Genomic DNA, 57,671 nt, shown 5'->3' with positions numbered 1-57,671 from the left:
ACGATGCCGTTGAAAGGACCACTCATGCCGCTGCCCCGCAGAACCTTGCTGCACACCGCCGCACTGCTGGCCGCCGCCGGAGCGACCGGCGCCGCGACGACCACCGCCGCAGCCGCCGCCCACCACGGCCGCATCCCGCACCAGGCCATCAGCATCCAGCTCTACACGCTGCGCGCGCAGCTGGACGCGGACGTGGCGGCGACGCTGCGCCAGGTCGCCGACATCGGCTACCGCAGCGTGGAAACGGCAGACACGCACGGACTCACCACCCCCGAATTCCGCACGATCCTGGACGACCTCGGACTGCGCGCCACCTCCGGCCACGCGGACCTCGAAGGCGACGTCGACGCGCTGATCGAGGACGCGCACACCCTGGGCCACCGCTACCTGGTCGTCCCGCACGCGGAGTTCGACACCGCCGACGGCTGGCGCGCCTTCGCCGACCGGCTCAACGAAGCGGGCCGCAAGTGCCGCGAAGCCGGTCTGCGGTTCGGCTACCACAACCACGACCACGAGTTCGCCCCGATCGACGGTGCGCTCCCGTACGACATCCTGCGCCACCGCACGGATCGGCGGCTCGTCCACTTCGAACTCGACCTGTACTGGGCGGTGCACGCGGGCCAGGACGTCCTGGCGCTGATCGACGCCGAACGCGACCGCATCCGCCAGCTCCACGTCAAGGACCGGACCCCGAGCGGAGACATGGCCGACCCCGGCACCGGAACCATGAACTTCCCCGAGATCTTCGACCACGCGAGGGCCCACGAGTTCATCGTCGAACACGACAACCCGACCGACGCCCTCAACACCGCCCGCGTCGGCTACGACTACCTCCGCCGCCTCCGCTGGTGATGGGCCCCGGCGCCCGGTGAGCCACCGACCGCCTGCCCGAACACCACCGCCGGGCCGGCGGCCTCTGACCGGTTCTCCTGCGCCCGCAGGGCAACGGCCAGCGCGACTCGGCCCGGCGATGGCGGGGCGAGCTCGACGCGAGGGGGTTCTGCGGCGAGGTGTGGGCGCTGAGCCATGGAACGAGCGGAGCCGACCTGCCGAGCGGCAGCGAGCCCCGGTCAGCACGAGAAGAGACCGCTGACGAGCCGGGCGATCCGGGAGGACGGCGACACGCCGAGCTCGCGCTGGAGCAGCGCGCGGTAGCGCTGGAAGTGCGCAAGGGCCTCTGCCGGGTTGCCCTCGGCGAGGTGGTTCTCGATCACCACTCGATGCGCGGTCTCGCGCATCGGGGCGATCCCGATGGCCACGAGCGCGGCGCGCATCGCGCTCAGGAAGCGTTCATCCGCGCGGAGATCGCGCGCGAGGGTTTCGAGGGTGTGCAACCGGACCTGGTCCCACTGCTGGCGCTTCAACACCAACCAGCCGTCGGTCCAGGCCGGCAGCAGTTCGGACCCGAGGGAGGCGATCAGGCGTTCGTGGTCGGAATCGCAGGCGTGGGCCCACCCGCCGTCGTTCACCTGGCGGGTGCGGCGCTGGACTTCGAGGAAGTCCACGCCGACCGAGTCCGACAACGCGAGCCGCGTTCCGTCCCGCTCGATCACGGTCGTGTCGGCGACCCTGCGACCGTGGCACACGGCTGATCGGACATTGGCCAGCGCGCGCTGGAGCGAATTGTCCGGCCACAGCTCCTCGGCGGCGCGCATTCGCGGCACTTCCGCGTTCCCGTCCAGCGCGAGAAAGGCGAGCAAGCGCTGCGCTCCGAGTGGGAGTTTGATCCGTTGCCCGCGGGCGACCAAAGCGAAGTCGCCGAGGAGCGTCAAGTGCGCGCTGGTGGACGAAGACGCCACATCTACCCCCAGTCTTCATGTCCGGCAACTGCTCGTCGGCGGACCGACACAATGTTGCACGGGTGACCGCAAGATCGCTCAATATGACGCGCGAGTCGCGTCACCCGGGTGTTTCTAAGACGTTCTCGGATCGTTCCTGAAAACGTTGCTCCACGAGTGGCGGACACCTAATAGGCGGGGTCGGATGGAGATCTCGGAGATGTCCTGGGAACGGCGGGAAAACGTCTGCGGCACATCCGCGCAATGCGGAGTCGGTTTCGCCCGTTCCGCCCGGCGAGCACACTTGTGACATGACTGCGAAGGCCCGCGATCCGGATGGGACCGTCTCCTGGCGAGTGGCCGGGCGGTGCCCGTCCGGCTCGCTCGGCGCCGTCCCGGCAGCCGCGCCGGGAGTCGGCGCAGGCGGTTCCCCGCAGGGCCGAAGATCGGCGGACCGGATGCGTTGATCCTGCACATCGAGTGGTGAAGGGAGTGCTTGACGATGTCCGAGGACCTTATCGAAGTGGTCTCGCCGCAGCTTTCCGCGCCCGTGTCCAGGCGGTCGCCGGACTCGGGCGCGGGCGAGGCGGATGGCGTCGATCCGTCAATCATCACGATCGGGGATTTCCCGCTCGGTTTTGCCCCGGACGACGAGTGATCCGACTCGGCGTCCCAATTCTGAAAGGAGTTTTCGACGATGTCCGAGAACCTCATTGAATTGGTTTCACCGCAGCTTTCCGCTCCAGTGGACAGGAAGCCGGGAAATGCTGTCGCCGCCGTCGAGGACGGTGCTGAGCAGTCGATCTTCAAGATCGGTCCGTTCTCCATCGCTTTCGCTGAAGATGACGACGACTGATGTCGCTGACGTGCGCCGCGCGTCGTGGAATGAGCAGAAAAAGCGCGATGTGATTTCTGATCGGTCGCGCACCGGTGAAATGTGATCCGACATTTCGCCAGATGTTGAAGGAGGGAGCAGGGCAATGCACGAGAAACTCACCGAACCGGTGTCGCCGCAGCTTTCCGCACCGGTCACCAGGAAACCGGTGGATGCGGTCACCGTCAGCGAAATCGGTGCCGGCCAGTCGATGGCGAACCTCGGCCCGGTCGATCTTCCGCTCGACTTCGCGGCGGACGACGACGATTGATTCCCTGACACGCCGGCCGGGCTCGCGGGCCTGGCCGGCACTCCACCGGATGGTCGCCGCGACCGGCCAGATGAGGAGGGTCTTCGGATGTGCGAGCTGTCCGACATTCCCGGCCTGGCCGAGTTGCGGGAGCAGACGACCGGGGACGAGCGGATCCGCGTCGCGGTGCTGGACGGACCGGTCGACCTGGACCACCCCGTCCTGGACGGAGCCGAGCTGCGGCAGGACGAGGCGCTCTGGCCGGAGGTGGGTGCCGAGACCGCCGACGCGTCCCACGGGACCGCGGTCGCGAGCGTGCTCTTCGGCGGGCGGGACAGCGCCGTTCCGGGGGTGGCGCCCGGGTGCAGCGGGATCATCATCCCGGTCTTCTCCGCGCCGAAGACCTCGCAACTGGAACTGGCCAGGGCCATCGAGCTCGCCACCGAGTCCGGCGCACACCTGATCAACATCAGCGGGGGGCAGCTGACCGAGTCCGCCGCCGAGGACGTCCTGGCACGGGCGGTGCGCCGGTGCCAGGACCGCGGTGCGCTGGTGCTGGCGGCGGCCGGGAACGACGGGTGCTTCTGCACGCACGTGCCCGCCGCGCTGCCCTCGGTCATCGCGGTCGGTGCCATGGATGACGCGGGCCGGCCGATGAGCACCAGCAACTGGGGGCCGGACTACCAACGCCACGGCCTGCTGGCACCGGGCGAGAACGTCCGCTGCGCCGTTCCGGGCGGTGGTACCACCCGCAGGAGCGGCACCAGCCTGGCCACGCCGATCGTGGCCGGAGTCGCCGCACTGCTGCTGAGTCGCCGGCTGCGATCCGGCCGGGACCCGGATCCGGCCGAGGTGAGGACCGCCCTCCTCGACGCCGCCGACCGGTGCGAGCTGGACGATCCCGTCGCGTGCCTTCGCTTCTTGACCGGGAAACTCAACGTTAGAAGGGCAGTGAGCGCTATGACCACGAACGAGCCCGCGCTGTCGGCCGATACCACGGGCGAGATCGAGATCGAACCGACGGAGAGCGCACCGCAACCGTGTGGATGCGGTGGCGACGACGGTGACTGCGCCTGCGGGAGCGCACCGGCCGACGCACCGCAGCCGTCCGAGGTGGCGGTACCACTGCCACCGGCCGCCGCAGCACTGCCACCCAGACCGGAGCCGGTGCCCGAAGTGGTGATGTCGGCCGAGGAGTCGTACGCGTCGCTGGTGTACGCGATCGGTGCGCTCGGTTTCGACTTCGGCACCGAGGCGCGACGAGACTCGTTCAAGCAGCAGATGACGCCCCAGTGGGTGCCGGGGTCGCGCCGGTTCGACGTCTCGGACAGCACCATCGAGGAAGCGACCATCAGCAAGGTCGAGATCAGGACCAGCGGCGAGCGGCGCACCCTCGTGGGCGGGCACGTGGAACACGCCTACCTGGTCGACGAGGACCTGGAGTGGAAGGGCATCAGCGGCGGGGACATCGAGCGCGGCGAGTACCACTCCGGGGAAATCGCGCCGGATGACAAGAACCCTGGATATCAGATGTTGCGGAATGCGCGCATCGATCAGACCGACATCAGCGGCACCGCCGACTCCGTCGAGATCGCCGCGAACCCCTACGATCCGGTGCAAATGCTGGAGCACCTCGTCAAACGGGCCGACGAGGCCAAGGCGCTGATCTGGACGCTGAACCTCGAACTCACGCCGATCTACAGCTTCGAACCTAGCGGCCCGTACGCGGCTTCGGTGTACGACGAATTCATCTTCCTGCTGGCGGGCCAACTGGCCGCGGACGGATATCCGCGGGTCGGCGAAATCCTGAACGCGGAACCGCGGTTCGCGCGGAAGCTCGCGAGGGAGCCGGGAAGCCAGGGCCGAGTGCCGCGCATCGAACGCGTCGGCCTGGCCGGCCGCCTCGCGGGCCGCACGGTCAAGTTGTTCTCCGGGCAGGCCGTGCCCGTCGTGGACGCGGAGCAGCCGCGCGGCGTGTTCGGGTGGAACGTGAACAAGCTCATCAAGGAAGCCACTGTTGCCGCGTTCCGGGCGAATCCCGCGCTCGGGAAGGAAGAAACCCAGCAGCAGACCGGTGATCCGGAGGCGTCTCTGGAACAGCAGGTCGAGGAGATGCTGCGCGACTTCCTGAACCGGATTTACTACGACCTGCGCAATCTCGGCACCATTTCCCAGGACAGGGCGTTGAACGCCGCCGCCACCAACGCGTTCAACAACATCACCCCGCTGTCGCGGGCGGCCAAGGACAAGATGTTCCTCGATTCCGTCGAGGTCGAGAAGAGCCCGTACGGGCGAGTCGACAGCGACAGCTGGGACGTGAAGTTGCGGTTCTTCGACCCCGAGAACTCGAAGCGGGCGAGACGGGTGTGGCGTTACACCATCGATGTCAGCGACCTCGTGCCCGTCGCCGTGGGCGAGCCGCGAACCTGGCAGGAGTCCTGACGATGCTAAGGAGGGGGCGGTCATGAGCTTCCCGGTCCAAGCCCCACCGGTCCGCCGACCGGAACTGGTCCGCGCCGAGGAGTTCTTCGGCGACGTCGATGAACTGACCGATGATCAGAAGGTCACCATGCAGGTCATGCTGGGACTCGACGCCAACTTCAACGACCCGCAGTGGTTCGCGATGCCCGGCGCCGCAGCGATGCGGGTGTCGGCCCGGCCGGGCCGCGGCTGATGCCCGGCCCGGCGCGAGCGCCCGCCCGGGCCGCCGAGATCGAGGACCTCCCTGGCGTCCGGGAGCTGTGGCGGGAGACGCTCGGCGATCCCGGAGTCACCATCGGGCTCGTCGAAGGGCCGCCAGATCTCGCCCACCCGTGTTTCCGCGGCGCCGACCTCACCCTGATCGAGCCCAGCTGGTTGCCTCAGGTGGAGCCCGAGGAGCCCTACGTAGAACACGGCACGTTCGTGGCCAGCATGCTGTTCGGCCAGCACGGCGGCCCGGTGCGGGGACTGGCGCCCAGGTGCCGGGGTCTCGTGGTCCCGGCGCTGCGCGACGAGGCAACGGCGCTGGACCCGATGAACGCGACCCGCGCCATCAACGCCCTGGTCGGCGAGGGCGCGAACGTCATCCACTTCTCCGGGACGCACCCGACGCGGTCCGACGACACCAGCGACCTGCTCAAGCGGGCGATCAGACAGGCGGCGCGAGCGGGTGTCCTGATCGTCGCTCCGGCGGGCAACGACCACGGCGAGCACCGGGCGGTACCCGCGGTGCTGCCGGAGGTGCTCGCCGTCGGGGCCTTCGACGGGCAGCGCACCGTGTTCAAGTTCAGCAACTGGGGGCCGCAGTACCGCGACCACGGCGTCACGGCTCCCGGCGACATGGTGCGCGCCGCTGAACCGGGCGGCGGGACCGCGAGCCACAAGGGGACGAGCGTGGCGGCTCCCGTCGTCAGCGGTGTCGCAGCGCTGCTGACGAGCCTGCGGCGCGAGAACGGCCTGCCCGCGAATTCGATCGCGGTGCGCGACGCACTGATCCGCGGGGCCGCGCGGTGCGCGCCCGAACAGGCCCAGGGCGATCCCGAACGGTGCCTCGCGGGCCAGCTCGACATCCCGGCGGCGATGCGGCTCGTCCGTCCTGCGTCCTCCGGCTGCGCGCGGACGGGCATCGAGGCCACCGCCGTTCCGGAGGCCGATTCGGTCGTGCCCGCCGCCGGCACGACTGGCCGCAGGCGCAAGCACCTCGTCTACGCGTTGGGTTCGCTCGGTTACGACTTCGACGGCGAAACCCGGCGGGATTGGTTCAGCGCGGCGATCCGGCAGCACCTCGGCGTCCAGGCAGCCGACCCCTACGACGTCCGCCAGCTCGTCCGGCTGCTGGTGCGAGTACCGGAGGCGGCGAAAGGGCTGACCTGGACGCTGCGCGCCGCGGACGACGTTCCCGCCTACGCGCTCCGGCCCGCCGGCTCCTACGCCGCCCCGATCCACCGGCAGCTGGTGGCGCTGCTGGCGGCTCAGTCCGCGGCGGTCTCGGTGAAACCGCTCGACGCCGAGGACAGTGGCGAACCCGGCGGCGCTGGCACCGCGTCGAACGGCGCCCCGCCGAGCATGACCATCGAGCGGGTCGCGGTGCCCGGCCACGTCGTGGCCCGCCGTGTCGCCCTGCTGTCCGGGCAGCTCGTGCCGGTCGTCAAGATCGTGCACAAGCGGGGGCTGTGCGGGTGGAACATCGATCACCTGGTGGACCAGGCCATCGCCGCCGCCGGGGTGGAGGTCCAGCGCACGGATCGGCTCAAGGTGCCCGTGCGGCAGTTCCTGGAGCGGATCTACTTCTCCGAGCGCAACCTGGGGCGGCGTCCCCCGGACCGAGCGTTGAACTTCGCAGCCACGAACCCGATCCAAGCCGTGCGGGCACTCGCTTCCGCGATGGCCGCGGGCATGGAGCTGGATTCGATCGACGTCGAGAAGAGCCCGTTCTGCCGCATGGGCAGCGACTGCTGGGAGATCGCGCTGCGCTACGTCGACCCCGACGATGACGACCGCGCGGGCAGGGTCCACCGGTTCACCATCGACGTCAGCGACATCGTTCCGGTCACCTTGGGGGAGATCCGGATGTGGCCGGAGAGCCGGCGCGGCGAGGGGTGAACTCCGAGCTCCCGGCGAAGTGAGCACAGTTGAACAGGCACTCGCACACGGGTGCCGCGCGCGCAGCAGTGGCACCCCCGGGAAGCAGAGGAGGGCGGCCATGCCGGTCGAGATCTACGCGCCCGACAAGATCGCGGTGGAGCTCACGCCCGAAGCCAACGCGCTGGTCCCACCGTCGTTGCCCGACAGCGTCCAGGACGGGGTCTTCACGAGCTTCGGCGTCGACCTGGTCGACGCCGCGCTGCAGTTCTTGCAGGTGCAGTCCATCACCCGGCTCTACCGGGAGATCGAGCCGTACGACGTGGACCCCGCGCTGCTCGAGAGCATGCGCGGTACCTACGTCGTGCGCTTCGCGGGCACCGTCGACCTGGCCACGATCATCCAAGTGCTCGCCACCACGCCGGGCGTCGCCCACGTCGAACGAGTCGGGATGGGTGGCCCGGCGGTGACGCCGAACGACCCGAAGCTGGCCGAGCAGTGGGGGTTGGACGCCATTCGCGCACCGCTGGCCTGGGATCGGCAGAAGGGAGCGGGTTTCACGAAGATCGCCGTGATCGACAGCGGCTGCGACAAGTCGCATCCGGATCTCGCTCCGCGGCTGCTGGGAGGCTGGGACTTCTGCGAGAACCCGTCGGTACCCGCCGGTTTCCAGCGCGTCGGGGACTTCACCACCCCCGACGACGATCCGCAGGACGAGGCGGGCCACGGCACCGCGATGGCGGGCATCCTCGGGGCCGCCACGAACAATGGCGTGGGAGTCGCCGGAACGACCTGGGCCGGGGCCATCCGGGCCGGCCGGGTCGTGTGCCGCACGCTCCACCAGGTCACCGGCGAACTGGGCAGCGCTTTGAACACCGACGAGCTGGCGAAGGCCGTCAAATGGGGCGGGGAGTGGTCCCACGTGGTCAACCTCAGCTTGTACAGCCCCGCCAACGCGAAGCACCTCAGCGACGCCGTGCAGTACGCGTTGCAGGCCAGGACGGTGCTGGTCGCGGGGATGGGGAACTTCAACAACAACGTCCCGCTCTACCCCGCCGCCTATCCCGGCGTCATCGCGGTCGGCGCGATCCAGAAGCAGCGGTTCCGATGGGTGCAGGGCGGCTCGCAGGGGTCGAACACCGGCACGCACATCAGCGTGACCGCACCGGGGAAGAACATCGCGGGCCTGGACCTGTGGGCGAGCTTCGGTTCCCCGCAATACGGTTCGTCGACCGGGACCTCACCCGCCGCGGCGTTCGTCTCCGGCGTCGCGGCGCTGCTCATCTCCTGCAACGTGCAGCTGACCGCGGCGCAGGTGAAGCAGGTCATCGAGGACACGGCGAGCACGTCCGTCGGCGAGGGCGGCCTGCCGTGGCCCAACCCGTCGTACGGGCACGGTGTCGTGGACGCGCGAGCGGCTGTCGACCGCGTCCTCGACGGCCCGCTACCACCACCGTGATCGGATGGGATTCCGCAGCACGGTCGGGAATTCGCTGCTTTGGACCGGTTGCTCGGGCGGATCGTCGATGAGGTGGCTCCGCTGCGGGGAGCGGGGTCGGCCGCGGATTACATCCCGGCGCTCGCGCGGGTCGACCCGGGCCGTTTCGGTATCGCGTTCGCCGATCTCGAGGGTCGTGTGCACGGGGCCGGTGAGTGGGAGGCGCCGTTCTCGGCGCAGAGCATCTCGAAGGTCTTCACCCTCGCGCTCGTGCTGGCCGGTGGTGGTGACGAGTCGTTGTGGAGGCGGGTCGGGCGGGAGCCGTCGGGCAATGCGTTCAACTCGCTGGTCCAGCTGGAGCACGAACGGGGGATTCCGCGGAACCCGTTCATCAACGCGGGCGCGTTGACGGTCACGGACGAGCTGGTTTCGCTGGCGGGTGATGCCACCGGTGAACTGCTCGCTTTCCTGCGCGCCGAAAGCGGCAACCCGGACTTGCGGGTCGATGAGGAGGTGGCCGCTTCCGAAGCGGCCCACGGGGACCGCAACCTGGCCCTGACCCACTTCATGGCGTCCTACGGCAACATGCGCAACCCGGTGGCGACCGTGCTCGACCAGTACGTCCGGCAGTGCTCGATCGAGATGAGCTGCCGCGACCTGGAACGGCCTGCGGCGGCTCCGCTCGAGTCCCGGGCGGAGCTACCGCGTTCCGGCCGATCCGCTTCGCGATTCGCGGAGGAGATCACTGCCTCGAACCGTTCGCGGGTAACCGGTTCACCTGTCCGTTCGTCCGACCACGAGCCCGGCGGCGTTGACGCCGGCCGCCGGGCTCGTAGAACCGGAGCCCCGACGGGCCGCGGCGCGTGAGTCACCGTTCCTGCGCGACGGCGACGTCCGGCTCCGCATCCAGGTCGCGCAGTGTCGGCAGGAGCAGCGTGACCACCGCCACCAACACCCACGCGGCGCCGAGCAACGCGCCGGTGGGCCGCAAGCCGATCCCCTCGATCAGCAGCCCGGACGCGAGCGTCCCCAACGGCACCGCCGATATCGTCACCGCGTTCTGCAAGCCCATGACCCGTCCGCGCGCTTGTTCCGCAATGCGCTCCGTGACGAGCACGAGCAGCAGCGCGGGCAGCGGACCGGCCCCGAACCCGGCCACCGCGGCGGCGGCGAGCAGCAGCGGTGTCGGGAGCAGCAGGGCCATGCCGACTGTGCCCACGGCGGTCGTGATCTGCACGAACACGAACAAGGTGCGCCGCGGGAAGCGGGCTCCGACTGCGGCGTACACGCTCGATCCGGCGATTCCGCCCAAGGCCATGAAGGCCACGACCAGGCCGAAACCTCCTGGCGAGTCGATCGCCACGAGGTGCACCGGGAGAACCAGGTTCTGCAACGGGCCGATGATGAACAAGCTTCCCGTCGAGACCAAGGTCAGCGTGGCGATGACCCGGTCTCCGCGGAGTGCGTTGAAGCCGTGCACCAGATCGTTCAGCGCGCGACGACGACGAGAGCCGGACTCGCGCTCGGTCTTCGCCGCGGCACCGACGCCCGCGGGCAGCGTCGCCGTGGTCAACGCGGCGAGGGCTGAGCAGCCCGCCGTCGCCCACAGCACGGTCGCCGGATCGAGCAACGAGATCGCTGCACCGGCCGCGGCCGGGCCGGCGATCAGCACGACGCCGCTGATCCCCTCCCGCAGACCCCCCAGCCGCTCGATGCTGACACCAGCGGCGGCGGCCACGTCGGGTGCGAGCGCTTCCCGCGCTGTCATCCCAGGTACGTCGAAGATCGCGCCCGCGACGCCCAGGACGACGAACCAGGCGACGGTGAGCCCGGAGAGCTGGTCGACCAGCGGCAGCGCGGCGACAGCCGCCGCGGAGGCGATGTCCGCTCCCACCGACGACCGCCGCCGGCCGAAGCGATCGATGATCACGCCTCCGGTCACGGCGGCCAGCAACATCGGGAGTGCGCTGACTGCGGCGACCATGCCGGCCACCGCGGCGTCCCCGGTGCGGATGAGCACCAGCCAAGGGAGGGCGATCGCCGCAATGGAGTTCCCGAGCAGCGAGAGCCCGTGCGAAAGCAGATATCGGATCAGCACCGGGCAAGTATGCCAAATGTTTCCGGCGATCTTCGCGAACGCCCCGATTTTTCGGCGGTGGAGTCGTTGATTCTACCAATCGGGTGATCAATGCGAGGAATCAAGATGATGTCGTCGGCCGCCGGGTTCGAGCGCCAGCGGAACTCCGTCCCGGAATTGCCGCGCGCGTTCCGTCCGCTCCGGCGCAAGAACTCCCACGGCCGTGTCATCGACCGGATTGCCGCACCGCGAGGCGCCCACGTGGGCCGGGCACCAGTAGAAAACCGCACAGCACGCTCATGAACCGCTCCAACCCCGGAACGAACACCCGCACCGCCGTCACGCCTCCGGCAAGCGAGGCGACAACGCGGTGGAAAGGCGGATGCCCGGCTGCGGCGAGCCGGTCGATGACCGTGTGCGCTTGCGCGGAAGCATCAGCAGCTGGTCCCTGTCCGCCGGGGAAGTTGATCCGCTGGGCTCGGTTCAGGTGAGCGCTCATATCCGCCTCGGCGCAAGCGCGCAGGCGCGGATACCGCGCGAACGCGGCCGTCGGTGTCGGGTAGATCCGCTCCGGGAACGCCGCGGCACCCAAGTGCAGCTGCACCAACTCGCACAGCGCGCGCCACGCCGCGTAGCGCGGGGACAGCGAGCACCCGCCACCGAAACGGCCTTCCGAGTGCACCGCCTTGTTCGTGTAGGCGAAGAAAGTCGGCACCCCGATGTCGGTCGTCGCATGCACCAGCGACACCGGAGCGCCGACGACCGCTTCGGCAATGCGGTGCGCCGTTGCGAGCTCTTCGGGAAGGCTCGCCGGCTCGACCACGCGAATTCGGTGGTCGTCGGCGAGGAAGCACTGAGCCAGCAGCAACGACAGCGCATCCCGTTCGATGCACTCGTTCAGCCCGTGCAGCAGCGCCTCGGCAGGAGTCGTGCCGATCGCCGAACCGTTGTTGGTGCCGTACCTGGTCAGTTCGCGGTAGTCGGCCTCGTCGCCGGCCGCTGCGCGGCATTCCGGTCGATCCAGGTACCAGCTCGTGGTGAGCGCCAGCGGAACCGGCAACGGGGAGGAATCCGCGGGACCGGTCAGCGGGGTGTAGTCGTGGCAGGCCACTCGTGGCAACTCGCCCAGCACCGGCGCACAGGCTTCCCCGGCCAAGGGGCCCGCTGCCAAGTCGGCACCGGACCGGAACACGACCTGCCGGACATCGAAGGAAGCCGGTCCGGTCACGTGATGTTCCAATGCCTCGAACAGCGCGCCGACGCGGGCTTCGGCATCTGTTCCCTTGCCGCCGCCCTCGCCTTTCGGGACAGGCCGCCCCTCGGCGTCGAACAACGTGCACATCCACAGGCTCAGGCCGTCGCGCGTCCCGAGCCGTTGTGTCCGCGGGTGCAGCCCCAACGCCGACGCCGCGTCGTGCGCCCGCTGCTCGGCGTGTTCCAGCGGCATCTCGCGTTCTGTCCCGGGAGCGACCAGAGCTGCCGGGCGATCCCCGTTCGCCGCCGTCGTTCCAGCGCTCACCCGTGCCCCCTGGATTTCCGTGCTGTACGTCCTCGTGGTGTGCGAAATTCGGTTGAGCGACGCTGGGCCCGCGCGAGCGGAACCCAGCGCCCCCAGCGCGTCCCGAGATCAATGACGCGGGAACGGGCTCGCGCTCATTCGGATTCTGCGTCGACGGTGGAGTCGGTCAGCAGCAGCTCCTCCTGCTGGGAGAGCCGCTGATCGGCGAGCTCCAACGATTCGGCGTGATCGACCAGAAGAATCACTACACCCATGACGGAATCTCCTTCATTGGATTGCTGGCGCAATTAACATGACGGGGTCGATGCCCTGCGTCCGACTGCCCCAGTGATTCGATGCCACTCTCACAACCGGGTGGTTGTGGCGAAATTATGATGGATCGTTCGGCGTTGGAACCAGCTATTTTCGGATTGGCCACCCGATCGGATCAGCGCTGATTGCGCAGGCTGGAAAGTGGGTGATCACGATGTGTTCGAAATTCAAATCCTCTTGAGCTCCACGGCGGGGCGGGTCGGCGGAGCGCGGCCGAATCCTCCGCGTGGGCGGCGCCCGAGGAAGAACGTGCCTAGCGCCGGAGGCACGCGGGTCCTATCCGGCCTTCAGGTGCCTGATCGCTTTCGTCCAGCCGCGCCGCCGACCGCTACTCGCCGAAGGAGAACCGGGACAGGTGCCCGATGTTCCGCATGATCGGAAGCCGCCCCATCACCTGGACGTCGAACCAGAGCCGTCGCCGCAACGCGGTCGGGAGCCGCTCCCGGTCGGCCCGCTCCGCGGTGTGGTGCGCCCCGATCGCACTGATCAGCCGCAGTTCCGGTACCGCGCGCACCACTTCACGAGGATCGTTGATGCCCCAGGCGAGTCGCGCACCCGTTTCCCGGAACACCGGCAGGGGGCGGGTCATCCGCACCGCGAATCGCGAGTAGGAGTCGAAGACCACCTCGCCGCCGCGGAAGTGCGCCACGATGTCGCGCAGCATCCGGGGTCCCTCGTCCGCGGGCAGGTACATCGACAGCCCTTCTGCCACGACCAGCACGGGAAGATCCGTCGGCACTTCGGACAGCCAGCCCGTTTCGGTGACGGACGCGGCGATCGACCGGTGCCCGGCTGGGACGTCGAAGAGCTGCGACCTCAATTCGATCACCTCGGCCTGATCCACGTCGAACCAGTTGACCCCTGGGCCGGGGGCGATGCGCTGCCCGCGGGTGTCCAGGCCGCACCCCAGGTTCAGCACGGTCGCCTCGGGGTGGTCGCCGAGGAAGTTCTTGGTGCACCGGTCGAAGAAACGCGTGCGCAGCGCGACGCCGACCGCGGTGGCCTGCTGCACTCGCAGGCGGCTGAAGTCGTAGTCGAGTTCGCGGACGATCTCGGCGGCTGCGGTGTCCCCGAGCAGCGGATCGTCGGACTGGGCGTCCACTGCGCGCGCGAACAGCGGTGCCAGCAGCGTTTCCGCCGCTCCGGTCAAAGTGATCTTCATGCGACGGTCCGCCGGTGGGAGACGACGGTCGCGGATGTGCTCGGCATCGTTCGTCTGTTCCGGTGGTGCGCGGAAGGGGACTCGGCGAGAGCGGGGCCGCCCGGCCCGGAGAGGGCACGTGCGCGGTTCATGAGGCGAGGTGCCTGGATCGGATGCTCGGCATGGTCATCACCATTTCCGTCGTCGGGCGATTTCGAGCGGCAGAAGCGTCCGGCGCTCGCGGAGTTCGATGCACGAGTAGGTCGTCACCGTTCGAGCACGAGCGACGCACAATCCAGACGATTCACCCCAGTGGCCGCAACGTACCGGCTGCCGCATTGTCATCGCAAGCCGCCGGCGCCGGTTCCGCCGGATGGAGTCGTGAGCCTGCGACGCTCGGTCGGGTAACCGGGCAATGGGGCGGTGGTCGTTGCCGAGCACATGACCGGTCGAATCCGCAAAAATGCGGGATTGCTGGTTCGTTGCGCGCGTGGTGTTCTTGTGCGCGGTTCCTTTTCTGCGCGCTCGCGCGACTCTTTCCGGGGTTTTCGGCGGTACGTGCTGCGGGGGTTCGATTGCCGGATGGACGATTTCGAAATGATCTCTGTTCTGCTGCTGGGTGAATCGATTCTTCCCTGCTTGCGCGTTCGCGGTGAGGGCCCTGGTATGTGTGTCCGATGCCCGGATCGGAATGGCGCGCCGATTTCCGAAACGAGCGCTGCGGCCGATCGGGTGAACTTCTAGTATTGTTCCGGGCTGGCCCGGGTCGGGCTTTTTCGAAACTATTGACGACCGGGCCGGAGGCTCCCAGTATGGGTCCTGGGAACTGCGCCTCCTGGAGATGGTTTGGCGCTGTTGCGGCTGGGGAGATGATTTCGTGAGCATGGTTGGACGCGTTTCGCTCGTGTCGATGCCGTGGAACAGCGTGACGCGGCCGTCGATCCAGGTGGGGATTCTGCGTTCGGTCGCCGAGGCGCAGGGGTGGCATGCGGACTCGCATTACGCCTACCTGGATTTCTACGGGCTGGCGCAGCGAATGCTCGGTTTCGGGAAAGCCGAATGGGCGGACGGGTACGAACTCGTCTCGGAGAAGCTGTACCACTTGTCGGTCGGGGATTGGATATACAGCAGGCGGCGGGGGGCGTCCGATTCGGATTACCTGGCCTTGCTGCGTTCCAAGCGGGTGGACGAGTCGTCGATCTCGTTGATCGGTTCGCTTCGGGAGGTGGCGGATCGGCACGTCGAGCGGACCACGGCGGCGTTGTTGCGCAGCGAGCCGGACGTCGTCGGGTTCACCACGATGTTCAGCCAGAACGGGGCGACTCTGGCGGTGGCGCGGCGGCTCCGGGAGGAGGGGTTCGGCGGCACGATCGTGCTGGGTGGCAGCAATTGCGAGGGGCCGATGGGGCGTGCGCTGCTGGCGAATTTCCCGGAGGTGGACGCGGTGGTCGACGGTCCGGGTGAGGACGCTTTCGTGGCGTTGTTGCAGCAGGTCGCCGCCGGCGCGTCCCCGGAGTCGACCGGCAGGCTCCTGGCTCGTCGCGAGGGGGCGACGTCCTCGGCGCCGACCTCTGATGGCCTGTCCGCCGACAGGCTGGCGGCACCGCGGCCGAATTACGACGGCTACTTCGAGCAGCTGCGGGCGGTGGGCGTGGCCGAGTTGGAGCCGGAGGTGACGTTGCCGGTTGAGTTTTCGCGGGGGTGTTGGTGGGGTGCGAAGACGCATTGCACGTTTTGTGGTTTGAATGGTGCGACGATGCGTTTTCGCAGTAAGCATCCGGATTCGGTGGCGGGTGAGTTGCGGCAGTTGATGAGTAGGTACGGGGTGTTGGATTTTTTTGCGGTGGACAACATCTTGGACATGGGTTATTTGGATTCGGCGTTGCCGTTGGTGGAGGAGTTGGGGACGGATCACTCGTTGTTCTTCGAGGTGAAGGCGAACATGGAGTGGGCTGATGTTCGTCGGATGCGGCGGGCGGGGGTGCGGTCGGTGCAGCCGGGGATCGAGAGTTTGAGCACGGAGGGGTTGCGGGCGTTGAAGAAGGGGTCGACGGCGTTTCAGAACGTGCGCTTCCTCCTCGGCTGCGCGGAGTACGACGTTCGGGCCGATTGGAACATCCTCACCGGGTATCCGGGAGAGTCGCCGTCGTCGATTCGCGAGCAGGTCGACGTCATCGCCTCGCTGTCCCACCTCACCCCGCCGCACGTCACGCTGACCCGGTTCGACCGGTTCAGTCCGTACGTGGAGTCTCCGGAGTCTTTCGGGTTGGTGTTGTCGAGTCCGTTTCCGGGGTATCGGTTTGCTTATCCTGGTTTGTCGGATGAGGATTTGTGGAACATTGCTTATCATTTTGAGGGTGAGTTCGAAGATGATGAGCGGAATGGTGAGTTGCGGCGTCGGTTGGCGGCGCGGGTGCGGTTGTGGCGGGCGCATCACGGGTCGGCTCGTTTTTCGTATCGGTTGGGTTTTTCCCGGGTGGTGCTGACGGATCGGCGGCCGGGTCTGGAGCAGCGGGTGGTGTCGTTGACCGGGGCGGATGCCCGGTTGTACCGGGCGTTGATCGGAGGTAAGCGTCTCCGGGATCTTGAGGCTGAAGGGTTCGAGGGGCAGGCGGTGCTGGACACGCTCCGGGAATGGGAGCGTCGCCGGTGGGTGTTCGTGGAGAACACGAAGGTGATCGCGCTCGCGGTGCGTGAGAATCCTTCCGCGCACCGGGCGCCGCCCGCGCAGGGAACGCCCAAGCGGCCTCGCGCGCAAATACCCCTGACCCTCACGCCAGTCCGTCTAGCGGAAGGAGGTTGATCGGCCCCGTGAACGGATCGGGGAAAGAGCAGAACAACTCTAGTGGAATCGAAAGGAATGAATCATGGGACCGGCTGTTGTCTTCGACTGCATGACCGCGGACTTCCTGAACGACGACCCCAACAACGCCGAGCTGAGCGAGCTGGAGATGCGCGAGCTCGAGTCTTGGGGCTCGTGGTCCGACGAGAACGGCTCGGTGGAGTGACCGAGTCAGCGGTTGATCACGCATAACCGCTGAGCACGATGTCGGCGGGCTGGGCGATCAGGGGAGAGCGGGCGATGGCCAGGAAATCGGTGACGCGGTGCGCGCTGCGGGAGGTCTCCTACCGCACGTGTTCCTCTTCCACCGACCGCACGGTGACGGTGCGGTGCACGGTGGATCCGGAATCGGGAACGGGTTCGGCCGATGGTTATGGAACAGCCGAATCCGAGGCCGTCGCACGGAAGAAGGCGTTTTCCGAAGCAGTGGAACGACTCCTGGCCTGCACCCCTTTCGCGCTGGAAGCCCGCCCGCCGACGCCCCCGGAACCACGTCCCGCACCCGATCCGCTGGCGGACGGAGTGCGAGCGGCTCCCGAGAACTGCCGCGTTCGCCGATACCGGTCGCTGGCGGGAGACGGCACGGTGCAGGTGCCGATGTTCTGGTCGTCGCCGTGGGTGTCCGACGTGGAATTGCGGTCGGCCACGCTGTGGCCGTCCGCCGCCAGGCTCTCCAGCACGATCGGCTGGGCCGTCGCTCCGTCGGCGCAGGCCGCGCTGCGGGGTGCGCTGCTCGAGCTGACCGAGTTGCTGAACTACGGCACCTTCCTCTACCAGTGCCTGCGCGGAGCTCCGGAATCCGAGGTGCCGCAGCGAGATAGCGGGCAGCACGACGGAGTCGTGCGAACGGTCCCGATCGGGTTCGTGTCCGGGACACCGACGGTCCTGGCGATCACGCGCCACCAGGGCAGGCTCATGCCGGCCACCGGCGTCGGCGCCGCGTCGACGTTGGTGGAGGCGACCGAGCGGGCGGTGCTCGAACTCGCCCAGGCCGAAGTGCTGTGGCGGTCGAACCAGAACGCGCCTGCCGACGAGCGGCTGTTCATGCGCAGGTTCGACCGGTGGCCGCTGGTTCGGCGCTGCGTCGCCCTCGACTTCGACCTGATCGCCGGTGGCGTGTCACCGGACCCGTCCTCGCGGTGGTCCCCGCTGCGCGAGCTGACCGCCGGAGGCATCGAGACCTGGGCCGATTCCGGAGCGGTCGAGCTCTCCGGCCCCGGCGTCGAAGCGATCCGCGTGCACTTCGCGCACGTGGTGGCGCGTCCCCAACCACTGCTCGGCCTCGTCCGTGCCGGTATTCCCGTTTTCGAGACGGGGGAAGTGAGGAAGATCCTTGACCGATCGCGTCGACCACGACCTCGTGACCGCGGCTCTGCTGAGCGCGCCCACGGGGGACGACATCCCGCCGGAGCGTGAGACGCCGTTGTCGAGGGCGCTGGCCGCCGTCGGCGAATGGCTCACCGCGGAGCGGTTGACCCCGGACATCTGGAAGTACGGTCCGGACCACGCGCCGACCTACGAGGTGCACCTCAAGGGCGAAGACGGCGCGCTGCGCTCGCGCAGCTCGGGGAAGGGGCTGGGTGAGCGCAGCATGGCCAGCGCGTTGTTCGAGAGCGCTGAGCACTACCACTTGGACTGGCGGCGCGATCAGACCGCGGGTGGGCCCGAGTTCCGCACCGGCGCGGAACTGGCCGCGCAACCCACTTCTCGGCGATCGGCGCTGATGCGGCGCCTCGGCGGCATCATGCCGGACGCCCGGGTGCTGGCCCGCGAGTACCGCGCTGTCGACGACGTCGTCGGCGAGCCGGCCGGGGCAGGGGCGGTCCACTTCCAGCCCGTCTTCCTGCGTGATGGCGGCTACCAGAACTGGCCGCATCCGGACGACGACGGCTCCTTCCGGCCCTTGTGGCACTACACCTCCAGTGCCGGGTACGCGGCTGGGACCACGCTGCCGGAGGCGTTGGTGCACGCCGTCAACGAATTGATCGAGCGGGACGCCTGGTCGTGCCAGCTCGCGCGCTCCTACTTCGGTACCGGCCGAGGCGGGCCGGAGCTGCGCGTGGTCGCTCAGGAGAGCCTGCCGCCCGATCTGGGGGAACTGGCGGAGTCCGTGGCGGAGCTGAGCGGATCGCCGATCCTGATCGTCTCGATCACCTGCGACACCGACGTGCCCGCGTACGTCGTCTGCGATGCGACCAGCGACGAGGCCATCCGGCAGATCGGCAGCGGGGCCTCGCCGGTGCGGACCTACGCGTTGCAGCGGGCCCTGTTGGAGTACCTGCAGGTCCGGACCATGTTCAAGCACGGCCCGGTGGATCAGGCCCGGGAGGCCGAGCAGATCGGCACAGCCCTGGCGCGTTTCCCGCGCCACCTCGCCGCCGCGCGGTTCGACGTGCGTTCCCTCCCGCACGAGCGCCACTCGTTCGAACCGGCCGAGGACGTCATCGAGGCACCTGAGGAATTGCTGAGGCAACTGGTCGGCCGGTTGCGCGAGGTTGGCGTCCAGGCCTACTTCCGGGTGCTGACCCGGCCGGATGGGCCCATCACGGTCGTGGACGTCGTCGCACCCGGCCTGGAGATGCTGGACAAGGCGCGCGCCGGTTACCCGGTGCTGCCGACCGGTCGGCTCAGCGACGCTCCCCACGGGCGAGGAGGTGGGCGGGCATGAGAACGGTGCTGGTGGCTCCGCCGTGGAACAGCCTCTATCGGCCGTCCATCCAGATCGCCACCCTCGGCGGGTTGGCGGCCCAGGGCACGGGTGACCCCATCACCTGCGAGTACGCCTACCTGGACTGGTTCGAGTACGTGATCGGCGTGTCCGATCGCGCCCCCGAGCAGTTCATCGCGATCTACGACACGATCGGCGAAGAACTCTACGGCCTCGGCGTCGGTGACTGGATCTTCGGTTCCATGGTCGCGCCCGAGGACGCCGACGAGGCGGCGGTGCGCGAGGAGTACGCCGCTTTCCTCGGAGAGCGGGGTGTGGCCCCCGACCTGGTGAGCTTCGTGATGTCGATGCGCCAGGAGGCTGCCGGGTTCGTGACCGCGTTCGCGGACTCGCTGCTGGCGACCGGTGCGGAGTGCTTCGGGTTCACCACCTCGTTCAGCCAGCTGATCCCGGCCCTGGCGATCGCCAGGGCACTCAAGGACCGGGCGCCGGAGCGATTCGTCTTCCTCGGTGGTGCGAACTGCGACCGGCCGATGGGTGAGGCGGTGATGCGCTCCTACCGCTTCGTCGACGCGGTCGTGCAGGGCGAAGGAGAAGCGGCGGTGACCGCGATCAGCGAGGCCGGGACGGTGGCGGAGCTGAAATCGGCCCCCGGAATGGTGTTGCGCGATGGGGAGGACCTCGTCGTGTCGCCGCCGGTGGTGCAATCGATGGAGGCGACCCCGGTTCCGCGCTACGACGAGTACTTCGAGCGCCTGGAGCGGTTCCCGTGGCGCGACCTGATCGTTCCGAACGTGGCACTGCCCTTCCAGATGTCCCGCGGGTGTTGGTGGGGCGAGAAGATGCAGTGCACGTTCTGCGGCGAGAACGGCAGCGGCATGCCGTACCGGAGCAGGGCGGGCACGCAGCTCGTGCACGCATTGCGCGAGCTGACCGAGCGCCACGGGGTCCTGGACACCTACGCGGTCGACACGATCCTGGCGAAGGACGACAACGGCCTGGCCGCGCTCGCCGAAGCGGAAGTCGATGTCACCACCTTCTTCGAGGTGAAGGCGAACTTGAGCCCCAAAGCACTGGGGGAGCTGCGCGCAGCAGGTGTGACGATGGTGCAGCCCGGCATCGAAAGCCTCAGCACCGGCTCGCTGAAGCTGCTGCGCAAGGGCGCCACGGGATTCCACAACCTGCGCTTCCTGGTGCTCTGCCGGGAATTGGGCATCGATGCGCGGTGGAACCTGCTGTCGGCGATGCCGGGGGAGACGCCGGAGATGCTGGACGAGCAGCTGCGGCTGATCCCGTTCCTGCCGCACTTGGCGCCGCCGTCGACGGTGAGCAAGGTCCGGGTGGATCGCTACAGCCCGTACTTCGAGAACCCCGGCGAGTTCGGCATCGAGCTCACCGGCCCGGAGCGCAAGTACCGGTTCACCCATCCCGGCCACGATGCCGAGCGGGAAGCGATGGCCTACTCCTTCGACCACGCGGAGGTCGGGGACGCAGGTGGCGAGTCGATGCTCGCACTACGCCGCCGCTTGGGGGCACGCGTCGGGCTCTGGAAGAAGCTGCACGGGCAGTCCCGCTTCAACTACCGGTTCGGCCCGGACCTGACCGTCCTGTTCGACCACCGGCCCCAGGTGGGCAGGGGACGGCACGTCCTGCGGGGATGGGAGGACGTGCTGTTCCGGGCGCTGGTCCACGGGGGCCGGGTCAACCAGGCGGTGGATCACGCGGCGGAGCGAGCCCGGTCGGAATCAGAGGTGCGCGACCGCTTGCGCGAGTGGCAGGAGTGCGGCTGGGTCTACTCCGAAGGACCGCGCGGCCTGGTACTGGCCGTGCACGACAGCGGTCGCGACGAACTGGGCCGGGCGGTCGCGCTGGGAGGTCGTAGTGCGACGGCATGACGAACTCGAGCGCTTCGAGGCGACGTCGAGGGACGGCACGCTCGTCCGCGGCGTGCGGCGGCCCGGCCGCGGTGAGCCCGTCGTGCTCATCCACGGCGTGGCCATGGACATCGGGGTGTGGCCCGAATCGGGATTCTTCGACGCACTACCGGGTGCTGAGCTGATCGCCTTCGACCTGCGGGGGCGCGGCGCGAGCGAACGCGTCGGCACCGCTGAGGCTCACGCCGTCGACCGGTACGTCGAGGACGTGCAAGCCGTGCTCGACGCGTTCGCGCATCCGAGCTGCAGCCTGTTCGGCCTGTACTTCGGCGGTCGCGTCGGGTTGCTGACAGCCGAGGTGGATCCCCGCGTGTCCCGGGTGTTCTCGTTCTGCGCGCACGGGGAGAGGGTGGAGATCCCGGTCGACGCGGTCGAGGACGAGGCCGCGGCCATCGCCGGTGGGCGGGGGCACGCCTACTTGACCGACCACTTCACCGCGGCCGGTGCTCCGCGGTGGATGGTCTCGGCCTGCGACCGGGTCGACAGAGCGGAGGTCGCGGCGGCGACGCGCGGCCTGCTGCACGGCTCGGACCGCGGCGCCCGCCGCGGGTTCGCCGGCCAAGAGCTCGTGCTGATCACCGCGAACGGGGACGGCGAACTGGACACGTTCCAGGCCGGTGCGCGGCGGCTCGGCGCGCAGCTGTGGCTCGTCGACGACCGGACGAGAGTGCGCGCCGCGGCCCGCGTCGCGGAGGTCGGTGCCCGGGTCGCCGGTCTGCTCGGCACCGGAGCGGGGGGCTGATGACCCGGGTCGAGGACGCGCTGTGGGGCAGCCGTACAGGTCTGCTGCCCGCGGGGGATCGGATCGTCTCCCTCCTGGAGGACTGGGCGAGCCGCGGTCGTGATCACGTCCTGCCCGCGGTCGGCCTGATCGACGCGACGACCGGCCGGATCTCCGCACCGCGCGAGCTGGCGGTGGCCGACGGGGTCGTCGTGGACCGGGGGCCTGCCCGCGCACCCGGTGCGGTGTGCGAGTGGTTCGCGGCGCCGGGTTTCGTCGACGCCCACGCGCACATGTCGTCGGTGTGCGACCTCGCCGGTCTGCTCGCCTACGGCGTCACCGGGTATCGCCAGATGTGGGGTGAACCGGCGCACCTCTACACCGCCGGGGTGCACCGGGCCAGAAGTGCCGTGCTCCCGAGGCCGTGGGTCGCCACGGCGGTCGTCGACGGTCCGCGCACCCGAGTGCCGGAAGCGGCCACGATCGCCGCGGACTCACGAGCAGTACGACACGTCGTCAGCGAAGCGCTCGCGTTCGGCTTCGACGGCATCAAGGTGTACGACGACCTCGAAGGACCGGTGTTCGCCGAACTCGTCCGAGCGGCGGAGGAGGCGGGTGTGCCGGTCGTCGGACACGTGCCTGAACGCGTCCCGGGGGATGTGGCCCGCCGGGGGATGCGTTCCACCGAACACCTCTACGGGATCGTGCCGAACGTCTTCCGCCGCCCGCCGTCCGAGCGTTGGCCCACGCTGGCCGAAGCGCTGCAGCGGTGGGAGTCCGGCCCAGCCGCTGGCACCGACGGTTTCGACGGGCATTTCGTGTGCCCGACGCTGACCGCTTGGCGGGCGCTGACCGGGGAGCGGCGCCGCACCCGTCCCTCGCGGACGGCGTTGCGGATGGCAACCGGAGGCCGCCAGCGGAGCTGGAGCGTCGCAGCACGCGAAGCGCTGCGGACAGACCCGGCCGCGGCGCAGGAGCGCGGCGATCTGATCGACCGGCTCGGTGCGCTCACCCGTGGCGTGGCCGATGCCGGTGCGCGGTTGCTGGTCGGCACCGACTGCGGAAACCCGTTCGTCGTCGCGGGACCGTCGTTCCACAAGGAACTGGCCGAACTCTCGAGGGCGGGGGTCGGCAGGGCGGGATTGCTGCGCGCCGCGACGACCGAGGCCCACGACGTCATGGGGTGGCGGCCTCCTTCCGACATGGTCCTGTACCGGCGCGCGCCCACCGGGGACGTCGCCGCGTTGGCTCGGCCGGACGGCGTGCTGATCGATGGTGTCCTGCTCGACTCGGACGACTTGGATCACCTGTGGCAACTGCGGCTGGCGGCTGCCGGGCTCGACGCCGCCGTGTGGCCGCGGGGCGAGCTCGACGCGACCGGCGTCCAACATGAGAAAGAGGTGGCAGGTGCAGGCTGACGAATGTCCACATGCGACGAAGCAGGCCGCGGCAGCGGACTTCGACTTCTTCAACTCTCCCGCGGAATACCGCCGGGCAGCGGCTGAGCACGCGCGCGACGGCGCGTTCTACAGCGGCAGTGGCGACGGGTTCTGGGTGTTCACCGAGTACGGAAAGATCTGCGATGCGTTCCGCGACGAGGAGCAGTTCACGGTGGAGCGCGTCAGCGCGGCCGAAGGCGCCGACGACGAGCGGTGGGTTCCGCTGACCATCGATGGCGGCGAGCACGCGCAGTGGCGCCGCAAACTGGGAGCGTGGTTCACGCCCCAGCGCGTGCGCGAACTGCAGCCGACGATCCGCGCCAACGCCCAGCGTCGGATCGAGGCATTGATCGGCCGGGGTTCGGCCTCGTTCAACGAGGATTTCGCCCGGCCGTACGTGCTGGAGAACTTGATGGTGGCCGTCGGCTGGCCAGTCGACGACCTCGACCACCTGCTGCGGATCAATCTCGGCATGATCGCGTCGCGGTACGAGCCGGATCCGCGGGAAGCGGCGTTCCACTCCGAGGTCGGCCTGCCCGGGCTGGACGCCTACGTTCGCAAGAACGTGGAACTGCGCCGCGCCGAACCGGCCGACGACTTGGTCACCGCGACTTTCGACTGGGAGATCGACGGTGTTCCCATCACCGACGAGGACCGGATCTCCCTCCTGTCGGTGCTGTTCCTGGCGGGCGTCGACTCGACGGTGAACCACATGTCCAACGCCGTGCAGCACCTCGCCCACCACGACGAGGACCGCGCGCGGTTCGTCGCTGACCGCGAGGTGCGACCGGCGGCGGTGGAGGAGTTCCTGCGGGTGTTCTCCTGCATGTACCCGGGCCGCAAAGCGGCGCGAGACGGGGCGGGCAGCGTCGCCGGGCACGGTCAGACGGTGCTGTTGCCGCTGGCGCTGGCCAACCACGACCCGGAGGTGTTCCCGGACCCCGAGCGGGTCCGCTTCGAGCGCGAGAAGAACCCGCACATCGCCTTCGGCACCGGGCACCACCAGTGCGCCGGGGCCGGGTTCGCGCGGGCCCAGCTGCACACGGCGTTGGACGAGTGGCATGAGCGAATCCCGCAGTACCGATTGCCGCCGTCCGCGGACGAGGTGCCGCCGTTCCTGCGCAACGCCTACGATCTGCGGTTGGTCTGGTGAGGAACGACTATGAGCGATGTTGGTCGAGCGGCCCTCGTCTCGATGCCGTGGAACAACGTGACGCGGCCGTCGATCCAGGTCGGAATCCTGCGTTCGGTCGCCGAGGCGCAGGGGTGGCAGGTGACCTCGCACTACGCGTACCTCGATTTCTACGGGCTGGCGCAGCGGATGCTGGGGTACGAACCCGCCCGGTGGGCGGCTGCTTACGAGTCGATCGCGGAGGGCCTGTACCACTTGTCGGCCGGGGACTGGATCTACTCCCGACGCGACTGCGATGCCGCTGACCGGGACCGGTACTTCGCGCTGCTGCGTTCCAAGCAGGTGGACGAGTCCTCGATCTCGTTGATCGATTCGCTTCGGGAGGTGGCGGATCGGCACGTCGAGCGGACGGTAGCGGCGTTGCTGCACGACCAGCCGGGCGTCGTCGGGTTCACCACCACGTTCAGCCAGAACGGACCGACGTTGGCGGTGGCGCGGCGGCTCCGGGAGGAGGGGTTCGGCGGCACGATCGTGCTGGGTGGCAGCAATTGCGAGGGGCCGATGGGGCGTGCGCTGCTGGCGAATTTCCCGGAGGTGGACGCGGTGGTCGACGGTCCGGGTGAGGACGCTTTCGTGGCGTTGTTGCAGCAGGTCGCCGCCGGCGTCCCACCGCAGTCGACCGGCAGGCTCCGCACCCGGGGCGACGCCGCTCCCGCACGACCTGCCGGGGTGGTGCCGGCCGCCGAGCGGTTGAGCGCACCTACGCCGAACTACGACGGCTTCTTCGAACAGATCAGCAGTTCGGGTGTTTCGGAGCTGGAGCCGGAGGTGACGTTGCCGGTTGAGTTTTCGCGGGGGTGTTGGTGGGGTGCGAAGACGCATTGCACGTTTTGTGGTTTGAATGGTGCGACGATGCGTTTTCGCAGTAAGCATCCGGATTCGGTGGCGGGTGAGTTGCGGCAGTTGATGAGTAGGTACGGGGTGTTGGATTTTTTTGCGGTGGACAACATCTTGGACATGGGTTATTTGGATTCGGCGTTGCCGTTGGTGGAGGAGTTGGGGACGGATCACTCGTTGTTCTTCGAGGTGAAGGCGAACATGGAGTGGGCTGATGTTCGTCGGATGCGGCGGGCGGGGGTGCGGTCGGTGCAGCCGGGGATCGAGAGTTTGAGCACGGAGGGGTTGCGGGCGTTGAAGAAGGGGTCGACGGCGTTCCAGAACGTGCGCTTCCTCCTCGGCTGCGCGGAGTACGGTGTGCGCTCGGTCTGGAACATCCTCACCGGCTACCCCGCGGAGTCCCCGTCGTCCTTGAGCGCGCAAGTGGATCTGGTGCCCTCGTTGACCCATCTGGAACCTCCGGACAACGAATTTCTGGTCGTGCACTTCGACCGGTTCAGTCCGTACGTGGAGTCTCCGGAGTCTTTCGGGTTGGTGTTGTCGAGTCCGTTTCCGGGGTATCGGTTTGCTTATCCTGGTTTGTCGGATGAGGATTTGTGGAACATTGCTTATCATTTTGAGGGTGAGTTCGAAGATGATGAGCGGAATGGTGAGTTGCGGCGTCGGTTGGCGGCGCGGGTGCGGTTGTGGCGGGCGCATCATGGGTCGGCTCGTTTTTCGTATCGGTTGGGTTTTTCCCGGGTGGTGCTGACGGATCGGCGGCCGGGTCTGGAGCAGCGGGTGGTGTCGTTGACCGGGGCGGATGCCCGGTTGTACCGGGCGTTGATCGGAGGTAAGCGTCTCCGGGATCTTGAGGCTGAAGGGTTCGAGGGGCAGGCGGTGCTGGACACGCTCCGGGAATGGGAGCGTCGCCGGTGGGTGTTCGTGGAGAACACGAAGGTGATCGCGCTCGCGGTGCGTGAGAATCCTTCCGCGCACCGGGCGCCGCCCGCGCAGGGAACGCCCAAGCGGCCTCGCGCGCAAATACCCCTCACCCTCGCGTCCGAATAGTGCGCCGCATCGGTGCGGGTTCAACAGCAGGATCCTGCGGTCGTCCGATCGGGGCAGGCAGCACTCCCGGAGTTCACCACTGGGCACTTCCTAGGAGAAACGGCGATGCGCGGAGCCGAGGCACGCATTCCGGAAAGGCGGTCCGGGGCCGCTGCTATGCTCCGATGACCGGGTCCGCGAACGCCAAGATGACCACGTCGACCAAGCCTTGCGGTCGAAACTCGGTTGTCCGGTCGGCGATTCCTTCGACCCGGTTCCTTCCCGCGGGCCTGTCCGGGGGAAGCGGCGCGGGAAAGCGCGGTTGACCAGAACCGCGCGGAACCGCGAAACAGCGACGCGAAGGTGGACAGATGAGCACCACGACCGAATCAGAAGAACGTCCGCTTACCTGCGGCGACATCGTGGGTGTTCTCGCCCAGCCCGAGCGGCGTGCCGCTTTCGCCGCCCTCGCGCTCGGCGCGACCACCTTGGACGAGGTCGCCGAGAGGGCCGAGCTGCGGTCCACCACCGCCGTTGGAGCGCTGCAGAAGCTGGTGGACGGCCGGATCGCCGTTGTCGAGCGGGAGACCAACCGGTACGAATTGGTCGAGGACGCGTTCCAGAAGGCCGTCGTGCTGGAAGTGCGGATCTCCGGACGGGACGGCGGCGACGGCGCGGGAGTCTACTTCCGCCGCGGCCGGTTGAAGGCCATCCCGGGGGACGACGCGGTGCGTGCGAGGGTGCTGGGAGTGGTGGCCGAATCGTTCGCGCCGGGCGAGGTCTACCGGGAGCCGAAGGTCAATGCGCTTTGCGGTGAGTGGTTCGACGACTGGGTGAGCTTGCGCCGAGCCCTGGTCGACGACGGTCTGCTGGTGCGCGATGAGACGGGCGCGAACTACGAGCGGGCTTGAGGCGACCATGCGCGTCGTGGCGGAAGCGCAGCGCCGACCGGCGGATGCGGTGGCCCGGCTCCGGTACGCGGGCACACCGGTGAGCACGTTCTGCAGGCGGCGCGGCTTCCTGGCCCGTCCGGGGCAGGTCGTCGCCGAACCCGACCAGGATGGAAGGGCGGTGGTGCTCAACGTCGGCCTGGGGCCGTCCGGCTCGGCCACCGCGGCGACGTTCCGGCGGGCCGCCGCCGCGGCCGTCCGGGCTGCCGGGCCTGCGCGGACGCTTCGCCTGGACCTGGCGCCGCTGGACGGGGACGACCTCTCTGAAGCCGATCAGGCATGCGCGCTGGCCGAAGGTGCCGCGCTCGCCGGTTACCGCTACGGCGGCCACCGCTCCGACGGGCGGACCGGAACGCTCCGAGAAGTCGTCGTGGTCACCGGCGCGCACGAGGCCGTCGCCGCCGCCCTCGCCGCCTGCGCCGGCACCTGCCTGGCCCGCGATCTCGTCAACTGTCCCGGCGGTGAGTTGACACCACCCGAGTTCGCGCGCCGGATTCAGCGGATCGCCGAGCGCGAAGGGCTCACCTGCGCTGTCCACGAGGATCCAGGTGAACTGGGCCTGGCCGGACTCGTCGCGGTCGGGCGCGGGTCGCGGCAGCCGCCGCGGTTCGTGCGCCTGAGCCACGGGCCTGCCGATGCGGACGACGACCAGCCGTCGATCGGGTTGGTGGGAAAGGGGATCACGTTCGACTCCGGCGGGTTGTCGCTCAAGCCGACGGAGCGGATGCGCTCCATGAAATCCGACATGGGAGGTGCCGCCGCCGTCGTCGGTGCGCTCGCCGCGCTACCCCGGCTGGGGTTGCCGGTGCGCGTCGACGCGTTCCTGCCGCTGGCCGAGAACATGCCGGACGGTGCCGCGTTGCGCGTCGGAGACGTCGTGCGGCACGTCGACGGTTCGTCCACCGAGATCGTCGACACCGACAACGAGGGACGCGTGGTGCTGGCGGACGTGCTGGTCCACGCGGCGGAGCGGTGCGAGGCCGTGCTCGACGTGGCCACGTTGACCTCCGCGGTGGCCCAGGCCCTGGGGACCAGGGCAGGTGCCGTGTTCGCGAACGATGAGCAGCTGGCCGGCACCGTGCTGGCGGGCGCGGCCCGGGCGGGGGAACCGTTGTGGCGGCTCCCGTTGCTCACCGCCGAACGCAGGCACCTGCGCTCGGCGGTGGCGGACCGGGTGAACGCGTCGCACCGCGAAGGCGACGCCGTGCAGGCGGCGTTGTTCCTGCAGGAATTCGTCCCGGCCACGACGCCGTGGGCGCACTTGGACATCGCCGCCGCCGCCTTCAACGCAGAGGGGCCCTACGACGAGATCCCGCACGGCGGCACGGGTTTCGGCGTGCGGACGCTGGTCGAGGCGTTGAAACTGCTGTCCGCCGACGCCGCCGCGCCGACCTGCGGTCCTTCCGCCCCGTAGCGCACAGCGCGCTCCCGAGCCGCCGGTCTTCTTCCCGCGGGGCCCCGAGCGGTACCGCTCCGGGGCGCCCTATCGTCACGAAGCCGGGGAGCGGAAGCGGTTGATGGCGGTGGCGTGCCGTTCGCGGAACTCCGGATCCTCGACCCCGAGACCCTGCTCCGGCGCGAGGCACAACACCCCGACCTTGCCGCTGTGGTCGTTGCGGTGGACGGCGGCGACCGCTCCGCCGACCTGCGGGAGCCGGTGCACCTCCGACAGCGTCGGGTGGATCATGCCCTTGCACACCAGGCGGTTCGCCTCCCACGCCTCCCGGTAGTTGGCGAAGTGGCTGCCGATGATGCGCTTCAGCGACATCCACAGGTAGCGGTTGTCGTAGAGGTGCTGGTAGCCGGAGGTCGACGCGCAAGTGACGACGGTTCCGCCGCGCCGGGTCACGAACACGCTCGCGCCGAAGGTCTCCCTGCCCGGGTGCTCCAGCACGATGTCCACGTCCTCGCCACCGGTGAGGTCCCGGATGTGCGACCCGAACCGCTTCCACTCCGCCGGGTCCGGCGTGTGCTCGTCCTTCCAGAACGCGTAGCCTTCGGCGGCGCGGTCGATCACCGCCTCGGCGCCCAGCGAGCGCACCAGCTCCGCCTTCTGCGGATTCGACACGACGCAGATCGGGATTCCGCCCCCGTTGCGCACCAGCTGCACCGCGTACGAGCCCAGGCCACCACCGGCACCCCACACCAGGACGTTGTCGCCCTGCTTCATGCGCGCGCCGTTGCGCGAGACGAGCTGGCGATAGGCGGTCGAGTGCACCAACCCGGAGCAGGCCGCCTCTTCCCACGTGAGATGCCGTGGTTTGGGCATCAACTGGTTGGCACGCACCAGGGAGAGCTGGGCCAGCCCGCCGAAGTTCGTCTCATAACCCCAGATCCGCTGCTCCGGGTCGAGCATCGCGTCGTCGTGGCCGTCCGCGGATTCCAAGCCGGTGGACAAGCAGTGCGCGACCACCCGGTCGCCGGGTTTCCACCGCCGCACGCCGGGGCCGACGCGCAGCACCACGCCGGAGAGGTCCGAACCCACCACGTGGTAGGGGAGGTCGTGCCGGGCGCCTTCGGGGCTGCGGCCGAACCGCTTGAGGAACGCGAACGTGGGGATCGGCTCGAACAGCGCGCTCCACACGGTGTTGTAGTTGATGGCGCTGGCCATCACCGCGATGATCGCCTCGCCGTGCCCGGGCTCGGGCGTGGGCACCTGCTCGACGTGGATCGACTTCGCCGGGTCCTTGTCGGCGGAGGGCACGCCGCTGAACATGTCGACCTCGTCGGTGTGCAGCACCGCGCCCGAGTACGACTCGGGGATCGGGAGCCCGGCGATCTCGTCCGCCCCCGCTCCGTGCGCGATCGCGTTCACCAGTTCGTCCATTTGCGACGATCACCTCGCAGGTTCGTTCGGGAATTCCGCGGAAGCCGGGTTTTCCCTGACGATCTACCGGTGGCGGCACGTCGCCGTCCAACCGGACCGACCGGCCACAGTTGGACACCGCCGGTCCCGGTTCCGGGCTGTTCGAGCGCTCAGCGCGATCAGTCGAACACGGCTGTCGGCTGCCTATGCTGAGCCGGTGCCCGACCCGGTAGCTCCTGCGGAGGCGGATCGGGACGAGGCGCGAAACTGGGGAGGATCGCGGACTTTCCGGGCTCAGGGGGCTGCTCGGCCGTGGAACAGCGGCCCGTTCCCGAGGACGGAGTGAACGGCGGTCCCCGCATCGCATCCACGACTCGTCGGCCCACCCGGGCTTCGGCGGGACTTCCGGTGACCACGAGGATGACATGGCGGTTGTTCGATCACGCCCGCGCACGTCCGAGCGGCGGGTAAGGCCCCTTCCTGCGCGACCCGTTCCAGCGCGGTGAGCAGGAACGTGCGCCTGGCGCTGCCGCACCTGGCGGCGGGCGGGTTGTCGGAGAACTGGTTCCTCAAGGACGCAGGAGATCTGCACTGGGAACTGATCGGTGAGCAGCACGACACCGCGGTGACGTCGCTGACCGACGATCGCGGCGAGCGGCTGCTACCGGCTTTCGTGCGCGTGCGGCTGCACGCCCCGGACTCGCTCCGGGCTTTCCAGGAGGACGACGAAGGGGTCCTGCGAGGGCGAGCCGCCCGGTTGGACGAGCACACCGTCGTCAGCGACGTCGAGCTCACCAGCGGTGCGCACCGCATCGAGGCGCGGCTCATGACGGTGTTCGTCCGGCGCTCCGCCGGCAACCTCCTGGTACCGGGCGTGCCGGTCCAGCACCCGGTGGGTGCCGCCCCGGAACCGACCGCTCAGCACCGGGAGTTCCACCACGAGTTCCGCGCGCACGGCGGCTCCCCGGTGGAGCCCGCCGACGCCCGGTTCACCCAGGTGTACGAGCTCAACCCGTACGTCGACGTGAACGGCGCGGGGTTGCTGTACTTCGCGTCGTACCCGCACGTGAACGATCATTGCGAACGTGCCTACCTGCACGACGTGCTCGGGACGGGTGGCGCGGACTGGGCCGTGGACGCGGCCACGGTCGAGCGCGATCTGATCTACCTGGCCAACTGCGGGGCCGACGACTCCGTCGTCTACCGGCTCGATTCCTGCCGGTTCGAGACCGGTCACCGGTTCCGGTCGCGCACCACCTTGCTCCGGGAGAGCGACGGGGCGCCGATCGCGCGGATCGAGACGGTCAAGCGGATCCGGCCGGACAGTGGTTTCGCCGTCCTGTGGGGAGACCGGCCCGCGGCGGTGAACGTGCCCGAAACCAAGGCCGTTCCAGCGGGTTCCGGTGATCTGGCAGGACGTCTGTTGCCGCACTTGGCGCGCGCGCTGGACGTCCCGGCGGGCAGCTTCGGGGCGGACGACGACCTCCGGTCGCTGGGGCTGGACAGCTTCAGCCTCACCGCGTTCGCCGCCGAAGCGGCGGCGGAGATCGGCGAACCGGTCGACCCGAGCGCGCTGTTCCAGTCCTTCACCGCGAGCGATCTGGCGCGGGTTCTGCGAGGTGAACGCTCCGAGCGCCCGGTGGCACGCACCCGTCCCCGGCGCGCGAGCGCCGACCGGATCGCGGTGGTGGGCGTGGCGGGCCGATTCCCCGGTGCGGAGACCCCGGCGAAGCTGTGGGAACTGCTGGAGCGGGGCGAGGAGGCGATTCGCGACATCCCCGCCGATCGCTGGGACACCGCCGACCATCCGGACGCTCCCGCCCGCGCGGGGCTGCTCGACGACATCAAGCGCTTCGACCACGCCTTCTTCCGCATCTCACCGCGCGAGGCGGAGTTGATGGACCCGCAGCAGCGGTTGTTCTTGGAAGTGGCCTGGGAAGCGTTCGAAGACGCGGGGCTGGACGCCACGGCACTGGAGGGCAGCCGGACCGGGGTGTACGTCGGCGCGTGCCACACCGACTACGCGGACCTGGTCCGCGAACGGTCATCCCGAGCCGAACCGCATTCGAGCGTCGGCACCTCGCCATCGATCATTCCGAACCGCGCCTCGTTCTTCTTCGGTTTTCACGGACCGAGCGTCGCGGTCGACACGTTGTGCTCGTCCTCCCTCGTCGCGGTGGTGGAGGCGGTGGAGGCGCTGCGCGCGGGACGTTGCGATCAGGCCCTGGTGGGCGGTGTGAACGTGATCTGCCATCCCGGTCGCCACGAGGCGTACGCGCGGACCGGCGCGCTGAGCCCCCGCGGGCGGTGCGGCACGTTCGACGACGAAGCCGACGGGTACGTGCGCGGTGAAGGGGTGTGCGCGGTCCTGCTCAAACCGCTGGACCGGGCGCTGGCGGACGGGGACCCGGTGCACGCGGTGCTGCGTGGTGCGGCTGCGAACCACGGGGGGCGCGCCCAGTCGTTGACCGCGCCGAACGCGGACGCCCAGGCCGACCTGCTGGTCGACGCCTACGAGCGATCCGGGGTCGATCCCGCCACGGTGGGCTACCTCGAAGCCCACGGCACCGGCACCCGGCTCGGCGACCCCATCGAAGTGCAGGGCATGGTGCGGGCCTTCGAACGGCTCCACCGGCGCTGGGGCCGATCGGCGCCCGACTCGCCGCACTGCGGCGTGGGGTCGGTGAAGGCGAACATCGGCCATCTGGAGGCCGCCGCAGGGATCGCCGGGATGATCAAGGTCATCCTCGCGATGAGGAACGGAACGCTGCCCGCGACGAGCTCCGCGCGCCGGCTCAACCCCATGATCAAGCTCGACGGGTCTCCGTTGCGCGTGCAGGTCGAGCGTGCGGAGTGGCCGAGGATCGTCGGCGTTGACGGGGCGGAGCTGCCCCGCAGGGCGGGGGTCAGCTCCTTCGGGATGGGTGGCAGCAACGCGCACGTGGTGCTCGAAGAGCCCCCGGTGCGACCGGAGGGGCCGACGTCGGCCAACGGGGCGGGAGACCCCGCGGACGGCCCTGCCGCGCCGGTGCTCGTGCCGCTGTCGGCCCGCACGCCGCAGGTGCTGGCAGAGGTCGTGCGCAACCTGCTGCGCGTGGTGCTGCGGCCCGATCACCCGTCGCTGGCGGATATCGCGCACACCTTGCGGACCGGCCGGGCGTCGCTGCGAAGCCGGGTGGTGTTCGAGGTGAGCACGGTGGAGGAGCTCGCGGCCCGGTTGCGCGACTTCACGCCGGAGGACCCGCCGGTCCCTTCGCCCGGAACGGCCGCCGAGTGGACCGCCGGAGCAGAAGTGGATTGGGCTGCCGCCGGGGCGCGGGCGCGGCGCGTGGCGCTGCCCACTTACCCGTTCCGCCGAACCCGGCATTGGATCGAGGCGGCGCCGGAGCCGGAATCCGCCGCGGGGTCCGGGAACCCGCCACGCGCGGGACTCGCCCCGGCCGAACCCCGGGTGACGATCCCAGCAGCCGCGGAATCCCGTGCGGAATCCGAGGTCGCCGCGTCGGCCGGACCGGAGTTCATCGGTTGGAGCTGGGCTCCCAGCACCCCGGAGCAGGGCCAGGGGCCCGCGCAGGGCATCTGCCTCGTCCTGGTCCCCGAACGAGGCCTCGACTTGCCCACGACCGTGCTAGGTGCGGGCGTGCGAACGGTTCGGGTGGCGGTCGGAGAGAACGCTGCCGCGATGCCGGAGCTCCCGGACGGCGAAGCCGTCACCGGCCTCATCGACCTGGTGGACTGGCCGTCGGCCGCGCCCGACGCGGTCGACGAACCTCGAATCTCGTTGCTGAGCGCCGTTCTGTCCGAACACCGCCGAACCCTCCGCACCTGCCTGCACGTCAGCGGCCCGACGCGCACCGCCGTGGCGGGGTTCTACCGGATGGTCTCTGCCGAGTTCGCCGAGGTGCGCGCTCGCACGGTCCGCGTGGACGGCGGCCCGGAGGAGCTCGCCGCTGCCGTGCGCGCCGAAGCGGCCATCGCGGACCGGGAGACGGAGGTGCGCTACCAGGGCGGCGTGCGCCTGTGCCCGCTGCCGCGGTTCGCGCGCCCCGACGCCTCCGCGCAGTCCCCGCTCGACGACCTCGCCGGCGGAACCGTCGTGATCACCGGGGGGACCGGGGAGATCGGCCTGCGGCTGGCCGCCGAGCTCGCCCGGCGCGGGGTGGCGCGGCTGGTGCTGATCGGCAGGCGGAGGCTGCCGCCCCGCACCCGGTGGGCTTCGCTGGCCGGGGACGAGACCGTCGAACCGCGGTTGCGCCGCACCCTCTCGGGCCTGCTCGACCTGATCGCGGGCGATGTCGTGGTCACGGTGCGCACGCATGAGCTCGCCGACGTGCCGTCGTTGCGCAAGCTGTTCAACGGCGTGCGCGCCGCGTCGGGCGGCATCTCCGCGGTGTTCCACTGCGCGGGGGTGATGGACGAGCCCCGTTCGCTGACGGCCAGGTCCGCGACCGACCGCCGCCGGGTGCTGGCACCCAAGGCCGGTGGCGTGCACGCCGTGTGGTCCGCGCTCGGTTCCCGGTTGCCGCGACTGGTGGTGCTGTTCTCCTCCGTCGCTTCGGCGTTGCCGCGGCTCGGTTCCGGGTACGCCGACTACTCGGCGGCGAACCTGGTGCTGGACGACTTCGCCGAGCAGCACTCCGCGCATCCGGACTGCGCGGTGCGGTCGTTGCAGTGGCCGTTGTGGCGGGACGTCGGAATGGGGCGCGACCGGGGCAGCGCCAGCGCCGAGCTGGGCATCCCGGACCTCGCCGAGCGGGACGCGCTGCACCTGCTCGACGCCGCGTTGCGCGTCGAGGGGCACCCGGTGCTGCTGCCGTGCCGAGCGGACCGATCCCTGGTGCGCGCGGACGAGCTCCGGCTCGCGCCGAACCGCGAACCCCGGTCCGGATCCGCGCGCAGCGATGGGTCGCGGAGCCCGGGGCACGTGGCCGCGCCTGCCGCCGTCGAACCGCTGGCGGAAGTGGTGGCCCGAACGCTCAAGGTCGACCCGTCCGAGCTGCGGGCTGACGTGGCGTTCACGGACCTCGGCGTCGACTCGCTGCTGCTGGCCGAGCTGGTGGCCGCGTTGGAGGACGCGCTCGGAGAACCCGTCGATCCGAGTCTCGTGCAGGAGCACCCGACGTTCGGCGAGTTCGCCGCCGCCTTGGCCGAACGCCTGCCTGCGCGGGCACCGGACCCGGGACCTCGCGTTCAGCCGAGCGGGCCGGACGGGCCGGTTCCGATCGCGATCATCGGAATGGCGTGCCGCTTCCCGGGATCGGCTGATCCGGAAGCCTACTGGCGCAACCTGCTCGCCGGGCGGGACCTGGTCGGCGAGGTACCCGCCGACCGGTGGGACGCGACGGCGCTGTACTCGGCGGCGGGAGAGCCGCAGCGAAGCCTCAGCAAGTGGGGCGGGTTCCTCGCCGACGCCGCCGACTTCGACCCGGAGTTCTTCGGCTTCGACGAGACCACGGCCCGCCAGCTCGATCCGCTGGTGCGCAAGGCGCTGGAGGTCGGCACCGAGTGCTTCCGCGACGCGGGCTACGCCGACGACGAACTCCGCGGAAGGGGAGTCGGGGTGTTCGTCGGTTCCCGCACCGGCAACTACCACGAGCACCTCCGCCCGCTGCCGCGTGAGGCGATCATCGGGACCAACCAGAACTTCATCGCCGCGCACCTGTCACACCACTTCGACCTCAACGGTCCGAACATGGTGGTCGACAGCGCGTGTTCGTCCTCCTTGGTCACCGTGCACCTGGCGGCGCAGAGCCTGGCGCTGGGCGAGTCCGAGATGGCGCTGGCCGGCGGGGTGGACCTGCTGCTCGACGAAGAGCCCTACCTGGTGCTCAGCGCGGGCAAAGCGCTGTCGCCGACCGGCCGCTGCCGCACTTTCGACGAGGCCGCGGACGGGTTCGTGCCGGGGGAAGGCGCGGGCATGGTGCTGCTCAAGCGGCTGGATGCGGCCGAGCGCGACGGCGACCGGGTGCTGGCCGTGATCGAGTCCTCCGGGGTCAACAACGACGGCCGCACGATGGGCCACACCACTCCCAGCGGCAAGGCGCAGCGGGCGCTGATCGGTGAGGTCCTGCGCCGCGGTCGCATCGACCCCGGCACCATCGGCTACGTCGAAGCGCACGGCACCGGCACCATGATCGGCGACCCGATCGAGCTCCAGGCGCTCACCGCTGTCTTCCGCGAGCACACCGCGGAACGCGGGTTCTGCGGGATCGGCAGCGTCAAGTCGAACATGGGGCACCTGCTCAGCGCCGCCGGGGCCGCCGGGCTGATCAAGGTCGTGCAGTGCCTCCGGCACGGCGTGCTGCCGCCGACGTTGCACTGCCGCACGCCGAACCCGCGGTTCGAGTTCGGCCGCTCGCCGTTCTTCCCCGTCACCGAGACCACCCCGTTCGGCCCCGATGGCGGACGAGCGAGGGCCGCGGTGAGCGCCTTCGGGTTCGGCGGTACCAACGCGCACCTCGTGCTGCGCCGAGCGGACCAAGCGCAGGCGCGCCGCGAACCGCTGCCCGCGCCCCGGTACCGGCGGCGGCGCTACTGGTTCCGCTCGGCGACGCCCGCCGCAGCGGGGATTCCCGCCGCACCACCGCGTTCGGCGCGTCTCGATCTGCACTTTCCGGAAGCGGGCTGACCGTGGCGAGCTGGGGAGAAGACATGTCATCGCACCGGACGATCACCTGCACGGTGCTGCTGACCGGGGACAACCCGCTGGTCGACGACCACCGGGTGCACGGGGTGCGCACCCTTCCGGGAGTGACGTTCCTGGACCTGGTCCACCGGACCCTGGCGGAGCACGACTTCCCGCTGGAACGCACCGAACTGCGCGACGTGCTGTTCGTCGAACCCGCGGTGATCGGCGACGGGTTCGACCGGGAACTGCACGTCGAACTCCTCCCGGACGGCACCGGGCACCGGGTGGTGGCGCGCAGCCGGGTGCTCTCCCACGGCGCGCCGCTCGACGAGGAGTGGACTCGGCACCTGGAGGCGTGGCTGCACTACGACGCGCCGCCGGTGGACCGGGTGCTCGGCGAGCGGCCCGACGGTGAGGTGATCGACGTCGAGCAGGTGTACGCGCGTGGCCGTGCCGCCGAGATCGAGCATCGCGAGTTCATGAGGTGCCACGGCGTGCTGCGCGAGGATCCGGGCGGGTTGCTGGCCGACATCGCGCTCGGCTCGGAAGCCGCGGCGGGGGTCGAGGACTTCCTGCTGCACCCGGCGCTGCTGGACGGGTCGACGATGCAGGCCTACGCGCTCGCCTTCGACGGCGAGCCCTGGGAAACCCGGCCGCTGATCCCGCTGCACATCGAGTCGTTCCGGGCGTGGGGTCCGCTCGGCGACCGGTGCCTGGTGGACCTGCGCGTCATCCCCGCTCGCGGCGACGACGTCTTCCGGGCGGACCTCGCCCTGCACCGGCCGGACGGGCGGCAGGCCGCGCTGTTCACGGGGCTGTCGTTGAAACGGGTGCGGACGCGCGCCTCGATCACCCGCCTTGCGAGCCTCGCGGAGTCCGGCACCGCCCGGTCCGAGGCGGAGGGCGCCTCGCCCGCGCTGCCGGAGATCGCCGGTCCCGGGGACGCGCCGCTCACCTCGTCGGACGAACCCGTCCGAGCCGCGGGAGCGGATCTCGCCGCGGTCCGCCGGGAGGTCGCCGCGGTCGTCCGGGACGTGGCGGAGGACCCGGAACTCGACGTCGACCCCGAACGCGGCTTCTACGACCTGGGCCTGGAGTCGGCGCAGCTGCTGGCGCTGGTCCGCGCGATGGAGGCCCGGTGGCACATCGACCTGTACCCGACGTTGCTGTTCGAGTACCCGACGCCGGGCGACGTGTCCGAGTACCTGCTGGACGTGCTCCCCGGGACCGCGATGCCGGACCCCGCGCTGCGCGGTCACGGACCCGGGCACATCGGAACGGGGGCCGCGGACGTCGCGGACGTGCCGTTCCGGCCCGCGCGGCCCGGAGGGTCCGCCGAACCCGGCGAGGGTGGCGGAAGCTCGCTGTCCGGTGCGGCGTTCGTGCTGCAGGGGCGGTGGGAGCGAGCGGAGCCGGAACGTCCGCAGTGGACGGGAACGCTGCTGGTGGTGGGAGCTCGGCGGGACTTCGTCGAAGGGCTCGCCTGTCCGGCCGTCGTGGCTCGGCCCGGCGACGCGTTCCGCGAGGTCTCCGCGCACGAGTACGAGATTCGACCCGACTCGGCTGATGACCTGAGACGACTGCTCGCCGAGCTGGCGGGGCAGGGGCTCGCGCCGAGCGGTGTGCTGCACCTCGGCCCGCAGGAGACCCCCGACGTCGCCGAAGCCGTCGAGCGGGCCTGCGCCGAGGTGCTCGCACTGGTGCAGGCCTTGTCTGCTCGGCCGGGCCGGGAGCACTCGTCCGTCGTGCACGTCTCGGGGCCGCTGGTGGCCGCGGCCGTGGCGGGAATGGCGCGCACCGTCCGGCTGGAGCAACCAAGGGTGACCCTGACCGCGATCGAGTGCCATCGGCTCCCCGACGCCGAGCGCCTGCTCGGCGAACTCGCCGCGCACGGCGAGCCGTGGGTGCGCCACGACGACGGCGGTCGGTTCGTGCGCCGGTACGCGGAGGTCACGCTGGGCGAACCCCAGGTGCGCGACGGAGGGGTCTACCTGATCAGCGGTGGTGCCGGTGGCATCGGCCGTGCCCTGGCCGCCGGGCTGGCCGCGACCGCGCGAGCCCGGCTCGTGCTCTTCGGCCGCACCGAGCCGAGCGAGCAGGTGCGGGCCGAGCTGACCGAACTCGGCGCGCGAGTCCACTTCGTGCGCGCCGACGTCACCGACGAGCGGGACGTGCGGCGGGTCGTCGCCGAGGCACGAGCGCGTTTCGGCCCGATCAACGGCGTCGTGCACGCGGCCGGTGTGCTGCGGGACGGGCTGCTTCCCGCGAAATCCGGTGATTCCCTGCGGCAGGTGCTGGCGCCCAAGGTGCGCGGCGCGGTCGTGCTGGACGAGGCGACGCGGGACGAGCAGCTGGACTTCTTCGCGCTGCTGTCCTCGGTGACGGGTGTGGCGGGGAACGTGGGGCAGATCGACTACGCGGCGGCCAACGGTTTCCTCGACGCCTACGCCCGGCAGCGCGGGATGTTGTCGGTGGCGTGGCCGTTGTGGGCCGACGGAGGGATGCGCACGGATCCCGCGGCGCAGGAGCTGTTCCGGTCGCAGGGGCAGGTGCCGTTGCCGACCAGGACGGGCGTGGATCTCTTCACCAGGGCGGTCGGGCACCGAGGAGCCGAGCTCGTCGTGCTGCACGGCGATCGGGATCGCGTGCCGGGCGCGCTGGGACTCGCGCCGAGCGTCGCCGAGCACTCGGCCCCCGCGGCGCGGGACGACATCGCGATCATCGGACTCGCGGGGCGCTACCCGGAATCGGACGGCGTCGACGGGTTCTGGGAGAACCTGATCGCGGGCCGGGACTGCGTGTCCGAGATTCCGCCGGAGCGGTGGCCGCTGGCCGGTTTCTACGATTCCGAGCGCAAACCCGGCCGTTCGACGAGCCGCTGGGGCGGCTTCCTGTCAGATGTGGACAAATTCGATCCGCAGTTCTTCCGGATCACGCCGCTGGAGGCCGCGGGCATGGACCCGCAGGAACGCCTGTTCCTGGAAACCAGTTGGCACACCTTGGAAGACGCCGGCGTGAGCCGATCCGAGCTGGCCGGGCGGGCCGTCGGGGTGTTCGTAGGCGTGATGTTCAACCAGTACCAGATGCTGGGCGCGGACCAGCCGGGGCGCGTGCCGGTGCTGCCGACCTCGTTCTCCTCGTCGGTGGCCAACCGGGTGTCGTACTTCCTGGACCTGCACGGCCCGAGCCTGGCGCTGGACACCATGTGCTCGTCGTCGCTCACGGCGATCCACCTCGCCTGCCAGAGCCTGCGGGCCGGTGACTGCGAACTGGCGCTGGCGGGCGGCGTGAACGTCGCGGTGCACCCCTACAAGTACCTGCACCTGAGCCAGGTCGGGTTCGTCTCCTCAGACGGGCGCTGCCGCAGCTTCGGGGCGGGCGGTGACGGCTACGTTCCCGGTGAGGGTGTCGGCGCCGTGCTGCTCAAACCGCTGTCGAGGGCGCTGGCCGACGGCGATCGGGTGCACGCGGTGATCCGGGGCAGCCAGGTCAACCACGGCGGAAGGGCGAGCGGGTTCTTCGCCCCCAATCCCGCTGCCCAAGCAGACCTGGTGCGCCGGGCATGGCAGGAATCGGGCCTGGCACCGGAGTCGATCGACTATCTGGAAGCGCACGGCACGGGGACCGCGCTCGGCGACCCGATCGAGCTGTCCGCGCTGAGCCAGGCGTTCGGTTCGGCGGCACCGGGGACGTGCCCGATCGGTTCCGTCAAATCGGCCATCGGCCACCTCGAATCGGCCGCCGGGATCGCCGGGCTCACCAAGGTCCTGCTGCAACTGCGCCACCGGACGCTCGCGCCGTCGCTGCACGCCGATCCGGCCAATCCCGAGATCGACTGGGACTCGTCGCCGTTCCGGGTGCAGCGCGTGGCCGAACCGTGGCGGCGACGCGGCGGGCAGCCGTTGCGGGCGGGCGTGAGTGCTTTCGGCGCGGGTGGCAGCAACGCGCATCTCGTCATCGAGGAATTCCGGGCCCCCGAGCCCGCTGCGGACGAGCCGGGGAACCAGGTAGTGCTGCTGTCGGCTCGCAAGCCGGAGAACCTCCGCGCGTTGGCGCAGCGGTACTTCGACGCCTTCGACGCTCCGCCGCGCGCCGACGCGGTCGAGGAGCTCTCGGAGCTGCTGTCCGGACTCTTCGGTCTGACCGGCGGTGCGCTCGACCCTGAAGCCGGGTTGGACGAACTGGGATTGGACGCGGCGGATCTGCGAACCCTGGAAGGCGCGCTGGCCGAGCGCGTCCCGGCCCGGACAGGGGCGCTGCTGGACGTCCGATCGACCGTCGCGGAACTGGCCGAGCAGTTCGCTGCGGTGGATCGTGCCCGGGAGTCGGCGAGTGCGCCTCGGCACCGGATCTCGGCGGGTGGTCGGCCGCCGTCGTTGTCCGACGTCGCGTACACGAGCCAGCGCGGGCGCGAGGCGATGGGCGAGCGGCTGGCCTTCGTCGTCGGGACGCCGGCGGAACTGCGGATGTCGCTGGGCAACTTCCTCGACGGGAACCTCGACGGACGCACCCACCGGGGCACGGTCCGGCCGGGTGCCGAGCCCGATCAGACCGCCGCCGACCGCGCTTCGGCCGCCGGGGACCCCGGTGGGATGGCTCAGGCGTGGGTCGCGGGCGCCGTGCCGGATTGGCGTCGGTCGCGCCGGGGAGATCGCCGCCGGGTCGCGTTGCCGCTCTACCCCTTCACCCGGATGCGGTGCTGGGTGACCGCGGACGAGCAGGTGAGCACCGACGAGCAGGTGGCACCCGAGCCGACGACGTCGACGGACCCGGGCCGAAATGCGGTGGCGGCGGCGAGCGTGCGCCCGGACGAGCGCGGACGGGCCGCCGGAGCAGAGATCACCGAGGACCGGCCGACAGGTGCGGGTCCGCGGCGGGACGAGCGATCAGATCGCGCCGAGCAGCTCGATCGTGCCGCGGGATTCCCGCACCACATCGCGGTCTGGGAACCGAAGCCCGCCGCTGCCGCGCCGGTTCCGCGCGGCCCCGTCTTGATCATCCACACCGCGCGGTCGACGGAGGTGGCCGGAGAGCTGGCCGCGCACCACCGGGACGACGAGGTGAGGTTCGCCGAGCTCGGTGACCGCACCCGCCGGAAATCCGCCGGGCATTGGGAATTCGACCCGCGGGGCCCGGACTTCGCGGCCGAACTCGGCGTGCCGCGCACGATCTACTTCCTGGGCGGGGTCACCTCCCCGGTCCGGGACGCCACCGAGGTTCAGCGCGTCCGGCACGCCGAGGAGAGCGGTGTGCTGGCGCTGCACCGGTTCGCGCGGCAGTGGATCGACGTTCCCGGCCTGGAGTGGCGGGTCGTCACGACCGACGTGTGGCCGGTGGCGGGGGTGCCCGCCCGCAACCCGTATCCGGCGGGTTTGGCCGGATTCGCCCGGGTGCTGGAGCACGAGCATCCGAGCTGGTCCGTTCCGGTCCTCGACCTGGAATCCGCGGCCACCCCCGCCGAATCCGCCGCTCGCATCGTCGCCGAACCGGCCGAGCGCGGGGTGCGCGCGGCGGTCCGCGCGGGCGTGCGCCACCGCGCGGTGCTGCGGAGCGCGCCGCCCGAGGAAGTCGGCGGAACGGACCCGGTCCGGGCCGGGGGTGCGTACGTCGTGGTGGGCGGTGCGGGCGGAATCGGGATGGAGATCGCCCGCTTCCTGCTCGACCGCGGCGGCAAGGTCGCACTGATCGGCCGGAGCGGCCTGGGCGAGGAGCGGGAAGCGCGGCTGGCCGCGCTGGACCGCGGCCGAACCGGGCTGCGCTACGTCCAGGCCGACGCCACCGACCCGGTCCGCCTCCGGGCGGCGCTGGACGAGGTGTGCGCAGAGTGGGGGCCGCTCACCGGTGTGGTCCACGCGGCCCTGTCCAGGCATGACCGCTTGGTGCGCAACCTCGACGAGCCGGAACTGGTGGCGAGCCTCGCGGCGAAGTCCGGTGTCGCCGCCGCGCTGATCGACGTGCTGCGGGATCGGCCGGTGGACTTCCTGCTGCTGTTCTCGTCCGCGCAGTCCCTGCTCGGCGACGCCGGGTTGGCGAACTACGCCGCCGGTTCGGCGTTCCTGGATGCCTACGCGCACGCTCTCGACGGCACGCTCCCGTTCCGGGTCCGCGTCATCGACTGGGGCCTGTGGGGCACGGTCGGGTCGGCCTCCGGCGCCGAAGAACGCGCCCGGCTGGTCTCGGCGGGTTTCCGCTCGATCTCCCCGGACGAGGGGTGGCGGACGGTCCTGCGCAGCCTGCGCGGCGCGCAACCCCAGCTCGTCGCGGTGCCGGGGACGCGGGCGATGCTGGAACGGCTGGGAGTCATGGACGGCCCCGCGGCCGGGAACCTCACTCCGGACCAGCAGCGCACGCTCGCGGAGTTCCACGAACTCGACCGCGAGATGACCGAGGTCGCGGCGAGCCGGTTGCTCCAGGTGCTGGACGGCATGGGGGCGTGGGACGACGGTGGCGCACCGGCGGCGGCGATCGTGCGCCGGATCGGCACCACGTCCCGCTACGAGCGGCTGGTGCACGAGGTCCTCGCGCTGCTGGGCGAGGCGGGGCTCGTCAGCGAGCACGACGGCGCGCATCGGCCGGAGCCGCACGCGCTGGCCGCGGCCCGCGCCACCGACCACGGCACTCGGTTCGCCGCGCTGGCCGAACGGCACCCGGGTGGGGCGGTGTTCGTCCGGTTGCTGGCGCACTGCCTGGCCCGCTATCCGGAACTGCTGCGCGGCGACCTGCTCGCCACCGACCTGCTGTTCCCGAGCTCGGGTACGTCGCTGATGGCGGGGATCTACAAGGACAACCCGGTCAGCGACGTCTACAACGAACTGCTGGCCGCCCGCGTGCTGCGCCACGTCGAGCGGTTGCTCGCGTCGCCGCCGGGCCGGCCGATCCGCGTGCTGGAGGTCGGTTCGGGAACCGGCGGCACGTCGGACGGCCTGCTGCGCGCGCTGCACCCGCACGGCGAGCACGTCGAGTACTGGTACACGGATCTGTCGGTCGCGTTCCTGGAGCACGGCAGGCGCGAGTACGGGGACCGTCACCCGTTCTGCGAGTTCCGGCGGCTCGACCTGGACACCGATCTCACCGCACAAGGGTTTCCCGCGGGCCGGTTCGACGTCGTCGTGGGCGCGAACGTGCTGCACGCCACCCGCGACCTGCGCAGAGCCCTGCGGCACCTGCGCGTGGTGCTGCGGCCCGGCGGTCTGCTGCTGCTCAACGAGCTGACGGCGGTCACCGCGCAGGCGACCGCGGTCTACGGCCTGTTCGACGGTTGGTGGACGCACGACGACGCCGAGCTGCGGCTGCCGGGGTCGCCGCTGCTGGACCTGGGCGGGTGGAACTCCGTGCTCACCGGGCTCGGCTACGCCGACGTCCGGGGAATCCCCGAGGGGACCGACCGCAACTTCCAGCACGTGATCGAGGCGCGCGCGGACGAAGCGGCTCCGGATCCGGAGGAGGAGCGGGGGCCGCAGCGGCGCGGAACCTCCGGCGTGGCGGGTTTCGGCGCGGAGGTCCTGGAGCTGGTCGCCCGAACCTCGGCGATCCCCGCCGAGGACTTGGACGTGGACCGTCCCATCGGCGACTACGGCTTCGACTCCGTCAGCTACAGCTTGCTGGCGACGAAGCTCAACGAGGAGCACGGTTTCGACGTCACCCCGGCGCTGTTCTACGAGACGGCCACGTTGCGCGCGCTGATCGACCGGCTCGCCGCGGACCGTCCTGTCGCTGCCGGCCCGGACGAGTCGGCGCAGGACGCACCTGCGTCGGGCGCACCGGAACCCGTCGCATCGAGGACGGGGGAACCGGCGTCGGCGCAACGGGAATCCGAAGGACCGCGGCAGTCGGACGACTCCGCCGCGCTGGCCATCGTGGGCGTCGCGGGAACCCTGCCCGGCAGTCGCGACCTCGACGACTTCTGGCGCCACTTGGTCAGCGGCGACGACCTGATCAGCGAGGTGCCGCCGGACCGCTGGGACTGGCGCGCGCAAGGCCCCGGCGTGCACGCCCGCTGGGGTGGGTTCGTCGACGGGGTCGACCTGTTCGACCCGCTGTTCTTCGGCATCTCCCCGAGGGAAGCCGCCGCGATGGACCCGCAGCACCGGCTCGTCCTGCAAACGACCTGGTCCGCGCTGGAGGACGCGGGCATCGCCCCCGGCGGGCTCGCGGGCAGCGACACCGGGGTGTTCCTCGGCGCCGGTTCGCACGACTACGAGCACCTGCAACGTGCTGCCGGAGCCGAGGTCGACTCGTACGCCGCCACGTCGAACACCCACTCCATCCTGGTGAACCGCATCTCCTACCTGCTAGACCTGCACGGCCCGAGCGAACCGGTGAACACCGGCTGCTCCAGCTCGCTCGTCGCGCTGCACCGCGCCGCCCAGTCGATCCGGGCGGGGGAATGCGAGGTGGCCGTGGTCGGCGGGGTGAACCTGCTGCTCTCGCCGCACGACCACGCGTTGCTCAGCAGCACCGGAATGCTCAGCCCCACCGGCCGATCCCGCGCTTTCGACGCCGCCGCGGACGGTTTCGTCCGGGGCGAAGGGGTGGGCGTCGTGGTGCTGACGACCCGGCGGCGCGCTGAGGCGGACCGGCACCGGGTGCGCGGCTGGCTGCGCGGCAGCGCGGTCAACCACGGCGGCCGGGCTCGCTCGCTGACCGCGCCGAATCCCGCGGCGCAGGCCGCGATGATCGTGCGGGCGCACGAGTGCGCCGGGATCGACCCGGCGACCGTCGGCTACGTCGAAACCCACGGCACCGGTACCGAGCTGGGCGACCCGATCGAGATCAACGGCCTGGTCAACGCCTTCCGCGAGTTGCACGAGCGCGCGGGCGGAGCACCGGTGCAGCCGCACTGCGGGCTCGGGGCGCTCAAAGCCGACATCGGGCACCTGGAGTCTGCCGCCGGAGTGGCCGGTGTGCTCAAGGTGCTGCTGGCGATGCGGCACGGAGTGCTGCCACCGCTGGGACACCTGGAACGGCCCAACCCGCACCTGCGCTTGGAGGGGACCCCGTTCCACCTGGTCCGGGAGGCGGCACCGTGGCCGCGCGCGGGCGCGCCCAGACGAGCCGGGGTGAGCTCGTTCGGCTATGGCGGCGTCAACGCGCACGTCGTGCTGGAGGAGGCAGGAGAGCCCGCGACCGCGGACGGCTCGTCCGGGCCGTGGATCTTCCCGCTGTCGGCCCGGACCCCGCAGGCGCTGCTGCGGCAGGCCGCGAACCTGCGCGACCACCTGATCGCCCACCGCGAGGCCGAGCTCGTCGACGTGGCCCGCACGTTGCAGGTCGGCCGCGACGCCATGGAACACCGGCTGGCCGTCGTCGCACCGGACCGGGAGCGACTGCTCGGGGCGCTCGCAGCCGTCACCGCGGGGGAGGCACACCCCGACCTGGTCGGCCCGGGCGGCACCGCGCAGGACGACCCCGCGCACCGGAGGGCCCGCTCCTGGGTCGGGGGAACCGCAGTGGAGTGGTCCGCCGAGCGGACGGGCGGGCACCTGGTGCCGTTGCCCACCTACCCGTTCGAACGCCGGCGGTGCTGGTTCACCGAGGGGGACCTCGGACGCGATCGAGGAGCGGATTCCGCCGACGTCGGCAGCGATCCCGACGTTCCCGCCGCGCTCAGCCGGGCGGCAGGGGACGCCGGCGAGCACGCCGTTCCCGAGGTCCGCACCCACGTGCCGAGGTGGGTGCCGTGCGACCCGCCGCGTCGAGCGCCGGACGCCGGAGCGGTGTGGCTCGTCGCCGGGGCCGACGCCGAACCCCTGGCCGGTGCCGTCACGGCCCGGTGCGGATCGGACCGGGTCATCCGGCTGCGACCGGACGAGCTCGACGAAGAGACCCTGACCGGCCTGCCCGCACCGGCGTCGGTGCTCTTCCTCCCGGATCTCGACGAGGATTGCTTCGCGACCCCCGCCGGGGCGGCGACGCAGCTCGCCCGGCACGAGCGGACCGGGGTGCTGGCGCTGTTCCGCCTAATCCGGCACCTGGTCCGCCGCCCGGCGGGTGCGGGCGAGCTGGCGCTCACCGTCGTGACCGCCGACGCGCTCCCGATCGGCCCGGTGCTCGCGCCTTGGTCGGCGTCGCTGCGGGGTCTGCTCAAATCGGTTCGGCGGGAGTGCGAGCGGTGGCACGTCACCACGGCCGACCTGGCTCGCGCCGAGGTGTTCGACGACCCCGACGGCGCCGCCAGCGAACTAGGCGCCTTGGCGTCCGGCGAGTTCGCGCGGCGCGACGGCCAGTGGTGGGAGCAGGAGCTGCACCCGCTCGCACTCACCGGTGACGGGACCGCCTTCCGCGCTGGTGGCGCGTATCTGATCGTCGGTGGAGCAGGGGACATCGGACTGGACCTGGCCGAGCACTTGGTGCGCGAGCACGGCGCGAAGGTGTGCCTGATCGGCCGATCCGAACCGGACGCGGCCCGACGTTCCCGGATCGCCGCGTGGGACCCGACCGGCGAACACGTGCGGTACGTCCGCGCCGACGCGGTCGACCCGGTCGGGTTGCGGACCGCGATCGATGAGTTCGCGGCCCGCGCAGGCCGGTTGCACGGCGTCGTGCACGCGGCGAACGAACTGCGCGACGGTGCGCTGGCCGAGCTCGACGAGCGCGCCGTCGCCGCGGGTCTCGCGAAGACGCGCACGACGGTGGCGCTGGCGGACGCGGTCGCGGATCTCGACCTGGACTTCCTGGTGCTGTTCTCGTCCGTGCAGTCCTTCCTCGGCAATCCGGGGCAGAGCTCCTACGCGGCGGCGTCGGCGTTCCAGGACGCCTGCGCCCACGCCCTCCAGACCGCGCTGCCCTTCCCCGTCCACGTCGTGAACTGGGGTGCGTGGGCCGGTTCGGGCCTGGCGGTCGAGCACGCCGCGCGGCTGGCCCGAGCCGGCGTGCACCCCATCCCGCCGGCGGCGGGCATCGCGGCGCTCAGCCGCCTGATCGGACAACAGGAGGTGCAGGTGGCAGTGGTCTCCGGTAGCGAGCGGTTCTTGTCGACCCTGGGCGTGCGGGATCCGGTGCGGGCGGCCGGAGTTCCTGACGTCCCGCCGGGCGCGGACAACGCCGACGAGGTGCCTGGCGCCGCACCCGCCGAGTGGGTGCCCGCGTTGCGAGCGGACTTGCACGGACTGGTGTGCTCGGTCGCCGGCCTCGGTCCGGCGGAGCTGGGGTTGGAGACCGAGCTGCGGCTGTTCGGCTTCGACTCGATCACCTACACGCAGCTGAGCAACCGGGTCAACGTGGCGTTCGAGCTCGACCTGACTCCCGCCTTCTTCTTCGGAATCGCCACCACGGCCGACCTCGCCGACAAGCTCGTCCGGGACCACGTCGCCGCGCTCGCACGGCACTACGGCGAATTCCGGCGGCCCGAGCCGTCCGCCGCCCCGGAGGGAGTCCGGAAGTCCCCACCCGTCGACGAGAACGGAAGTGAGCGGTCGCGACGGGAGACACCTGGCGTGGCCGGGACCGCTCAGGAGTGCACCGACGAGCACGGGGACGCCGTCGCCGTCGTCGGCATGGCCGGGATGCTGCCGGGCTCCGCCGACCTCGCCGAGTTCTGGGCGCACCTCGTCGCCGGGGACGACCTGATCACCGAGATTCCCGCCGACCGCTGGGCATGGCGGAGCCTCTACGGGGACCCGGAATCGGGCGAGTTCCGCACCTGGGCGAAGTGGGGCGGTTTCCTGCCGCGCGTCGACCTGTTCGACCCGTTGTTCTTCGGCATCTCGCCGAAGGAGGCCGCTGCCATGGACCCGCAGCACCGATTGGTGCTGCAAGCGGTCTGGAGCGCGATCGAGGACGCGGCCATCCGGCCGTCCGCGCTGTCCGGCACCGACACCGGCGTGTTCCTCGGTTGCGGCACCTACGACTACTTCGAGGTCCAGCACGCGTTCGAGGCGCCGCTGGACGGCTACAACACCGTCGGCCGGGCGCACGCGATGCTGTCCAACCGGGTCTCGTACCTGCTGGACCTGCACGGCCCGAGCGAGACCGTCGACACCGCGTGCTCGTCCTCGCTGGTGGCGCTGCACCGGGCGGCCGAGTCGATCCGGCACGGAGACTGCGATCTCGCGTTCGCGGGCGGGGTGAACGTCATCGCTTCGCCGACCCTGTTCGTGGACATGAGCCGCGCCGACATGCTCAGCCCCGACGGCCGCTGCCGGACCTTCGACGCGGGTGCCAACGGCATCGCCCGCGCTGAGGGCGTCGGGATCGTGCTGCTCAAACGGATGTCCGCGGCGGTCGCCGACGGCGACGTCATCCACGGCGTGATCCGGGGCAGCGCGATCAACCACGGCGGCCGGACCAACTCGCTGACCGCGCCGAACCCGGACGCGCAAGCCGCCTGCGTCGTGCGGGCGCACCGGCGCTCCGGGGTGGATCCGCGCCGGGTGGGCTACGTCGAGACGCACGGCACCGGCACCTCGCTCGGCGACCCGGTGGAGGTGGAGGGGTTGAAGTCCGCGTTCGCGACGCTCTACCGAGACCGGGGCGCGGACGTGGCCGAACAGCACATCGCGCTGGGCGCCGTGAAGAGCAACGCGGGCCACTTGGAGGCGGGTGCGGGGATCACCGGACTGCTCAAGGTGCTGCTGGCGATGCGGCACGGCACCTTCCCGGGCAACCTGCACATCGATCAGATCAACCCCCACGTCCGGCTGGACGGCAGCCCGCTGCGGATCCTGCGCGGCACCGAGCCGTGGCACCGCTCCGGGGGAGAGCGCCGGATCGCCGGGGTCAGCTCGTTCGGGCTCGGCGGGGTGAACGCGCACGTGGTCGTCGAGGAGGCACCCGACGATCCCACCGTCCGCCGCGATGGTCCCGACGTGTTCGTGCTCTCGGCGAAGGACCCGCAGCGGTTGCGCGCCTACGCCGAGCGGATCGTGCGGTGGCTGGACCGGGACGCGCCGGACGGCCTCGATCTGCCGACGCTGTGCCGTACCGCGCAAGCCGGGCGCGACGCGATGCCGCAGCGCTTGGCGGCCGTCGCGGCGGACCTGCCCGGGTTGCGCGTCGCGCTGGCGGAATGGCTCGGCGGTCGCGACGACGTCCCCGGCGTGGTCACCGGAGACGCCGAGCAGCGCGACAGCACCGCGACCGCGCTGCTGGAGGGACCCGAGGGGGCCGCGTACCTGCGCGCCGTGTTCGCGGCGCGCAGGCTGGACAAGCTCGCGGTGCTGTGGACCGGTGGCGTCGACCTGGACTGGGACCTGCTGTGGTCCGGGGAGGCGCCGCGACGGGTGCCGATGCCGACGTACCCGTTCGCGGAGGAGAGCTACTGGATCACTCCGGGCGAGCGGTTCCGCGGCGGCGACGCGCAGCCGCCGCCGGTACGTCCGGTGGTCGAGGAACCCGCGGCCGAACCGACCCGGGCCGCTCAGCCCGAGTCCGCGCCGCCCCGTGCCGAAGCAGCCCGCGCCGAAGCAGCGCCGCCGGGGGAGGAGCCCGCGCCGACCGGTGACTTCGCCGGGGTGCGGGCCCGCATCACCGCGTTGCTCGCAAGCCACCTCGGCCTGGACCCCGCCCGGTTGCGCCAAGACCGGGTGCTGACGGAGTTCGGGGTGGACTCGCTCGGGATGCGGAGGTTGAGCAGGCGGCTCGGCGCGGAGTACGGCATCGACATCCCGGCGAGGCTGTTCACCACCGGGCGCACGATCAACGCTCTCGCCGCGGAACTGGAGTCCCGGTTCGGATCGCAGCTGCGATCCGCCCAGCGCCCGCCGGCCCCGGAGGTGCTCGACCCGGCCGGTGTTCCCGGTCCGGCGCGTCACGGCGGTTCGAGCGCGGCCACCGGGGGCGGTGCCGAGGACGGGGCGGATCCCACCCCGGCGGGCCTCGGGACGGCCGTTCCGAGCGGTATCCCGACTTCCCCGGGTTCGGAGACCCCGGACGAGAGCGGGAGCGGTGCCCGGTCATCGGGACCCGCGGCGCCCCCGGATGCGGTCGGCCGGTTGCTGGCGGGCTTGCGCGACGGGCGGATCAGCGTGGACGACGCCTTGGCCGAACTGCAGCAGGAGGACGTCCGATGACCGCGGTGCTGCGGGAACTGCTCGCGGCGGTGGCCGCGGGCACGCTCTCCGAGGACGTGGCCGGACCGCTGTTGCGGGGACTGGTCGAACAGGACGGCGCCCCGTGCCCGCAGGCCGGTGCGCGGCGGGAGCGCACGCCACTGCTCGAACCCGACCCGGATCCGTACCCGCTCAGCCGGGGGCAGGCCGCGCTGTGGGCGATCCAGCAGAACGCTCCCGGAAGCGCGGGCTACAACCTGCCGCTGGGACTGTGGCTCACCGGCCGCGTGGATCTGGACCTGCTGGAACGGGCGCTGGCCGCGGTGGTGGCCGGGCGTCCCGGCTTGCGGATCCAGGTGCGGGCCGGGCGCGACGGCCCGCAGCAGCGGATCACCGACCGAGGACTGGTGGTGGACCGGCTGGACTGGGCGCACGTCACCGAGCGGGAATTCGCCGACCGCGTCCAGACGCGGGTGGAGCTGCCGTTCGACCTGGAGCACGATCCGCTGCACCGGATCGCCTTCGTGACCGCCCCCGGCGGGCGGCGGCTGCTGTTGCTCGTGTTCCACCACCTGATCACCGACGGGATCTCCAGCCACCTCCTGCTGCGCGACATCGTCGGTTGCTACGAGTCGTTGGCTTCCGGCGGACCGCCGCCGCTGGAACCCGCGACCGAGTACGACGACTTCGTGCGCTGGCAACGGGAAATGCTCTCCGGTGCCGAAGCCGAGCGGCACCGCGAGTACTGGAGCTCGCGGCTGGCCGGCTGCTCCAGCGCCCCGGTGCTCGACGAGCTCGTGGACCGGCCTCGCGCCGCCGGAGACCCCGGCGGTCACCGGGGTGAGCTGGTGCGGCTGCGGCTCGACGAGGGTGAGTGGGCGGCGGTGCTCGGCGCGGCGCGCGCGGCGGGGCTCACCCCGTTCAGCGTCGTGCACGCCGCCTTCGCCACGTTGCTGCACCGCACCAGCGGGCAACGCGACATCGGTGTGCTCGTCCCGACCGACGGCAGGCCAGGGCACCGCTTCGAGAACACCATCGGTTATCTGATCAACCCGGTGGTGATCCGGGTGGACTGCGATCCGGGCCGCACCGGCGAGGAGCTCTTCCACGCGGTGCACGCGGCGATGCTCGATGCGGAGGAGCACAGCACCTACCCGTTCTCGTCGGTCGTGGACGACCTGCGGCGCGATGTCGACCCGACGACCGGTTTCGGCATCGGCTTCTACATGCAGCAGGGCGTCGGCGCCGATCAGGACATGGCGGCGGGGCAGACGCTGTTCGACGACGCCATGGAGCTCACCCAGCAGGGCGAGAACGACCTCGTCGTGGAGATCGTGGTGCGCGAGGCGGGCGCGCTGATCTACTTGAAGTACGACCCGGACCTCTTCGACCGGGCCACCGCTGAACGGCTCGCCGAGCACTACCGCCTGGTGCTCACGGCGCTGACGGCCGACCCCGGCCGGTCGCTCGGTTCGCTCGAACTCGCGACCCCGGCCGAGCGCGCGGTGGTGGACCGCGCCAACGACACGGCCACCCCTCGGCCGCGCGGGGTGACGGTCGCGGACCTGGTGCTGTCGCGCGCGCAGCGCACTCCGCGGCGGACGGCGCTGGTGGACGCGGACAAGCGGCTCACCTACGGCGAGCTGGCCGATCAGGTTCGGCGCTGCGCCGCGACCCTGCGCACCCGCGGCGTGCGGCCGGGAGATCTGGTCGGGTTGATGCTGGACCGGCGTGCCGAGCTGGTCGTGGCGATGCTGGCGACGCACCTCGCGGGAGCGGCCTACGTGCCGCTGGACCCGAACTTCCCCGCCGCTCGGATCGAACTCATCACCGGCGACGCCGGACTGTCCGCCGTCGTCGTGGACACCGCGTCCGCCGACCGCGTGCCCGCGGGTGCGCCGGGCGTGCGGGTGCTGGTCGACGAGGCGATCAGCCGCGACGACGGCGCTACCGGCGGTGGCGGCAACGGGAACGGCTCGCTGAGCGCGGGCCCGGACCCGGACTCCGCTCGACCGGGCGAGGTCCGGAGCGCGGCAGGGGCGTCGGCGACCACCGGCGCCGCGGGCGGAGCGGGACGCGACGTTGACGGGGAACCGGCCTACGTCCTCTACACCTCCGGTTCCACCGGTACGCCCAAGGGCGTCGAGATCACGCACGGCAACCTGCTCAACCTGCTCGTGGCGATGGAACGGCGCCCCGGTTTCGGCGAGGGCGATCACCTGCTGGCCGTCACCACCGCCGGTTTCGACATCTCCGGCCTGGAGCTGCTGCTGCCGCTGGTCGCAGGCGGGTCCGTGCACATCGCCCCGGCCGATGCGGTCAAGGACGGCGTGGCACTCGCGGAGTTGCTGGAGAGCTCCGGGGCCACCGTCGTCCAGGCGACGCCCGCGACGTGGCAGCTGGTGCTCGCGGCGGGCTGGCGCGGGCGGATAGCGGGCAAGCTGCTGTGCGGTGGCGAGGCGTTGACGCGCGAGCTCGCCGACGTGCTGCTGGGCCGGGCCGACGAGGTGTGGAACATGTACGGCCCGACCGAGACCACCATCTGGTCGTCGGCCTCCCGAGTGCGCGCGCACGGTCCGGTGACCGTCGGTGCTCCGATCGCGAACACGACCTTCCGGTTGCTGGACGGGGCGGGCGCCGAGGTTCCGTTCGGGGCGCGGGGCGAGCTCCACATCGGTGGGCAGGGCGTCGCCGCCGGCTACCGCAACCGCCCCGAGCTGACCGCGGAGCGCTTCGCGACCGACGGCGTCACCGGGGAGCGGCTGTTCCGCACCGGGGACCTGGGACGCTGGGAGTCCGACGGCTCGCTCCGGTTGTTCGGCCGGGCCGACCGGCAGGTGAAGCTGCGCGGCTACCGCATCGAGCTGGGCGAGGTCGAAGCGGCCGTCCTGTGGACCGGGCTCGTCGACGACGTCCGGGTGCTCCTGGACGAGGACACCAGCGGGCACCGGCGGCTCGTGGCCTTCGTGCTGGCCACCGCGGATCCGGGTGCGCGACTGCGGGAACGGCTCGCCGAACGGCTCCCGGATCACATGATCCCGGCTCGCACCGTGCTGTTGCCGGAGTTCCCCAAGACGCCCAACGCCAAGGTGGACCTGCTCGCGCTCGCGGAGCTGGACGTCGACGCCACCGGGTCCGCCGGTTCGCTCCCGGCTCCGGCGGCCGTTCGTGCCCAGCCCGACCTGTGCGAGCGCTTGCGGCGGCTGGCGGCCGAGGTCGCCGGGACGGCGCTCGACCTCGTCCCGCTGGACCGGCCGCTGGGCGAGGCCGGTTTCGATTCGATCCGGTTCACCCGGCTCGGCAGTGCGCTGCGCGACCAGTTCGGGGTCTCGGTGCCGCCGACCGCGTTCTACGCGCATCCGACGCTGCACGACATTGCCGCGCACCTGACCGCGACGTTCCCCGAGGTCTTCGGTGCCGCCTCCGCCGCGGTGATCTCCGAACCGGAACCCGCCCCGCGCGGCTACGAGCCGGTCGCCATCGTCGGGATCGGCGGCAGGCTGCCGGAATCGGATTCGCTGGAGGAGTTCTGGTCGCACCTGGAAGCCGGTCGTGACCTGGTCCGCCCCTACCCCGTGGGCCGCGGGTTCTCCGAGCGGTTGTTCGGCGCGAACGGCGATGGCGCGGACCGGTTCCGCGGCGCGTTCGTGCGGGACGTGGACGCCTTCGACGCCGGGCTGTTCCGCATCTCCCGCCGCGAAGCGGCGCAGATGGATCCGCAGCACCGGTTGCTGCTGCACGCGGCGCATGAAGCGATGCTGGACGCCGGCTGCGCCCCGGCGAGCATGGCGGGCAGCCGCACCGGAGTGTTCGTCGGGTTGAGCGGCGAGGACTACCTGAGTCTCGTCGGGCACGACCCGGCGAACATGGGCGACCACTTCCTGCTCGGCAACGTGGCGTCCATCGCGGCCAACCGGATCTCCTACGTGTTCGACCTCAACGGTCCCAGCGCCACCTACGACACCGCGTGCTCCAGTTCGCTGGTCGCGCTGCACCGGGCCGTGCGGGCGCTGCAATCGGGGGAGTGCGACACCGCGCTGGCGGGCGGAGCGAACCTGCTGCTGGCGCCGTACGGATTCGCGGGCCTGCGCCGCGCCGGGATGCTCAGCCCGGACGGGCGGTGCAAGACCTTCGACGAGCGCGCCGACGGGTACGGGCGTGGCGAAGGAGTCGTGCTGCTGATGCTCAAGCGCCTCGACCGGGCCGTCGCCGACGGCGATCCCGTGCACGCGGTGCTGATCGGATCGGCGGAGAACCACGGCGGCCACACCCATTCGCTGACGGTGCCCAATCCGCGCGCGCAGGCGGAGGTGGTGGCGGCGGCGCACCGGGCGGCGGCGGTCCCGCCCGACTCGATCGGCTACCTGGAGGCGCACGGCACCGGCACACCGCTCGGCGACCCGATCGAGATCGACGGGCTCAAGGACGCGTTCTCCCGGCTCTACGCCGAGTGGCACCTGCCTGTGCAGGGCGGGCGGACCGGACTCGGGTCGGTCAAGACGAACATCGGGCACCTGGAGTCGGCGGCGGGCGTGGCCGGGGTCGTCAAGGTCGTGCTGGCGATGCGGCACCGAACCTTGCCCGGACTGGTCGGGACGCTCCGCCCGAATCCGATGCTCGACCTCATCGGCAGCCCGTTCCGGCTGCACGAGCGGACCGAACCGTGGCATGCCGGGGGAACACCGCTGCGGGCCGGGGTCAGCTCCTTCGGCATGGGCGGCAGCAACGTGCACGTGGTGCTGGAAGCGGCGCCGCGAGAAAAGGGGACCACGAGATGACCACGCCGAACGGATCGCGGCCCCGGCAGGTGGTGGTGCTCTCCGCCGGTGGAGCCGACCAGCTCGACCGGTACGCGCAGAGCGTGCGGGAATGGGCCGGCGAGCACGCGGACGCGCCTACGGGCGAGCTCGCCAGGGTCGCCCGCACGTTGCAGGTGGGCAGGGACCCGCTGCCGCACCGGATGGCGCTCGTCGTGAGCTCGATCGGCGAACTCGGCGAGCGGCTGCGCACCGGCGACGGCGTGGTGCGGGGACGGGCCGACGGAGGGGCGGGAATCCAGCTGGACCCTGGCGCGGTCGAACCGGATGACCTCGCGCGGCTCTGGGTCGAGGGCGCAGCGGTGGACTGGGACGCGCCCCACCGCGGTGGCACACCACCGGCTCGGCTCTCCCTGCCCGCACCACCGCCGGTGTACCGGTCGTACTGGATCGACCCGCCCGCCGAGACCGGGGGCGAGGGCGTTCGAGTGCTGACCGGCCGCGAGTTCTACCTGCGCGATCACGCGCTGGGCGAGCACAAGATCCTGCCCGCCGTGGCGGCCCTGGAGTTCGCCGTCGCCGGAGCGGCCGAAGCGGGCCACGGCCGTGCCTCGGCGATCACGCACGTCATGTGGGCGCGTCCGGTGGTGGTCTCCGACGAGCCGGTCGCGATCGGACTGCGGTACTCCCCGGTGCCGGGCGGCCTGTCCTACGAGCTGCGCCAGGACGACGGCACGGCTGACGGTGCGCTGTGCTCCGCGGGGACGTTGTGCTTCGACCAGGCCGAAGCGCCGGAACCGGTGGACCTGGCCGAGATCCGGGACCGCTGCGAGCGCAGCACCGGCGGCGTGGAGTGCTACGCGGAGTTCACCCGCCTCGGCGGCGGTTACGGGCCCAGCCTGCGCGCCTTGCGTTCGGTGCGGCACCGGCAGGGCGAGGCGCTGGCGCGAGTGGAGGTTCCCGACGCCGCCGACGTGCCGTTCGGCGACTTCACCCTGCACCCGTCGCTGCTCGACGCGATGTTGCAGGCGGCGTTGTGGACGGCGGAAGACCCGAGCAGCATCACCGACCGGAGCCTGCCGTTCTCGTTGAGCGCGCTGGAGTGGTTCGGCGCGCTTCCCGAACGCGGCCACGTGCACGCGCTCGCGCTCGGCGACAGCCAGGGCGGCCACGACATCGCACTGCTCGACGAGGACGGCCGGGTCGTGGTGCGGATGCGCGGCGCGGTCACCCGCAGCGTGGCGGGCTCGGCCGCGCTCGGCGAGCAGGAGGCGCGCACCGCGCTGCTGACCGAGCGGTGGCGCGCGGAACAGGCGGTCCCCGCCGGTCGTCGCCCTGCCGAGGTCGTCGTGGTGGGTTCCCGGCTCGCCGAAGCCGTGCGCCCCACCGCGCTCGGGCAAGGCGCGTTCCGCAGCCTGCTGCCGGGTGACCCGATCGACGCGGGCTCCGGGGCGGAGCCGTTGCTGGTGGTGTGGGACGGCGACGCCGAGCCTGGCTCGGACCCGTTCCGCGACGTGCTCGGCTTCTTCCGGGCGTGGGCGCGCGAATCCGACCGGCGGCCGGTCCGGGTGCTGTACGTGCACCGGCCCTCCGGCGACGTCGACGACGCCCGCCACACCGCGCTCGACGGGCTCGCGCGCACGATCGTCCAGGAACAGCCCGGTTTCCTGCTCAGCGTGATCACCGCCGAGGGCGCGGACGCGCTCGGTCCGCTGCTGGCGGCCGAAGCCGACGGCGACCACGAGTTCCAGGTCCGCTACACCGGGCACCGCCGCGAGGTGCCGAGCTGGGAACCGGTCGCGGAGAGCGCCGCCGAACCGCCGGTGCGGGCGGACGGCACCTACCTGATCACCGGCGGTGGCGGCGCCATCGGCCGGCTGCTGCTGGCGCACCTGGGCGACCGGGGCCGGTTCGTCATCAGCGGACGA

General features: G+C 70.9%; 28 protein-coding genes and 1 pseudogene (1 of these 29 cut by a window edge). 24 read left to right on the top strand and 5 right to left on the bottom strand.

The genetic code is table 11. The features are described from left to right. Positions 1-24: 24 nt before the first annotated feature. On the top strand, positions 25-852 hold the full coding sequence (locus OOZ19_RS03025; RefSeq protein WP_266087965.1) for a sugar phosphate isomerase/epimerase family protein: 828 nt from the start codon (positions 25-27) through the stop codon (positions 850-852). Positions 853-1,070: 218 nt separating this feature from the next. Here the strand turns inward: OOZ19_RS03025 and OOZ19_RS03020 are convergent, their stop codons facing one another. Beyond that, positions 1,071-1,700, bottom strand: a complete 630-nt coding sequence (locus OOZ19_RS03020; protein ID WP_266087963.1) for an AfsR/SARP family transcriptional regulator — start codon at positions 1,698-1,700, stop codon at positions 1,071-1,073. A 580-nt stretch (positions 1,701-2,280) separates the two neighbouring features. Between OOZ19_RS03020 and OOZ19_RS03015 the strand changes: the two genes are divergently transcribed. From OOZ19_RS03015 to OOZ19_RS02980, 8 genes and pseudogenes are all read left to right on the top strand, one after another. After that, positions 2,281-2,436 carry a hypothetical protein gene (locus OOZ19_RS03015; protein ID WP_266087961.1) on the top strand — a complete coding sequence of 52 codons (156 nt, stop codon included), beginning with the start codon at positions 2,281-2,283 and terminating at the stop codon, positions 2,434-2,436. A gap of 39 nt (positions 2,437-2,475) precedes the next feature. After that, positions 2,476-2,634 carry a hypothetical protein gene (locus tag OOZ19_RS03010; RefSeq protein WP_266087959.1) on the top strand — a complete coding sequence of 53 codons (159 nt, stop codon included), beginning with the start codon at positions 2,476-2,478 and terminating at the stop codon, positions 2,632-2,634. A gap of 124 nt (positions 2,635-2,758) precedes the next feature. Continuing rightward, complete coding sequence (locus tag OOZ19_RS03005; RefSeq protein ID WP_266087957.1) at positions 2,759-2,923, top strand: hypothetical protein; 165 nt, start codon at positions 2,759-2,761, stop codon at positions 2,921-2,923. Positions 2,924-3,010: 87 nt separating this feature from the next. Beyond that, on the top strand, positions 3,011-5,344 hold the full coding sequence (locus tag OOZ19_RS03000) for a S8 family serine peptidase (RefSeq protein WP_266087955.1): 2,334 nt from the start codon (positions 3,011-3,013) through the stop codon (positions 5,342-5,344). 22 nt (positions 5,345-5,366) lie between these two features. Then, on the top strand, positions 5,367-5,576 hold the full coding sequence (locus tag OOZ19_RS02995; protein ID WP_266087953.1) for a hypothetical protein: 210 nt from the start codon (positions 5,367-5,369) through the stop codon (positions 5,574-5,576). Continuing rightward, positions 5,516-7,486 (top strand): cyanobactin maturation protease PatG family protein, encoded by a 1,971-nt coding sequence (locus tag OOZ19_RS02990; protein ID WP_266087951.1) that lies wholly within the window; start codon positions 5,516-5,518, stop codon positions 7,484-7,486. Before OOZ19_RS02995 ends, OOZ19_RS02990 begins: the two co-directional genes overlap by 61 nt. A gap of 100 nt (positions 7,487-7,586) precedes the next feature. Further along, complete coding sequence (locus tag OOZ19_RS02985) at positions 7,587-8,924, top strand: S8 family serine peptidase (protein ID WP_266087949.1); 1,338 nt, start codon at positions 7,587-7,589, stop codon at positions 8,922-8,924. Between the two features lie 39 nt (positions 8,925-8,963). Beyond that, a pseudogene (locus tag OOZ19_RS02980) lies at positions 8,964-9,575 on the top strand (glutaminase); the annotation flags it as partial. Between the two features lie 196 nt (positions 9,576-9,771). Here the strand turns inward: OOZ19_RS02980 and OOZ19_RS02975 are convergent. The 3 genes from OOZ19_RS02975 to OOZ19_RS02965 form a co-directional block, all read right to left on the bottom strand. Continuing rightward, positions 9,772-11,001 (bottom strand): MFS transporter, encoded by a 1,230-nt coding sequence (locus OOZ19_RS02975; protein WP_266087947.1) that lies wholly within the window; start codon positions 10,999-11,001, stop codon positions 9,772-9,774. A 205-nt stretch (positions 11,002-11,206) separates the two neighbouring features. Continuing rightward, the gene (locus OOZ19_RS02970; RefSeq protein WP_266087945.1) at positions 11,207-12,427 is read right to left on the bottom strand and encodes a YcaO-like family protein; all 1,221 of its coding nucleotides are present in this window, start codon (positions 12,425-12,427) and stop codon (positions 11,207-11,209) included. 712 nt (positions 12,428-13,139) lie between these two features. Then, positions 13,140-13,973, bottom strand: a complete 834-nt coding sequence (locus OOZ19_RS02965; RefSeq protein WP_266087943.1) for a class I SAM-dependent methyltransferase — start codon at positions 13,971-13,973, stop codon at positions 13,140-13,142. Positions 13,974-14,835: 862 nt separating this feature from the next. On the opposite strand from OOZ19_RS02965, the gene OOZ19_RS02960 reads away from it, so the two are divergent. From OOZ19_RS02960 to OOZ19_RS02910, 11 genes are all read left to right on the top strand, one after another. Next, positions 14,836-16,755, top strand: coding sequence for a RiPP maturation radical SAM C-methyltransferase (locus OOZ19_RS02960; protein WP_266088331.1), 1,920 nt, complete (start codon positions 14,836-14,838; stop codon positions 16,753-16,755). A 64-nt stretch (positions 16,756-16,819) separates the two neighbouring features. Then, complete coding sequence (gene botA / locus OOZ19_RS02955; protein ID WP_266087941.1) at positions 16,820-16,960, top strand: bottromycin family RiPP peptide; 141 nt, start codon at positions 16,820-16,822, stop codon at positions 16,958-16,960. Between the two features lie 74 nt (positions 16,961-17,034). Continuing rightward, a complete protein-coding gene (locus OOZ19_RS02950) occupies positions 17,035-18,210 on the top strand; it encodes a hypothetical protein (RefSeq protein WP_266087939.1) in 1,176 nt (391 codons plus the stop codon). After that, a complete protein-coding gene (locus OOZ19_RS02945) occupies positions 18,128-19,462 on the top strand; it encodes a YcaO-like family protein (RefSeq protein WP_266087937.1) in 1,335 nt (444 codons plus the stop codon). Before OOZ19_RS02950 ends, OOZ19_RS02945 begins: the two co-directional genes overlap by 83 nt. Then, positions 19,459-21,357 carry a RiPP maturation radical SAM C-methyltransferase gene (locus tag OOZ19_RS02940; protein WP_266087935.1) on the top strand — a complete coding sequence of 633 codons (1,899 nt, stop codon included), beginning with the start codon at positions 19,459-19,461 and terminating at the stop codon, positions 21,355-21,357. Before OOZ19_RS02945 ends, OOZ19_RS02940 begins: the two co-directional genes overlap by 4 nt. Beyond that, positions 21,344-22,138, top strand: coding sequence for an alpha/beta fold hydrolase (locus tag OOZ19_RS02935; protein ID WP_266087933.1), 795 nt, complete (start codon positions 21,344-21,346; stop codon positions 22,136-22,138). The genes OOZ19_RS02940 and OOZ19_RS02935 overlap by 14 nt, the downstream gene beginning before the upstream one ends. Beyond that, positions 22,138-23,535 (top strand): amidohydrolase family protein, encoded by a 1,398-nt coding sequence (locus tag OOZ19_RS02930; protein WP_266087931.1) that lies wholly within the window; start codon positions 22,138-22,140, stop codon positions 23,533-23,535. Before OOZ19_RS02935 ends, OOZ19_RS02930 begins: the two co-directional genes overlap by 1 nt. After that, positions 23,525-24,709, top strand: a complete 1,185-nt coding sequence (locus OOZ19_RS02925; RefSeq protein ID WP_266087929.1) for a cytochrome P450 — start codon at positions 23,525-23,527, stop codon at positions 24,707-24,709. The genes OOZ19_RS02930 and OOZ19_RS02925 overlap by 11 nt, the downstream gene beginning before the upstream one ends. A 9-nt stretch (positions 24,710-24,718) precedes the next feature. Next, a complete protein-coding gene (locus OOZ19_RS02920; RefSeq protein WP_323055092.1) occupies positions 24,719-26,635 on the top strand; it encodes a RiPP maturation radical SAM C-methyltransferase in 1,917 nt (638 codons plus the stop codon). Between the two features lie 350 nt (positions 26,636-26,985). Then, the gene (locus OOZ19_RS02915) at positions 26,986-27,525 is read left to right on the top strand and encodes a DUF2087 domain-containing protein (RefSeq protein WP_266087927.1); all 540 of its coding nucleotides are present in this window, start codon (positions 26,986-26,988) and stop codon (positions 27,523-27,525) included. A gap of 16 nt (positions 27,526-27,541) precedes the next feature. Then, positions 27,542-28,978, top strand: a complete 1,437-nt coding sequence (locus OOZ19_RS02910; protein ID WP_266087925.1) for a leucyl aminopeptidase family protein — start codon at positions 27,542-27,544, stop codon at positions 28,976-28,978. 75 nt (positions 28,979-29,053) lie between these two features. Here the strand turns inward: OOZ19_RS02910 and ccrA are convergent, their stop codons facing one another. Then, positions 29,054-30,391, bottom strand: a complete 1,338-nt coding sequence (gene ccrA, locus OOZ19_RS02905) for a crotonyl-CoA carboxylase/reductase (RefSeq protein WP_266087923.1) — start codon at positions 30,389-30,391, stop codon at positions 29,054-29,056. 481 nt (positions 30,392-30,872) lie between these two features. On the opposite strand from ccrA, the gene OOZ19_RS02900 reads away from it, so the two are divergent. The 4 genes in view from OOZ19_RS02900 to OOZ19_RS02885 are tightly spaced (at most 23 nt apart) and all read left to right on the top strand, a layout consistent with a single transcriptional unit that may run on beyond the window. After that, on the top strand, positions 30,873-36,998 hold the full coding sequence (locus tag OOZ19_RS02900) for a beta-ketoacyl synthase N-terminal-like domain-containing protein (RefSeq protein WP_266087921.1): 6,126 nt from the start codon (positions 30,873-30,875) through the stop codon (positions 36,996-36,998). A 23-nt stretch (positions 36,999-37,021) separates the two neighbouring features. Then, on the top strand, positions 37,022-51,007 hold the full coding sequence (locus OOZ19_RS02895) for an SDR family NAD(P)-dependent oxidoreductase (protein WP_266087919.1): 13,986 nt from the start codon (positions 37,022-37,024) through the stop codon (positions 51,005-51,007). After that, on the top strand, positions 51,004-55,764 hold the full coding sequence (locus tag OOZ19_RS02890; protein WP_266087917.1) for a non-ribosomal peptide synthetase: 4,761 nt from the start codon (positions 51,004-51,006) through the stop codon (positions 55,762-55,764). The genes OOZ19_RS02895 and OOZ19_RS02890 overlap by 4 nt, the downstream gene beginning before the upstream one ends. After that, on the top strand, positions 55,761-57,671 hold the start of the coding sequence (locus OOZ19_RS02885; protein WP_266087915.1) for an SDR family NAD(P)-dependent oxidoreductase. It continues 18,216 nt past the right edge of the window; 1,911 of the gene's 20,127 nt are visible here — the first part of the coding sequence; the start codon lies at positions 55,761-55,763; its stop codon lies beyond the right edge, outside the window. The genes OOZ19_RS02890 and OOZ19_RS02885 overlap by 4 nt, the downstream gene beginning before the upstream one ends.

Origin of the sequence: Saccharopolyspora sp. NFXS83 (assembly GCF_026241095.1) — a bacterium.
In the GTDB taxonomy this organism is placed as follows: Bacteria; Actinomycetota; Actinomycetes; order Mycobacteriales; family Pseudonocardiaceae; genus Saccharopolyspora_C.
Note: the sequence above shows the minus strand (reverse complement) of the source record. Positions and strands in the feature narration are given on the sequence as shown.

Excerpts from the sequence above, each read along its gene's own strand:
- OOZ19_RS02930 (WP_266087931.1), top strand. The coding sequence starts at position 22,138 with ATGACCCGGGTCGAGGACGCGCTGTGGGGCAGCCGTACAGGTCTGCTG.
- OOZ19_RS02965 (WP_266087943.1), bottom strand. The coding sequence starts at position 13,973 with ATGAAGATCACTTTGACCGGAGCGGCGGAAACGCTGCTGGCACCGCTG.
- OOZ19_RS03010 (WP_266087959.1), top strand. The coding sequence starts at position 2,476 with ATGTCCGAGAACCTCATTGAATTGGTTTCACCGCAGCTTTCCGCTCCA.
- OOZ19_RS02995 (WP_266087953.1), top strand. The coding sequence starts at position 5,367 with ATGAGCTTCCCGGTCCAAGCCCCACCGGTCCGCCGACCGGAACTGGTC.
- OOZ19_RS02915 (WP_266087927.1), top strand. The coding sequence starts at position 26,986 with ATGAGCACCACGACCGAATCAGAAGAACGTCCGCTTACCTGCGGCGAC.
- OOZ19_RS02895 (WP_266087919.1), top strand. The coding sequence starts at position 37,022 with ATGTCATCGCACCGGACGATCACCTGCACGGTGCTGCTGACCGGGGAC.
- OOZ19_RS02985 (WP_266087949.1), top strand. The coding sequence starts at position 7,587 with ATGCCGGTCGAGATCTACGCGCCCGACAAGATCGCGGTGGAGCTCACG.
- OOZ19_RS02970 (WP_266087945.1), bottom strand. The coding sequence starts at position 12,427 with ATGCCGCTGGAACACGCCGAGCAGCGGGCGCACGACGCGGCGTCGGCG.
- OOZ19_RS02890 (WP_266087917.1), top strand. The coding sequence starts at position 51,004 with ATGACCGCGGTGCTGCGGGAACTGCTCGCGGCGGTGGCCGCGGGCACG.
- OOZ19_RS03025 (WP_266087965.1), top strand. The coding sequence starts at position 25 with ATGCCGCTGCCCCGCAGAACCTTGCTGCACACCGCCGCACTGCTGGCC.
- OOZ19_RS02920 (WP_323055092.1), top strand. The coding sequence starts at position 24,719 with ATGAGCGATGTTGGTCGAGCGGCCCTCGTCTCGATGCCGTGGAACAAC.
- botA (WP_266087941.1), top strand. The coding sequence starts at position 16,820 with ATGGGACCGGCTGTTGTCTTCGACTGCATGACCGCGGACTTCCTGAAC.
- OOZ19_RS02940 (WP_266087935.1), top strand. The coding sequence starts at position 19,459 with ATGAGAACGGTGCTGGTGGCTCCGCCGTGGAACAGCCTCTATCGGCCG.
- OOZ19_RS02960 (WP_266088331.1), top strand. The coding sequence starts at position 14,836 with ATGGTTGGACGCGTTTCGCTCGTGTCGATGCCGTGGAACAGCGTGACG.
- OOZ19_RS02950 (WP_266087939.1), top strand. The coding sequence starts at position 17,035 with ATGGCCAGGAAATCGGTGACGCGGTGCGCGCTGCGGGAGGTCTCCTAC.
- ccrA (WP_266087923.1), bottom strand. The coding sequence starts at position 30,391 with ATGGACGAACTGGTGAACGCGATCGCGCACGGAGCGGGGGCGGACGAG.
- OOZ19_RS03005 (WP_266087957.1), top strand. The coding sequence starts at position 2,759 with ATGCACGAGAAACTCACCGAACCGGTGTCGCCGCAGCTTTCCGCACCG.
- OOZ19_RS03015 (WP_266087961.1), top strand. The coding sequence starts at position 2,281 with ATGTCCGAGGACCTTATCGAAGTGGTCTCGCCGCAGCTTTCCGCGCCC.
- OOZ19_RS03000 (WP_266087955.1), top strand. The coding sequence starts at position 3,011 with ATGTGCGAGCTGTCCGACATTCCCGGCCTGGCCGAGTTGCGGGAGCAG.